This window comes from Paenibacillus sp. 102 (assembly GCF_039549175.1).
GTDB lineage: Bacteria > Bacillota > Bacilli > Bacillales > Bacillaceae_G > Bacillus_A.
Window position 1 is genome coordinate 57,672 of the sequence record NZ_JBCGHT010000004.1, and the last position, 57,671, is coordinate 115,342.

The 57,671-nt window shown below is 35.2% G+C and carries 59 protein-coding genes, 5 pseudogenes and 2 riboswitches (2 of these 66 cut by a window edge); of the genes and pseudogenes, 16 read left to right on the forward strand and 48 right to left on the reverse strand.

Annotated elements, in window-relative coordinates; genetic code table 11:
• Nucleotides 1-55, reverse strand: the start of a protein-coding gene (locus AAIE21_RS12405) for a DUF3980 domain-containing protein (protein ID WP_343267066.1). 347 nt of this gene lie to the left of the window's left edge; the window shows 55 of its 402 coding nt (coding positions 1-55); it begins with the start codon at nt 53-55; the stop codon falls past the left edge of the window.
• Nucleotides 56-176: 121 nt separating this feature from the next.
• Between AAIE21_RS12405 and AAIE21_RS12410 the strand changes: the two are divergent.
• Nucleotides 177-625: pseudogene (locus tag AAIE21_RS12410) on the forward strand (NUDIX domain-containing protein).
• 36 nt (nt 626-661) lie between these two features.
• Here AAIE21_RS12410 and AAIE21_RS12415 read toward each other — a convergent pair.
• The gene (locus tag AAIE21_RS12415) at nt 662-1,573 is read right to left on the reverse strand and encodes a DMT family transporter (protein WP_343267067.1); all 912 of its coding nucleotides are present in this window, start codon (nt 1,571-1,573) and stop codon (nt 662-664) included.
• Between the two features lie 128 nt (nt 1,574-1,701).
• On the opposite strand from AAIE21_RS12415, the gene pdxR reads away from it, so the two are divergent.
• The gene (gene pdxR / locus AAIE21_RS12420; protein ID WP_343267068.1) at nt 1,702-3,162 is read left to right on the forward strand and encodes a MocR-like pyridoxine biosynthesis transcription factor PdxR; all 1,461 of its coding nucleotides are present in this window, start codon (nt 1,702-1,704) and stop codon (nt 3,160-3,162) included.
• A gap of 140 nt (nt 3,163-3,302) precedes the next feature.
• Here the strand turns inward: pdxR and AAIE21_RS12425 are convergent, their stop codons facing one another.
• From AAIE21_RS12425 to AAIE21_RS12455, 7 genes are all read right to left on the reverse strand, one after another.
• On the reverse strand, nt 3,303-4,550 hold the full coding sequence (locus AAIE21_RS12425; protein ID WP_343267069.1) for a DUF4153 domain-containing protein: 1,248 nt from the start codon (nt 4,548-4,550) through the stop codon (nt 3,303-3,305).
• 48 nt (nt 4,551-4,598) lie between these two features.
• Nucleotides 4,599-4,814 (reverse strand): helix-turn-helix domain-containing protein, encoded by a 216-nt coding sequence (locus tag AAIE21_RS12430; protein WP_017153334.1) that lies wholly within the window; start codon nt 4,812-4,814, stop codon nt 4,599-4,601.
• Nucleotides 4,815-4,825: 11 nt separating this feature from the next.
• Nucleotides 4,826-5,308: a DUF2975 domain-containing protein gene (locus AAIE21_RS12435; RefSeq protein ID WP_343267070.1), complete on the reverse strand. Its 483-nt coding sequence runs from the start codon at nt 5,306-5,308 to the stop codon at nt 4,826-4,828.
• A gap of 425 nt (nt 5,309-5,733) precedes the next feature.
• Nucleotides 5,734-5,931, reverse strand: a complete 198-nt coding sequence (locus AAIE21_RS12440) for a hypothetical protein (RefSeq protein ID WP_343267071.1) — start codon at nt 5,929-5,931, stop codon at nt 5,734-5,736.
• 141 nt (nt 5,932-6,072) lie between these two features.
• Nucleotides 6,073-6,813, reverse strand: coding sequence for a metallophosphoesterase family protein (locus AAIE21_RS12445; protein ID WP_343267072.1), 741 nt, complete (start codon nt 6,811-6,813; stop codon nt 6,073-6,075).
• 14 nt (nt 6,814-6,827) lie between these two features.
• A complete protein-coding gene (locus tag AAIE21_RS12450) occupies nt 6,828-7,769 on the reverse strand; it encodes an aminoglycoside phosphotransferase family protein (RefSeq protein WP_343267073.1) in 942 nt (313 codons plus the stop codon).
• 14 nt (nt 7,770-7,783) lie between these two features.
• A complete protein-coding gene (locus AAIE21_RS12455; RefSeq protein WP_343267074.1) occupies nt 7,784-8,587 on the reverse strand; it encodes a VOC family protein in 804 nt (267 codons plus the stop codon).
• A gap of 209 nt (nt 8,588-8,796) precedes the next feature.
• Between AAIE21_RS12455 and AAIE21_RS12460 the strand changes: the two genes are divergently transcribed.
• From AAIE21_RS12460 to AAIE21_RS12475, 4 genes are all read left to right on the forward strand, one after another.
• Nucleotides 8,797-9,696 (forward strand): sulfite exporter TauE/SafE family protein, encoded by a 900-nt coding sequence (locus AAIE21_RS12460; RefSeq protein ID WP_343267075.1) that lies wholly within the window; start codon nt 8,797-8,799, stop codon nt 9,694-9,696.
• A gap of 415 nt (nt 9,697-10,111) precedes the next feature.
• Nucleotides 10,112-10,304, forward strand: a riboswitch (Lysine riboswitch).
• Between the two features lie 113 nt (nt 10,305-10,417).
• Entirely contained in the window at nt 10,418-11,881 is a 1,464-nt protein-coding gene (locus AAIE21_RS12465; RefSeq protein ID WP_343267076.1) for an amino acid permease, read from the forward strand.
• A 137-nt stretch (nt 11,882-12,018) separates the two neighbouring features.
• Entirely contained in the window at nt 12,019-12,528 is a 510-nt protein-coding gene (locus tag AAIE21_RS12470) for a GNAT family N-acetyltransferase (RefSeq protein WP_343267077.1), read from the forward strand.
• 97 nt (nt 12,529-12,625) lie between these two features.
• Nucleotides 12,626-12,931 (forward strand): iron-sulfur cluster biosynthesis family protein, encoded by a 306-nt coding sequence (locus AAIE21_RS12475; RefSeq protein WP_343267078.1) that lies wholly within the window; start codon nt 12,626-12,628, stop codon nt 12,929-12,931.
• 47 nt (nt 12,932-12,978) lie between these two features.
• Here AAIE21_RS12475 and AAIE21_RS12480 read toward each other — a convergent pair whose 3' ends face one another.
• On the reverse strand, nt 12,979-13,755 hold the full coding sequence (locus tag AAIE21_RS12480) for a TerC family protein (RefSeq protein ID WP_343267079.1): 777 nt from the start codon (nt 13,753-13,755) through the stop codon (nt 12,979-12,981).
• Nucleotides 13,756-14,055: 300 nt separating this feature from the next.
• On the opposite strand from AAIE21_RS12480, the gene AAIE21_RS12485 reads away from it, so the two are divergent.
• Nucleotides 14,056-14,817, forward strand: a complete 762-nt coding sequence (locus AAIE21_RS12485; RefSeq protein ID WP_343267080.1) for a class I SAM-dependent methyltransferase — start codon at nt 14,056-14,058, stop codon at nt 14,815-14,817.
• An 87-nt stretch (nt 14,818-14,904) separates the two neighbouring features.
• On the opposite strand, the gene AAIE21_RS12490 is transcribed toward AAIE21_RS12485, so the two are convergent.
• The 8 genes and pseudogenes from AAIE21_RS12490 to AAIE21_RS12525 form a co-directional block, all read right to left on the reverse strand.
• On the reverse strand, nt 14,905-15,375 hold the full coding sequence (locus AAIE21_RS12490; RefSeq protein ID WP_343267081.1) for a DUF4188 domain-containing protein: 471 nt from the start codon (nt 15,373-15,375) through the stop codon (nt 14,905-14,907).
• 25 nt (nt 15,376-15,400) lie between these two features.
• Nucleotides 15,401-17,548 (reverse strand): peptidoglycan D,D-transpeptidase FtsI family protein, encoded by a 2,148-nt coding sequence (locus tag AAIE21_RS12495; RefSeq protein ID WP_343267082.1) that lies wholly within the window; start codon nt 17,546-17,548, stop codon nt 15,401-15,403.
• Between the two features lie 260 nt (nt 17,549-17,808).
• Entirely contained in the window at nt 17,809-18,213 is a 405-nt protein-coding gene (locus AAIE21_RS12500; protein WP_343267083.1) for a DUF3942 family protein, read from the reverse strand.
• A 277-nt stretch (nt 18,214-18,490) separates the two neighbouring features.
• Nucleotides 18,491-18,769, reverse strand: coding sequence for a hypothetical protein (locus AAIE21_RS12505; RefSeq protein ID WP_343267084.1), 279 nt, complete (start codon nt 18,767-18,769; stop codon nt 18,491-18,493).
• A gap of 374 nt (nt 18,770-19,143) precedes the next feature.
• Nucleotides 19,144-19,350 (reverse strand): hypothetical protein, encoded by a 207-nt coding sequence (locus AAIE21_RS12510; RefSeq protein WP_343267085.1) that lies wholly within the window; start codon nt 19,348-19,350, stop codon nt 19,144-19,146.
• A gap of 214 nt (nt 19,351-19,564) precedes the next feature.
• Nucleotides 19,565-20,284 carry an NAD-dependent protein deacylase gene (locus AAIE21_RS12515; protein WP_343267086.1) on the reverse strand — a complete coding sequence of 240 codons (720 nt, stop codon included), beginning with the start codon at nt 20,282-20,284 and terminating at the stop codon, nt 19,565-19,567.
• 90 nt (nt 20,285-20,374) lie between these two features.
• A pseudogene (locus AAIE21_RS12520) lies at nt 20,375-20,494 on the reverse strand (protein-tyrosine phosphatase family protein); the annotation flags it as partial.
• Between the two features lie 45 nt (nt 20,495-20,539).
• A pseudogene (locus AAIE21_RS12525) lies at nt 20,540-20,733 on the reverse strand (hypothetical protein).
• A gap of 208 nt (nt 20,734-20,941) precedes the next feature.
• Between AAIE21_RS12525 and AAIE21_RS12530 the strand changes: the two are divergent.
• Nucleotides 20,942-21,160, forward strand: a complete 219-nt coding sequence (locus tag AAIE21_RS12530) for a hypothetical protein (protein ID WP_174101171.1) — start codon at nt 20,942-20,944, stop codon at nt 21,158-21,160.
• 294 nt (nt 21,161-21,454) lie between these two features.
• On the opposite strand, the pseudogene tnpB reads toward AAIE21_RS12530, so the two are convergent.
• Nucleotides 21,455-22,585 (reverse strand): annotated as a pseudogene (gene tnpB / locus AAIE21_RS12535) (IS200/IS605 family element RNA-guided endonuclease TnpB).
• 443 nt (nt 22,586-23,028) lie between these two features.
• On the opposite strand from tnpB, the gene AAIE21_RS12540 reads away from it, so the two are divergent.
• The gene (locus AAIE21_RS12540) at nt 23,029-23,649 is read left to right on the forward strand and encodes a DUF2238 domain-containing protein (protein WP_343267087.1); all 621 of its coding nucleotides are present in this window, start codon (nt 23,029-23,031) and stop codon (nt 23,647-23,649) included.
• Between the two features lie 559 nt (nt 23,650-24,208).
• On the opposite strand, the gene AAIE21_RS12545 is transcribed toward AAIE21_RS12540, so the two are convergent.
• The 3 genes from AAIE21_RS12545 to AAIE21_RS12555 form a co-directional block, all read right to left on the reverse strand.
• Nucleotides 24,209-25,069 (reverse strand): arylamine N-acetyltransferase, encoded by an 861-nt coding sequence (locus tag AAIE21_RS12545; protein ID WP_343267088.1) that lies wholly within the window; start codon nt 25,067-25,069, stop codon nt 24,209-24,211.
• A 1,052-nt stretch (nt 25,070-26,121) separates the two neighbouring features.
• Entirely contained in the window at nt 26,122-26,949 is an 828-nt protein-coding gene (locus AAIE21_RS12550; RefSeq protein WP_343267089.1) for an alpha/beta fold hydrolase, read from the reverse strand.
• Nucleotides 26,950-27,057: 108 nt separating this feature from the next.
• Entirely contained in the window at nt 27,058-28,197 is a 1,140-nt protein-coding gene (locus tag AAIE21_RS12555) for an MGDG synthase family glycosyltransferase (RefSeq protein WP_343267090.1), read from the reverse strand.
• Nucleotides 28,198-28,378: 181 nt separating this feature from the next.
• Between AAIE21_RS12555 and AAIE21_RS12560 the strand changes: the two genes are divergently transcribed.
• On the forward strand, nt 28,379-29,230 hold the full coding sequence (locus AAIE21_RS12560; RefSeq protein WP_343267091.1) for a metallophosphoesterase: 852 nt from the start codon (nt 28,379-28,381) through the stop codon (nt 29,228-29,230).
• A 102-nt stretch (nt 29,231-29,332) separates the two neighbouring features.
• Here AAIE21_RS12560 and AAIE21_RS12565 read toward each other — a convergent pair whose 3' ends face one another.
• On the reverse strand, nt 29,333-29,932 hold the full coding sequence (locus AAIE21_RS12565; RefSeq protein ID WP_343267092.1) for a YkoP family protein: 600 nt from the start codon (nt 29,930-29,932) through the stop codon (nt 29,333-29,335).
• A gap of 212 nt (nt 29,933-30,144) precedes the next feature.
• Here AAIE21_RS12565 and AAIE21_RS12570 point away from each other — a divergent pair, with 212 nt between their 5' ends.
• The gene (locus AAIE21_RS12570; RefSeq protein ID WP_343267093.1) at nt 30,145-30,456 is read left to right on the forward strand and encodes a hypothetical protein; all 312 of its coding nucleotides are present in this window, start codon (nt 30,145-30,147) and stop codon (nt 30,454-30,456) included.
• Nucleotides 30,457-30,733: 277 nt separating this feature from the next.
• The gene (locus tag AAIE21_RS12575; protein ID WP_343267094.1) at nt 30,734-30,937 is read left to right on the forward strand and encodes a DUF1657 domain-containing protein; all 204 of its coding nucleotides are present in this window, start codon (nt 30,734-30,736) and stop codon (nt 30,935-30,937) included.
• 677 nt (nt 30,938-31,614) lie between these two features.
• On the opposite strand, the pseudogene AAIE21_RS12580 reads toward AAIE21_RS12575, so the two are convergent.
• From AAIE21_RS12580 to AAIE21_RS12625, 10 genes and pseudogenes are all read right to left on the reverse strand, one after another.
• Nucleotides 31,615-31,987, reverse strand: a pseudogene (locus tag AAIE21_RS12580) (penicillin-binding protein); the annotation flags it as partial.
• A 5-nt stretch (nt 31,988-31,992) separates the two neighbouring features.
• Entirely contained in the window at nt 31,993-32,640 is a 648-nt protein-coding gene (gene pcp, locus AAIE21_RS12585) for a pyroglutamyl-peptidase I (RefSeq protein ID WP_343267095.1), read from the reverse strand.
• A gap of 15 nt (nt 32,641-32,655) precedes the next feature.
• Nucleotides 32,656-33,618 (reverse strand): DUF979 domain-containing protein, encoded by a 963-nt coding sequence (locus tag AAIE21_RS12590; RefSeq protein ID WP_343267096.1) that lies wholly within the window; start codon nt 33,616-33,618, stop codon nt 32,656-32,658.
• A gap of 1 nt (nt 33,619) precedes the next feature.
• Nucleotides 33,620-34,315 (reverse strand): DUF969 domain-containing protein, encoded by a 696-nt coding sequence (locus AAIE21_RS12595; protein ID WP_343267097.1) that lies wholly within the window; start codon nt 34,313-34,315, stop codon nt 33,620-33,622.
• 20 nt (nt 34,316-34,335) lie between these two features.
• Nucleotides 34,336-35,094, reverse strand: coding sequence for a 5-oxoprolinase subunit PxpA (pxpA, locus tag AAIE21_RS12600; protein WP_343267098.1), 759 nt, complete (start codon nt 35,092-35,094; stop codon nt 34,336-34,338).
• 20 nt (nt 35,095-35,114) lie between these two features.
• On the reverse strand, nt 35,115-36,104 hold the full coding sequence (locus AAIE21_RS12605) for a 5-oxoprolinase subunit C family protein (protein ID WP_343267099.1): 990 nt from the start codon (nt 36,102-36,104) through the stop codon (nt 35,115-35,117).
• Nucleotides 36,101-36,808, reverse strand: a complete 708-nt coding sequence (gene pxpB / locus AAIE21_RS12610) for a 5-oxoprolinase subunit PxpB (protein WP_343267100.1) — start codon at nt 36,806-36,808, stop codon at nt 36,101-36,103. The genes AAIE21_RS12605 and pxpB overlap by 4 nt, the downstream gene beginning before the upstream one ends.
• Nucleotides 36,808-37,575, reverse strand: coding sequence for an IclR family transcriptional regulator (locus tag AAIE21_RS12615; RefSeq protein WP_343267101.1), 768 nt, complete (start codon nt 37,573-37,575; stop codon nt 36,808-36,810). The genes pxpB and AAIE21_RS12615 overlap by 1 nt, the downstream gene beginning before the upstream one ends.
• A 241-nt stretch (nt 37,576-37,816) precedes the next feature.
• Nucleotides 37,817-38,371 (reverse strand): signal peptidase I, encoded by a 555-nt coding sequence (gene lepB / locus AAIE21_RS12620; RefSeq protein WP_343267102.1) that lies wholly within the window; start codon nt 38,369-38,371, stop codon nt 37,817-37,819.
• A gap of 21 nt (nt 38,372-38,392) precedes the next feature.
• Nucleotides 38,393-39,076: a copper homeostasis protein CutC gene (locus AAIE21_RS12625; protein WP_343267103.1), complete on the reverse strand. Its 684-nt coding sequence runs from the start codon at nt 39,074-39,076 to the stop codon at nt 38,393-38,395.
• 410 nt (nt 39,077-39,486) lie between these two features.
• Between AAIE21_RS12625 and AAIE21_RS12630 the strand changes: the two genes are divergently transcribed.
• A complete protein-coding gene (locus AAIE21_RS12630; protein WP_343267104.1) occupies nt 39,487-40,635 on the forward strand; it encodes an SH3 domain-containing protein in 1,149 nt (382 codons plus the stop codon).
• A 430-nt stretch (nt 40,636-41,065) separates the two neighbouring features.
• On the opposite strand, the gene AAIE21_RS12635 is transcribed toward AAIE21_RS12630, so the two are convergent.
• From AAIE21_RS12635 to AAIE21_RS12685, 11 genes are all read right to left on the reverse strand, one after another.
• Nucleotides 41,066-41,287: a YdbC family protein gene (locus AAIE21_RS12635; protein WP_343267105.1), complete on the reverse strand. Its 222-nt coding sequence runs from the start codon at nt 41,285-41,287 to the stop codon at nt 41,066-41,068.
• 161 nt (nt 41,288-41,448) lie between these two features.
• Nucleotides 41,449-42,111, reverse strand: coding sequence for a methionine ABC transporter permease (locus tag AAIE21_RS12640; protein ID WP_343267106.1), 663 nt, complete (start codon nt 42,109-42,111; stop codon nt 41,449-41,451).
• Nucleotides 42,101-42,862 (reverse strand): methionine ABC transporter ATP-binding protein, encoded by a 762-nt coding sequence (locus tag AAIE21_RS12645; protein ID WP_343267107.1) that lies wholly within the window; start codon nt 42,860-42,862, stop codon nt 42,101-42,103. The genes AAIE21_RS12640 and AAIE21_RS12645 overlap by 11 nt, the downstream gene beginning before the upstream one ends.
• Nucleotides 42,863-42,868: 6 nt before the next feature.
• Nucleotides 42,869-44,029, reverse strand: coding sequence for an acyl-CoA dehydrogenase family protein (locus AAIE21_RS12650; RefSeq protein ID WP_343267108.1), 1,161 nt, complete (start codon nt 44,027-44,029; stop codon nt 42,869-42,871).
• Nucleotides 44,030-44,042: 13 nt separating this feature from the next.
• Nucleotides 44,043-44,861: a MetQ/NlpA family ABC transporter substrate-binding protein gene (locus AAIE21_RS12655; RefSeq protein WP_343267109.1), complete on the reverse strand. Its 819-nt coding sequence runs from the start codon at nt 44,859-44,861 to the stop codon at nt 44,043-44,045.
• Between the two features lie 58 nt (nt 44,862-44,919).
• Nucleotides 44,920-45,008, reverse strand: a riboswitch (SAM riboswitch).
• Nucleotides 45,009-45,180: 172 nt separating this feature from the next.
• Nucleotides 45,181-45,810: a YdcF family protein gene (locus tag AAIE21_RS12660; RefSeq protein WP_343267110.1), complete on the reverse strand. Its 630-nt coding sequence runs from the start codon at nt 45,808-45,810 to the stop codon at nt 45,181-45,183.
• A gap of 338 nt (nt 45,811-46,148) precedes the next feature.
• Nucleotides 46,149-46,646, reverse strand: a complete 498-nt coding sequence (locus tag AAIE21_RS12665) for a GNAT family N-acetyltransferase (RefSeq protein WP_343267111.1) — start codon at nt 46,644-46,646, stop codon at nt 46,149-46,151.
• A 9-nt stretch (nt 46,647-46,655) separates the two neighbouring features.
• Nucleotides 46,656-47,234 (reverse strand): GNAT family N-acetyltransferase, encoded by a 579-nt coding sequence (locus AAIE21_RS12670; RefSeq protein ID WP_343267112.1) that lies wholly within the window; start codon nt 47,232-47,234, stop codon nt 46,656-46,658.
• 149 nt (nt 47,235-47,383) lie between these two features.
• Entirely contained in the window at nt 47,384-48,712 is a 1,329-nt protein-coding gene (locus tag AAIE21_RS12675) for a YjiH family protein (RefSeq protein WP_343267113.1), read from the reverse strand.
• 127 nt (nt 48,713-48,839) lie between these two features.
• A complete protein-coding gene (locus AAIE21_RS12680) occupies nt 48,840-49,355 on the reverse strand; it encodes a GNAT family N-acetyltransferase (protein WP_343267114.1) in 516 nt (171 codons plus the stop codon).
• Between the two features lie 180 nt (nt 49,356-49,535).
• A complete protein-coding gene (locus AAIE21_RS12685; RefSeq protein WP_343267115.1) occupies nt 49,536-50,357 on the reverse strand; it encodes a UTP--glucose-1-phosphate uridylyltransferase in 822 nt (273 codons plus the stop codon).
• Between the two features lie 202 nt (nt 50,358-50,559).
• On the opposite strand from AAIE21_RS12685, the gene AAIE21_RS12690 reads away from it, so the two are divergent.
• The gene (locus AAIE21_RS12690) at nt 50,560-51,849 is read left to right on the forward strand and encodes a UDP-glucose dehydrogenase family protein (protein ID WP_343267116.1); all 1,290 of its coding nucleotides are present in this window, start codon (nt 50,560-50,562) and stop codon (nt 51,847-51,849) included.
• Nucleotides 51,846-52,799, forward strand: coding sequence for an NAD-dependent epimerase/dehydratase family protein (locus AAIE21_RS12695; protein ID WP_343267117.1), 954 nt, complete (start codon nt 51,846-51,848; stop codon nt 52,797-52,799). Before AAIE21_RS12690 ends, AAIE21_RS12695 begins: the two co-directional genes overlap by 4 nt.
• Before the next feature lie 198 nt (nt 52,800-52,997).
• Here AAIE21_RS12695 and AAIE21_RS12700 read toward each other — a convergent pair whose 3' ends face one another.
• The 4 genes from AAIE21_RS12700 to AAIE21_RS12715 form a co-directional block, all read right to left on the reverse strand.
• Nucleotides 52,998-53,417 (reverse strand): hypothetical protein, encoded by a 420-nt coding sequence (locus AAIE21_RS12700; protein ID WP_343267118.1) that lies wholly within the window; start codon nt 53,415-53,417, stop codon nt 52,998-53,000.
• A gap of 85 nt (nt 53,418-53,502) precedes the next feature.
• Nucleotides 53,503-54,189 (reverse strand): hypothetical protein, encoded by a 687-nt coding sequence (locus tag AAIE21_RS12705; protein ID WP_343267119.1) that lies wholly within the window; start codon nt 54,187-54,189, stop codon nt 53,503-53,505.
• Nucleotide 54,190: 1 nt separating this feature from the next.
• Nucleotides 54,191-55,249: a spore coat putative kinase CotS gene (gene cotS, locus AAIE21_RS12710; RefSeq protein WP_343267120.1), complete on the reverse strand. Its 1,059-nt coding sequence runs from the start codon at nt 55,247-55,249 to the stop codon at nt 54,191-54,193.
• Nucleotides 55,250-55,265: 16 nt separating this feature from the next.
• On the reverse strand, nt 55,266-56,411 hold the full coding sequence (locus AAIE21_RS12715) for a glycosyltransferase family 4 protein (protein ID WP_343267121.1): 1,146 nt from the start codon (nt 56,409-56,411) through the stop codon (nt 55,266-55,268).
• A 201-nt stretch (nt 56,412-56,612) separates the two neighbouring features.
• Between AAIE21_RS12715 and AAIE21_RS12720 the strand changes: the two genes are divergently transcribed.
• A protein-coding gene (locus AAIE21_RS12720) for a CotS family spore coat protein (protein ID WP_343267122.1) crosses the window boundary here: on the forward strand, nt 56,613-57,671 show its 5' portion. The gene runs 6 nt beyond the window's last position; the window shows 1,059 of its 1,065 coding nt (coding positions 1-1,059); its start codon is at nt 56,613-56,615; the stop codon falls past the right edge of the window.

Consider the following 57,671-nt stretch of genomic DNA (forward strand, 5'->3'; position numbering starts at 1 on the left):
CCCCATGCATCGTTCCAGTTATCTCTTTACAACGTGAACACTTTCGTTTTATCATGCTCGTCGCCTCCCCTATGTATGCCATTTATACTTACTATATTCGCTTTTTTTGCTGTATTACCTTTCATTTCCATATGTTTTCCACAATATATACTTATAATGATATGGAGGCTTTCACTATGAAAATACAACCAACTTTTGGTTATAAAAAGGAGAATCAGGACTCTATATTACGTCCTAGTTGCTATGCTGTTATCTTTAATAGCTATAAAACCAAAATAGCAATTATAAAAAAAGGAGAGCGATATTTCTTACCCAGAGGTGGTATGGAGCAAAATGAAACAAACGAGCTATGCCTACACCGTGAACTTGCAGAAGAGCTCGGTTGGGATATTGAAATTCAGCACTATATCGGCAATGCTGAGCAATACTTTTATGCTGAAAATGAAGATACATACTACTTAAATGACGGATATTTTTATATTTGTAAAAAAATGCAAACACAACATCATGATTCGGAACAAGACCATATTTTACATTGGCTCTCTCCCCTTCCGAAGCACAACATCTACTGATACACGAACATCAACAATGGGCTGTGAAGCAAGTTTTAGCATTACAAAAATAAGATGAGCTCCTTCCTAAGAAAGAGCTCATCTTAACATTAACTTACTTTTTTCAAATTGAGAGCCGGCTTTTTTACGGCTCCTTTTTTCACAACATATAATCCGACAAAGATAACGAACCCGCCGACTAATTGCATCATATTCATTCTTTCTCCAATTGTTACTGCGGCAATAATGACTGCAAATAGTGGTACGAGATACATATAAACCATTACTTTTGTAGAACCAATTTTACTGATGCCAACATACCACATAGCTAGCCCAAAGACTGTCGCAAATACAATGGAATAACCTAACGATCCCCAGCTTAATACATCCGCTGGCCACGTTAATGTATTTACGTTGAATAAACAATATATAACTAACGGCACAATTCCAATTAATGTAGACCAAGAAGTCACTCGCATTGCTGAATATTTTGTAATAAGCGGCTGTGCCAAAATCGGATACCAGCCCCATGCTATCGCAGCGACTAATCCAATTACGTTTCCTAACCAAGCATACTCATATGTAGATTGATTCGTATGTCCTGTCAATAATACAAGCGCTGCCCCGCTAAACGACAATAAAGAACCGATTTGGATTTTCATCGAAAAGCGTTCTTGTTTATGTAATACCGCCAAAATTCCTGTGAAAATTGGTGACATTGCAATTAATAACGAAGCATTTGTTGCTGAAGTGTATTTTACAGATAACATAAATAATGTTTGATAAAGTGTAGTGCCAACTATTCCAACGGCTAATAACCGTAGCCAGTCTTTTTTCTCAATACGTAACGATCGTTCCATAAAAAATGTAATTAGTAATAATACCGGAGATGCTACTAAAAATCGTAAGCTATTAAATTGAATGGATGACATATATGCCACTCCATATTTTCCAATTGTGTAATTTGCTCCCCATACTAAAGCAACTGATATTAGGAGCCATTCCATTTGCCATCGTTTCATCCGAATCTCCCCTTCCACTACTTTAGCATAGTAAAATTGGCTGGATACTACACCGTCCAATTGGCTGTTTTTTCACCCAGCCAATTTGCTATAATGAAGATAGTTAAAACATTAAGGAGTCGTTATATATGGAATGGCAGTTAGATACAGAAAGTAAAATCCCAATATACCAACAAGTTGTCGACTATATTGAAAGACGAATTATGTATGGAGAGCTTCCCCCTGGTAGCTTCCTTCCGTCAGAGCGAAAACTAGCAATCCAATTAAATGTGAACCGTAGTACTGTAACAACTGCTTATAATGAACTTCGCGCTATGGGAATCGTGGAAAGTACAACGGGTCGAGGCACACGTGTCAGTACACATATGTGGGGTGTTTCACCAACTTTCACACCTAACTGGAGAGGTTTCGTAGAAGGTGGTACATTTTTACCGAATTTACCACTGCTTCGTCATATTCGCGAACAAGTACAGCAAAATGAAACTATCATTGACTTTGCAAATGGTGAACTCGGCTGTAACTTATTCCCTCATGAGCAGTTGCAAGAAATTTTACATAAACAACCTTTAACACAGTCACTTAGCTATGATCATCCTCAAGGCTATCTTCCATTACGACAAGCGGCTGTGAACTATATGAAGGATTATTTAAACATTGAGGCAACAGAACAATCGATTATGATTACTTCTGGGGCACAACAAGCGCTCCATCTTATCGTTCAGTGTTTATTAAACCCAGGTGATGCAGTGGCATTTGAAAGTCCGTCGCATTGTTACTCATTACCGCTTTTCCAATCTGCAGGCATTCGTATTTTTCCATTGCCCGTTGATGAGCACGGCATTAACCCAGAAGATGTACAAGAACTATATCGGAAGCACCGAATTAAAATGATTTTTTTAAATCCGAACTTCCAAAATCCAACAGGTACAATGCTTCATCCAAATCGAAGAAAAAAATTGTTATCACTCTGTGCAGACTTGCGAATTCCCATCGTTGAGGACGATCCTTCTAGTTTACTAACGCTAGAAAATAAACAACCTTGCCCTACTTTGAAGTCTATCGATGAGAACGGCACTGTCATTTACGTTCATTCGTTATCCAAAATGATTGCACCAGGGCTTCGAATCGGCTGGCTTGTTGCCCCGCAGTCAGTTATAGAAAGATTGTCAGATGCACGCCATCAAATGGAGTTAGGAATGAGCATTTTTCCGCAGTGGCTTATGCAGCAATTTTTCGAGAACGTCCCTTTTCATACACATATGGAGCAATTGCGAAGACAACTAGCACAAAAAAGAGACATTCTTCTCGACTCCTTAAATAGCTATCTACAAGATACAATTTCTTTTTCAAACCCGAATGGTGGTATTTACATATGGGGAAAATTAAAAGAACCTATTAATGAAAAACAACTTATTATGCAAAGTCTAAAACAACAAGTAGCCTTCATGCCTGGTAGTATTTTCGGAGCAAAAGATGGTTACATTCGGTTATCGTATGGGAAAGTAGATATGAATCAAATAGATGAGGGAATCTTGCGTTTACATACCGCTATAACAACTTGTCTACAATCAAGTGATGATAAATTTTAATCAAACAATCTCCATAAACCCATATTATATGGGAAATAAGCCGATATTATGCAACTCTGTATAAAAAGCTGCATAATATCGGCTTTAAGGATTTTATACGTTATAGAAGATTAACTTTTCGTTACATTAACAGAGCCTTTCTAATTAAAAATTATAGGAAAAGTAAATGTAACGAAAGCTGCCCAAAGTCCATAGACCGGCAAATACTTAGTAACGGCATCTTGGATAGTTGAAGGTCCGGATTTGTTTTGTAAAAAACGTATATAGGAGAGCATAATCCAAATTAGATTTGCCCAGATAAGTATGTTTACTCCTAAAACAGCAAGTCTATTAGGCGTAATCCCATAAGAAGAAAGTCTGAACACGATGGCCGACAAAGCCACACTGTCAATGATAAGCGCAAGAACAATTAAGGTGAAATTTATATAATCTGAAATGTTCTTTTTCTTGTCTGCGTCGCTCTCGGTAATGGAAAATATGGTAACGGCCAATACACCAAGGAGTATTCCGTTGAAGACTATCAGGAAATTGCGGTCCAAGAATGGATTTTTCCCGACCCATATAACCGTTATAAGATAGATCAACAATGTGACCAGGACAAGAGGACTAAAAATTTTAGCTATATATGGTGTAATATTCTTAGCAAGTTTAAGATTCATTGATACTAGGTATGTAGCCACAATAGCGAGAGCGGCAGCACCGAATAAAACGACATTACTAAAATAGAAGTCTTCTATATCTAAGTCAACAAATCTAAATAACTGCATGGTTAATGCTGCTAGTACCATTCCGCTAACTGCCATACTGGCGTAGAGAATACAATATTCCAAATTAAATTTAATATAGGCTAGTCTTGTACTGCCTTTTGAATATTCATTTCCTGTAAATGCAAGCCCTACCAATACCCATAAGAATATGGGAAGGTGTAAATAAGCAAGGATAATACTGTCTTTATAATTTAATGGCAGCATATTAAGATAAAACCCGGAAATTAGGAACAACGCTACAAGGGAATAAATAACACTTTTTTTCGGAGTATTATTGTAAACAAAATAGGCAGCCATAAAGGGAATTACACCAAAAGCTAGGTTAATTGGAGCAATTGCTTCCTGTTCGACAAAATGGAAAATGATCCTGGTGCTTATCCCGGCCAGAATGGCTAAAATGCCCATGAATAAGAAACCTTTTTGAAGCAAGGAAGTTTTTTCTGTATTTGCCGTCTCATTGAAATGCAATCTTTCATACCAAACACCAAGAACCTGAGAATCAGGATTTTGTTCCCATGCGTGTGAGAATGACTTTTTAAAAGCTTTCGGGTCTTTTCTATACATTCTCTCCAGCTCATGAGGGTTAGCAATATTTTCAATAATCAAATTGTTAATGTCCATAGTTATACCTCCCCTAATAATTGTTATATTAAGCTTCCTCCACAATGTTTAACTGTCTTCGTCACTTTTGTATTCTAAAATATCTCCAGGCTGACATTCTAAAGCCTTACAAATTGCCTCTAAAGTAGATAATCGAATCGCTTTTGCCTTTCCATTTTTCAATATAGAAAGGTTCGCCATTGTTATTCCAACCTTCTCCGAAAGTTCTGTTACGCTCATTTTCCTTTTTGCTAACATCACATCAATATTAATTATAATTGCCATTGTTATTCACCTCAGACCGTTAAATCATTTTCTGATTTGATATTAATTACATCTTGTAAAAGTTTTTGGAGAACAGCCGTAAAGACTGCGATAACCATCGAAGCAAAAGGAACAACCAATCCGACAAAGATAACTCCTGGTGCGTCGTCGACTTCCGCAAAGATATAGAAGAGCGGCCAAACTAGCACATGCAAAATACTGATTGTGATGGCACAGTATTTGATTTTCTTTAAAGCTTTTACAGATAAATCGGAGAAAGCTTTATTTTTGTCAATATAGCATAAGAGTTTGAAAGCCTGATACAAAGCAAAGTAAAAAGGTATAGCCGATGCATCAAAAGCGATGAAAACGAGATATTTTATAAAAGCAAACTGTGGAAGCAATTTTGCTGCAAGATTCGCCATCTCAGGCACCAAAAAGATGCACAAAGCAAGAACTGGGACTCCTAAAAGAATAACAGCTATTTTTAAAAACAACGTTGTTACTTTTTCCATAAAAAGCACCTCACTTATTTATTCTGATTTTGATTTTAATATACGTTTTATCGTTTTGCAATAAATTTTTATTAATTTGAACAATATTTTTATTGTATGTTTTTGTTTTAAGCAAAAATAAAAAGCATTCCTCATTCAAAGAAATGCTCTATAACTTTAAACCAATAAAGTGAAACTTTAATCAGTGGGGGTTTTCTTCATCCCCCACTGATTATTAGTTGAACCAATCGGACTTTTACGGGCAGTTGATCCCCCGCCTACCTTCATTAGAAAAGTGAAAGTAGCTCGCTCAGAATCGCAGGACGGTGGAATTGGACATTGCCTTCGCTGAATTTTGAGGTGGGGTCTTACTGCCCACGAATAGCGGGATAAAATGAACATAAAACAGGCGCAAGAAAAATTTCTTGCACCTGCTTCCTCCAAACTTACTGACCCCATATTTTCTTAAAAGACTTCGTATATATGATTGCAATTACGGCTTGTGCAATAATAAATAGTGATCCAGTTATTATTTTTATATTATGGTCCAATGCCCCTACTACTCCAAGCGTCAAACCAATTAAGATAAAGAATATACTGAGAGGCGGTGTGATTTTCATTAGTATTCTAAAAGTTTTATTCATAAAATAGCCTCCTACGTCTTTTTTATCAGAAAATTCTATGTATATACATTTATTGTACATCATACATAAAAAGAAATATACAAATATATGGTAATCTTCACTTCTAATATATTTAATTATCCGTTTCATAAAAATAGATGCCTATTTTTTCAACCCACGATACATAGCAGTCGTTAATTCTTGTGCGTATTCATCAAGCTCTGGCATGTCGACGTCTTTCGCTAATTGTATCGCTCGTTCAATGTCATATGGAACACGAACAAGTTGAATGGAAAAGCTCGCCGCTTCTCTTTGATTATATAACCCTTCAAAAATTAAATAAGAAGCTTGTATGATTTCAAGCGGATTCCCTACACTTCCCGCATTACATAATGTTTTCCCTCTAAAATTTTGAACATATGCTTGATGAACATCTCCATAACAAACAACATCTGGTTTTCTTTCACCTTGGATATTTTCTGTCAGATCACTATTTTCAAACATGCTTATGCGCTCTTCTCTTGATGCATACGGTTGAATTCTTTCGTATAGACTTCGAGGTGAAGCATGAAACATTCGAATGAATCTCCCACTCATGGTAAACTCAATTGAAAAAGGTAACCCTCTTAAATAATCCTCATGTTCTTCTGTCAGCTGCCTTTGATGCCACTTTAGCGTCTCAAATTCAGTTGGTTTTGTGATAAAATCATCCCAATTTCCCATTACAACTTGCTCGCATTCTTTTCGAATAATATCAATAACATCGCTAGACTGTGGCCCTTTTCCTACTAAGTCTCCTAAACAAAAAATCCGTTCTATTCCTCTTAATTTTATGTCTTCAAGAACTGCCTTTAACGCAGGGATATTACCATGAATATCTGAAATAACCGCTATTTTATCCATATAAACACCTCCAATTATTCTATATTTATTATATCTTTATTAAAAGATTTATACCAACTTGGAATATAGGATGTAAAACTATTATGTTCTTCTAAAATCCTTCTTAACCTCATTTTCATTCCATCTAGTAAATTAGGTGTGATTCGATTTGCCCACACAATATCTGCCGGAAAAATCATCGCTGCATACAGTGCATACAATTTCCAAAAATGAAGTGATGGTTCACCATCACAGTAACCATGAACTTGTCCAACTGCAAACGGTACACTAATATCAACTGTAAATAAAGCCATTTTATAAAAATCATGAATGGGATCTCCAAAATCGAATCTTGCAAAATCGATTACTGAACGAAACTTATTCTGATAAATCATAATATTCGCTGGGTGAAAATCATCATGAAGAAACACCACTGGACGATTCTGTAATAAAGTTTTATGATTTTCTACAAAGGTTAGCACCGATTGCAAATCAATAAAATCCACTTCATATTCTGCTAGTGCTTGCAAGTATCTCTCGTATTTATTCCATCGAGACGTTCCCCAAGATTCTTCTACATTATTTTTCTTCACTGTATGAATTGTCTTTAATACTTCTCCCGCTCTTTTTCCGGCTAAATATTGCTCATTCTCAGTCAACTTGCCAAGTATATCCTCACCATCTTTTCCGTCAACCCACTCAAATACTTGTACACACCGATTTAATCTATCAAAACTTATAAAATCAACTGGTTTTGGCATTGGTATACTTAATGATTCAAAATGACGCATATATTCATATTCTTCATGTTTACGTTCACTAGTTGCAATATCACACGCTTTAATAAAATAACGTTCATCATTCTCTAATTCAATTTTATACTTTCGATCAAACGAAAAGCCTTTTGGAATAAGAGTACATTGTACGATACGAGGCCAATCTAATTCTTTTTCTAATTCCTTTAACACTTCTTTCACATAGACCACCCCGATTAATATATGTATAGGCCATCTAAAATTTGTTGTTTTTTCTTTTGTGTATTCTCTCCTTGAAATTCAACTGCAAAAGGAAGTTCTCCATCGTTTATTAAATGGTTTTGTACCAGTCCTTCACCAATCGGTTCACAAAATTGGATGTTTACATTTTTAAGTACAATGCTTTGACAAAGTGCATTCCACTCTTTATTTTTTTCTGGTGAAGTCACTTGTACTTCAAGGATCTCTTTCCACCGTTCTACTGTTTCGCATGCATTTTTCACAGCATAGTATATGGTTTGAATTTCTTTTACGGCATTGTGATGCGGGGCAATGACGCCTACTTGTTGTAAATCTAATCTTCTGTCCTCGTCAGCTCCTTCCCATTGTATAAAGAAAGGTAATTTCAGACTACTCTCTTCCTGTTCCACAAATAACATTTTCCATTCGATAAGATGGCCGTCGTTTCTCATTCGCTTTCCTTCGAATGGCCCTTTCACTTGCAACCCTTTTTCCGCGAGCTTTACAGCTAGTTCTTCAATATGATTTGTACGAAGAGCAATTTGGAGCATTCCTTCTCCATGTTGCAATTTCTCAACAGTCTCTTGAACAAGTGGATTATCCGCTTTCTTCGCTTTATCTTCATGTTGCACCGCTAAAAATTCAATATAAGATAAATCAAAATAACATAAACTATTCCACGTTCCCCAGTTCGTATGTTCCCCGCCTTGCACAGTATGAAATCCAAGTTCCTTCATTTTTCCTTCTGCTTCTTTTGGTGTACACCCAACAGCATGAACGAGATGATCAAATGTTAACATGATTTCCCCTCCCTTTATCTACATCTTTTTATTATATAACTGTTCTGTTATTTCAATCAATTTAAAAAACTTCAAAAACCCAGTTGCTTTATCAGATTAATATGCATTATAATAATAAAAACTTAATGTTAAGCTGATTGGAAAAACCAAAGGCTCTTTTCTCACTCGAGAAAAGAGCCTTTTTATTTATTATTACAGGGGGATTTAATATGCAGAAATTAATTGTCTTTGCTATTATTGGTTTTTTTGCTCAATTGATTGACGGAGCACTTGGAATGGCGTATGGGGTAACATCTTCCTCATTATTATTAATGTTTGGAATTGCACCTGCCGTCGCTTCCGCTTCCGTTCATCTCGCTGAAGTTGTTACGACTGCAGCTTCCGGTGTATCTCATATTCGCTTTGGAAACGTTGATAAATATACGGTTTCTAGACTGACATTACCTGGTGCAATTGGTGCTTTTGTCGGTGCATGCTTTTTAAGCAACTTGCCCGGCGATTTAATTAAACCGTACATTTCACTCTTTTTATTTACGTTAGGCGTCTATATTTTATTACGATTTATTATTCAAAAACAGATTGTCAAATCAAATAAGCGTATGTCTGGAAAACAGCTTATCCCATTAGGATTATTTGCAGGATTTGTTGACTCAACAGGTGGTGGTGGTTGGGGACCAATTACAACACCAGTACTACTTGCACGAGGAAATGAAGCACGAAAAGTCATTGGTTCCGTAGATACAAGTGAATTTCCAGTATCTTTAGCCGCAACAATCGGATTTTTCATTTCATTAGGATGGGAACAAGTAAGCTGGGTTTGGGTATTTGCACTTATGCTTGGCGGTATTCTGGCAGCTCCAATCGCTGCATGGTTAGTACGAATTGTGCCTTCGCATTTACTTGGTGTACTCGTTGGCGGACTCATTATTTTTACAAATATCCGGACGCTGCTTACATCATTTAAAGTAGATCCAACAATTATTAACCTTTCTTATATTGCAGTAGGTCTTATCGTTATTATTGCACTTTTCATTGCGGTTAGAAATCACTCTCAACTTACAAAACAAAACGTTGGATATACGACTGGTCAAAAGCGAGTTTTACCTTAAAGAAAAAATAGTTACGTAGTATGAAGGTAAGCAAATGATTCGTTTGCTTACCTTTTTTAATTGCTCACTTCAAATTCATTCATTTACAATTGTCTTACCTCCCTTTTCCACTTACAAACTTCATATATTCATTTATAACTATGTTTACATGAACAATGTCGAATTTTATTTTTCTGAATTTTCTTTTAATTTTAGAGGATTTTCCCTATCTTTTTGCGAAACATTTGTATAACAATTTTTTCTTCATTTTTTACATATTAAGTAGGTTGGTTCGGGCGGAGTTTTGAAAACGTTTCCTATACAATAACCGATTATTTGTGATAATTTCCTACAAAAATTCCTTGCAATATTTTCAGAAACTAATTACAATTGCCATATATTAAAAATCACAGCAATAAATAAATCCTCATCAATCCGATGAGGTAGAGGTTGCGGCTTTTATTAGTAAAACGGATGAGACACAGAGAATATCAATGATCCCGTTTGAAAGGAAATGCTGCCGAAGTTTATATTTCTTCTCTGGAAATATAAGCTGGGGCTGTCTCCGAATAGGAACAGAACTGTCACGTTTACAAAATACCGTGTAAACGTGGGGTGCTATCTTAACGGAAGGGTATGATGGGGTGGTTATTTGTGAAACGTTCCGCCGAATTCCTTTGGCGGTTTTTTGTATTTTTCTCCCCCGCTCCTTCCTAATCTTACAAGAAAAGGAGTGTTGAACATGAATAGCATAGCTGATCAAGCTACCTCTACAAAACAATCTACACAAGGACAAGGTGAACTAAAGCGCGGGTTGAAAACGCGCCACCTTACAATGATTTCTCTCGGTGGTACAATTGGTACTGGGCTCTTTCTTGCAAGCGGTGGTGTTATTCACACAGCAGGGCCTGGCGGAGCTCTCTTAGCCTATACGGCAATCGGAATTATGGTTTACTTTTTAATGACAAGCTTAGCTGAATTAGCAGCGTATATGCCTGTCACCGGCTCATTTAGCACATACGCAACAAAATTTGTCGATCCATCACTTGGATTTGCACTCGGCTGGAATTATTGGTATAACTGGGCAATTACTGTTGCAGCTGAACTAGCAGCAGTTACATTAATTATGAAATTTTGGTTTCCAAATACTCCGTCTTTAATTTGGAGTGGTCTTTGTTTAGCTATTATGTTTCTTTTTAATTATTTATCTGTTAAAGGATTTGGTGAAGCAGAGTATTGGTTCGCTCTTATTAAAGTAGTAACTGTTATTATCTTTTTAATTGTTGGATTTATGATGATTTTCGGCATTATGGGCGGCGAACCTGTTGGATTTAAAAACTTTACTGTTGCGGATGCACCATTTAACGGCGGCATCATGGCAATCATCGGTGTATTTATGGCTGCTGGTTTCTCATTCCAAGGAACTGAATTATTAGGTGTAGCTGCTGGTGAAACGGCTGATCCAGAGCGTAGTATTCCAAAAGCAATTCGTTCTATCTTTTGGCGTATTCTACTATTCTACATCTTTGCCATTCTTGTTATCGGTTTATTGATTCCTTATACAACTGAAAGTCTTGCAGCAAGTGATGTAACAGTAAGTCCATTTACACTTGTATTTGAAAAAGCAGGTGTAGCATTTGCAGCTTCTGTTATGAATGCCGTTATTTTAACAGCTGTTTTATCGGCTGGTAACTCTGGTATGTATGCTTGCACTCGTATGCTTTGGGATTTAGCACGTCAAGGAAAAGCACCAAAATTTTTAGGCAAACTAAATAGTCGTGGTGTACCCGTTAACGCTTTAATTGCAACATCTCTAGTTGGATGTGCTGCTTTCTTAGCTTCTTTATATGGCGACGGCGTTGTATATGTTTGGTTATTAAACGCATCTGGAATGTCCGGCTTTATCGCATGGGTCGGAATTGCTATTAGTCACTATCGTTTCCGTAAAGCATATATTGCACAAGGAAAAGATTTAAATGACCTTCCTTATAAAGCAAAATGGTTCCCATTTGGTCCAATCTTCGCATTTGCACTTTGTGTCATTGTTATCTTAGGACAAAACTACGGTGCATTTATGGGTGAATCCATCGACTGGAACGGTGTACTCGTTTCTTATATCGGGTTACCACTCTTCCTTGCAATGTGGTTAGGATATAAATTTACAAAGAAAACAAAAGTAGTTCCTCTTGATAAATGTGAACTATAAAGTGATAAAAGGTCAGCAAACACACTCATGTTTGCTGATTTTTTTATTAGAATGACTCTTTACATTCAAAGGATATATTTATTTTATGTCGAATGGTGTACTGTGTATAATAATTATTTTTTAAGGATGGGATACGAATGAACGTCTCGTTAGAAATTGTTTCCAGAGAACACTTAGAAGTATTAAAAAATTTCTATGCTCTATATTTACACGATTTATCCGAATTCTCCCCTACCCTTCATCCGAATGAAAATGGATTTTTTGAATTTGATGCTTTTGAACTTATTTGTAACCGGGAGGAGCTTTCCCCTTACTTCGTTAAATATGAAGAAAAATATGTCGGATTTCTCTTGTTCGCAAAATCACCATTCACAGCACCTGAAACAGATTACTGTATTAACGATTTTTTCCTATTAAAAGCGTACCGTGGAAAAAAGATAGCAGATCAAGCGATTTTAGAACTATTGAAACAGTACAAAGGAACTTATTATGTCATGCAATTAAAGAACAATAAAACAGCGGTGAACTTCTGGAAAAAGTTCTATCAAAAGAATGAGATAAAGTATCAAGAAGTTGAGAAAATAAGTGATGACGAGTTATGCTTAACACAAACATTTACAGTTCCATCCTTACTTTTCAAACCGTAACCTCTTTACGCTTATCATTCATTAACCCCCTTTACTTCCCTATTTCTCATGTTTTTGCAATAATAGAATAAGAACTATAAACAAAGGTTGGGATTCCATGAACATTCGCGTAACTGATGAAGCAAAAGCAGTATTACATAAATTCAACGCTAATAACAAAAACATCATGCGCATTAGAGGCACGATGACAAATTCTTGTAGCATATTTATCGATGTTGATTTAATTTTCGATGAATATAACTCAAATGAAGTTGTTTATGAAGATGAGCAAATTATCATTCAAATGGATGAGTTTACAAAAGACTATGTCGGCGATACGTTAAAGCTTGATTATAAAACGACGGGTTTTAGCATTACAACTCCTAGTGAAACACTTGTATATGGTTTATCGATAAAAAAATGAAGAGTCCCCCCTGTTTCTTAACCGAAGCGTCGGGGGATTCTTCATTATTACCTTGCAGAATTTTTCTGAAATGACTTATTTCCTGGCGCAAACCAACCAATTAGGGCAATAGCGACTAATACTCCATAGAAGATCAAAGTCCAAGCTGTACTGTGTGGAAATTGATGATCTAAGACACCAATATCCTCATGGGCAAGTGTAATTACAGCAAGTTTGACACCGACCCAGGCAACAATTGCATATGCTGTTGTTTCCAATGCTGGACGTGTTTCAAGAAGTTTCACAAACCAGGTTGCTGCAAATTTAATTAAGACAAGTCCGGCAATACCTCCAAGAAGAACAACAATGAACTGTCCTCCATCCATGCCGCCGAAATCGTCTAGCGGTGAATCTGGAAGACCCAGGGCAAGAGCAACCGCAGCTAGTATCGAATCAATTGCAAAAGCAAGGTCAGCTAATGCAATCTTCCCTACTGTGAACCAGTATCCTTTACCTGCCGATTCCTTTTCATCGTCCTTATGAATATTCTTATTGTCTTTTCCGAACCGTGCCTGAATGACATGCTTTAATCCTAGGTAAAGAAGATAAGCTGCTCCTATTGCCTGTATCTGCCAGACATTTGCAATAAATGAAATAGCAAAAAGGGCCGCAAATCGGAAAACAAAGGCCATAATGATTCCGTAATTTATAGCCTTTTTCTTCTGATCTTCAGGTAAATGCTTGGCTATAACTGCTAGTACAAGGGCATTGTCAGCCGATAACAATCCTTCTAATCCGATTAAAATTAACAATGCCCAAGCATATTCTAACCACAATGACTCCATTCACTTCTCTCCTTTCTCAAGCTAAAAATAAGGTAAAAACTTTACTAACATTCTTAATGCCTTTAAAAGTACAAAAAATGACCGCTTAGAGTTTGTTCAATACCACAACTACAGCTATTTTATTTTTTTACTGTTAGAAGGTATTATACTCACAAATCCAGAAGATAAGATAACATACTTTTCCAGGAGTGATTCCATATGAACATACTAGAACATGAAACGTAACAACCGTATATTGTAATTAGAGGTCCTCCCGCTCTGTTAATTTCAATTATCATCTAATAAACAGGAGGATTTCACATGAACAATGACACATTATTTTTAGCTCTTTTAGAAAATGCAAATGCGAGTTTTAGCGGATGGGATTTTTCTTTTATTACGGAAACTGGGCGTATGAAAAGTCAATTACTTTCTTGGTCTTACGGAAGCGTGGCTTTTTCGCTTATGCAACATACTACTTCTATGCTTGATATGGGAACAGGCGGGGGAGAATTTTTATCCTTGCTACGTCCTTTTCCGGCTACTATTTACGCGACGGAAGGCTATGCACCTAATATTCCTATCGCCAAAAAGAAGTTAGAACCTTTAGGTGTAAAAGTTATAGAAGTAACAGATGATAACGCGTTACCATTTGAAAATGATCAGTTCGATTTCATTTTAAATCAACACGAATCCTACTCACCTTCCGAAGTAAAGAGAATCCTTTCTCCAAATGGCGTCTTTCTTACGCAGCAAGTAGGCGGACTGGATTGTGCTGAAATCAATGAAGCACTCGGTGTACCACTGAATCCTGAATTTGCAAATTGGAATTTAGGATCGGCTTTAAACGAACTCGAGCAACATGGTTTTAAAGTTTTAACAGCTAAAGAAGAGTTTCCTGTTCAAAGGTTTTATGATATTGGCGCTCTCTTCTATTATTTAAAAGCAATCCCATGGCAAGTACCTGATTTCAAAAGTGAAACATATATAAATGAATTATATAAGATACATCAGATTATCTTGCAAAAAGGGTATTTTGATGCGAAACAACATCGCTTTATGATTAAGGCTCAAAATATATAAAATGAAAAGAGTCCTAATAGGTATGTTTCCTTACCTATTAGGACTCTTTTTTGCAAGATCGTAAACCAAAGTTGTTAGCATGTGTACCTATTCCCTCATTCTTTCCCTTGCTGTACTTGTGTTTGTAGATACCGGAATATGAGGAAAGACATTGGAAAGCCCAAACTTCGGCATATTATTATAGATAGCTTCTGATGCATTTTTTTGGATTTTATAAGTCTCATGATATATTCCTACACTGCCGTCATTTTTTATTTTCGTATTGAAGTTTTTCCAAGCAACAGCGTGTGTTTTTCCATAAGCATATGCCTCTAAATCCTCAAAACTCTTCCAATATTGGATAAGCGTTACGCCTCGCCAACTAAATAGGAATTCGGTATGCAGAAAACCTAATTCAGGATTTTGATATAATTCTCTTATCATTGGACCCATTGCTTTAAATACTGGAATCCATTTCGTGAAAGATAATATTTTGTTTATACGCATCCCGATTATAAATAAGACAAAGCTCTCCTCTGTGTTTGCAATAAATCTACCATTATAAATTTTCTTGCTCAAACAAATGCCCCCTTCAAAAACCTTTTTATTGCTGTTTATTCGGCTGCTCTATCGGAACTGGATTTCCACCCATTCTTTTCACTTTCAATTCAAAATATGCATCTAAAATTTCTCTTCCAATTTTAGAATTAATCCCTGTTTTATCATCGTTTACCCATGGTACAACAACTGAGAATGCAACTTCTGGATCAGCATCATAAGGTGCATAACCAGCTAAGGTTAAATTATAACATTTTTTTCTATCTCCATTCTCATCCTTACCTATATCACTATCACTACCGTATACTGTTTCTGCTGTTCCCGTTTTTCCGGCAGGCTTATAAGGAAGATTTTGAAAATGTGCTACACCGGTTCCATCAGTTTCTTGAAACACCTTTCTAAATCCTTCTTTCACTTGATTAATGTAGAGAATGTCCATATCTACACGATTTAAAATGACTGGTTCCATCGATTGAACTACCTTACCGATATCCTCTGCTTTATTTGGTTGCTCTCTAATTTCTTGTACAATTTGTGGTTTCATACGATAACCGCCATTCGCAATCGTCGAAATATACTGTGCAAGCTGAAGCGGTGTATACGTATCATATTGGCCGATTGAATAATCAAGTAAGAATCCTGGTGTATGATCTTTTCTTCCCCTTTGTCCCGCTGTCTCATTTGGTAAATCAATACCTGTTGGAACACCTAGGCCAAATTGTCCAAAATGATAACGCATTTTATTAAAAACTTCTTGTTTAATATTTAACGGACTATTCGGTACATAATCAATCCCTGCAATCTTTAAAGCAGTGTTAAACATATATACGTTAGAAGATACTTGCAAAGCTCTGACATCATCGATATCCCCAAAATCTTTCCATGATTTCTTTGCTTTTGTTGTTCCTTTAAATGTCATCGGCGCATCGAAAAAATGAGTAAATGGTTGAATCGCACCCGTTTGATAACCCGTTAGTAAAGTCGCGCCTTTTACTGTTGAACCTAATTCATAAGAGCTCGTCATTGTACCAAGTGCATAATCTTCTACTTGTATATTCCCATCTTTATTTACTAATTTTTTTCCTGAGATAGATAACAACTGCCCCGTTTTAGGGTTCATCATGACGACAAAAGCTCGATCCACCATTGGCTCTGAAGCTTTAAATGCCATTAAATTTCTTTCGATACTTTCATCCACTCGCTTCTGCAGCTCCATATCAATCGTTAACATTAAATTATTGCCACTTTTTCCTTTTACCATTTGTTCCGTGTGAATGATATTTCCTTCTTTATCAGTAGTATTTTTTGATTGTGCTTTTACGCCGTGCAGCGTATCTTCATACTGCTTTTCAATATAACTTTTGCCAACGCGATCATTACGGTTATAATCGCGGACTAAATAATAATCCAATTGCTCTTTCGGTAGTCCCTCATCAGCACTAGAAACATTTCCAAGTACAGATCGCAGTAATTTATCATATGGATATTCCCGTTCCCAATCAATAGTTGTATCCACACCTGGAAGATTTGCTAGCTTCTCACTAACGACTGCGTATTCCTTCGGCTTGACATCCTTTTTTATAACTTTCGGAATCATATTGTAACCTGCACTCATTTTACTTTTAATTGCTAATACTTCTATATCTTGCGGAGTAAGTTCATTTAACTCTTCCGCCGTAATACGTTCCCTTCTCAGTTCTTCCACCTTTTTATCAAAATCTTTCCCTGTTAATTTGTTGGCTCTTAACTTTTTCTCATCGTCCTTCGTTACTTTTGCCATTGCACGCTTCTTATTTAATTGCATCCAAAAATCTTTCTTATCTACATCTGTTAACTTATTCATAGCCTCCTGCGGCATTTCAATCATCCCAGCAAGCTGTTTTGCTGTATGTAAAATTTGTTCCGTATTCACACTTTTCATTTTTGTATATGTAATCGTTCTTAATGCTTTATTATCAACAACCGTATGACCTTCTCGATCAAAAATTTTCCCACGCGGAACGGGAGTACTTACTGTTTTCTCTTCCTTTCTCTCTGCTTCATTTTTGTACGTTTCACCATCAATAATTTGAACCTTACCTAACTGAATAATTACAGTTGAAAACATAAGAAATACAAAGAAAAATAGCACATTTAATCGGAAGGGAATATGGGTTTTCTTTTTCCGTTTCTTTTTCTGTTCCTTCTTTTTCATTAGGCTCTCCTCTTTCTAGTATCTAAACTATCTTTATCTCGTACATAACAACAAATTAAACCATACTTTCTCATCTGGATATAGAAATCTTCTCTATTAATAATATTAAAGCACATAGATAATATAATTTACAGTGTTTATAAAGAAAATTAAGAAAATTTAAATTTCTAACTAAAAACCGAGATAAATTCCTTCCATTAGACCACCCATGTAATTTTCACATAATAAAAAGCACTCCATAAGGAATGCTTTAAAATAATTTAATCTAGTGATAGTCCTAACTTTTTACTAAATGTTTCACGCAGATAGTCTTCTAAGATCTCTGTCGTAAATTTTTCATTACGACCTAAAGCGAACAATTCTCCACCTTTTACAATAATTGTATCAAGAGGAGTAACTACTTCATCAACAATTTTTGTAATTTCAATGATATTATTTTCAGTATGTACTTCCGTTTTAAATTCAATATTTTCTATTACTATATGCGTACGTCTACCAGATGTAAAAAAATTGAAATTAGGATTCTTTATAAAACCTATCTTAATTTCTAATTCATATAAATATTGATAGATTACATCTCTGTGCCCGTTCTTGATAATTTTTTTATCCTTCTCGTCTTCTAAATATTCTTTTATTTTTATTGCAAATTCATCTGGGAAACTCACTTTTTCCAACACTCCTTTCTACATTTAATATCAGAATTATTAATTAATACAATTGTATCATAGTGAAAAACAAGTTCCCATTAAAAGTAAATAAAAAGAGCAACCATGCATCAATTGCCCTTTTCTCAAAAGCTTATCTTCATTTATTAATCCAATTCATTTACTTCCTCCCCAATAAATAATAAGACGCTGTACCGATTACGGCAGCGCCTAAGAAAATTGATACTACTTAATCTATTAATCAAAGCTAAACACACTGAAATACTGAATTCGTTTTTTATCCCCAAGAAAAATAATATATATACTCTCCTGTTGGACCATCTGTGATCCCAGCAACTCTAGCAAATTTCACTTGAACCGCACCACGAAGAAAATGTATTACAATTGCCACTGTTTGTTGTGACCATAGAAGTGTGTAATACTCCTTGATTCGCTCCTTCGTTGAAACAATTAAATCATTTACTGGTCCATTATCCCAAGCGGAAGTTCCTACTGAAATAAACGAAATTTCTTTCCCATCAATTGTCATCCTCGCTATAGTTTTCGTTATATCCACATCAATCCCCCTATTATCATAGAAATTGTACAACAGAAAAGCAAAATCCGTACTACACATATTTTGATAGCTCCATAGAATAACTTATGCGAGTTTTTAAATTATCTTTCTATCCTGGTATTTACAAAATACTCCTTAATATAACCCCCAATTTTTTTAAACTTTCTATCTTACTCACTTTAAATCAACATCTATATACTAAGAAATTTATAAAAGTAAAAGTATATGTTAATAGATATTCACCTATTTAAAAAAGGACGTTGGTTATATGTAGGAAACGTGCTTCCCTTTACATATTCAATGCCCTCGAATGTGGATTATTCTTTTGTATTTTCTTTTATTTTCTTTAAATATGGTATGTGAAATTATTCAATTCATCCTCTCTTACGAAGTTGGAATGAAATTTTTGATCCTTCTGCAACACCTAATACTTTTGCTATTTCTACATATTTTATTCCCTTTTCTCTCATAGCAGAAGCTTTTACACAAAGTTTGTCCCAATCTGCTGTTGTGCGATTTTTCTTTTTAATTTGCGGCTTTTGACCACCTAACGCCTGCAACCAGTCCCTGGCAATCACCAATTTAATAAAGAATTCCCAACAGCTTGTAAATGACAGCCGTATATGTGCATGTTACAAAATCCATGGAGGAATCCACCTTAAATCAGTATGATGATTTTTTAAGATTTTGTGGAAAAAATGTGGCCCAGCGGCTTTAATCAGTAATTAAAACCGCTCGTACCATAGGGTTAAAACAAAACTTAAGATAAATACCTCTTATTTCGTTTCTCCTATATCATTTAAAACAATCTACAAACTGCCCAATCTTCTGCTGGAAGACATAATCAAAATGATACTCTTGCCCTGTTAACTCTTCATTCACTAAAATAGTCGTTGCGCCTACTTCTCTTTTTGCAATTTGCGGGAACGATGCAACCGGCTGCACTTTTAATGAAGTTCCCATCACAAATAATACGTCCGTTTCATATAAGCGCTGCATTGCATTTTGATATTGTGGTAATGTATCACCATATAAAACGACATCTGGATTCAAAATAAAATTACATGTTTCACATCGTGGCACTTCATGATCTATCATATATTGCAAATCATACTTCGCTTTACATTTTGGACAATGAGCAGTTTGGAGTGTACCATGTAAATCGATAACATGCTTGCTCCCGCCTAATTGGTGTAAGCCATCGATATTTTGTGTTAATACCGTGATATCTTTTCCTTTTCTTTCTAAATCAGCTAAAAATTCATGCCCACGATTCGGTTTATATTGATGAAACGTGTTAATTTGAAATATTTCTTTATAATGTTTCCAAAAATCTTTTGGACTACGGTTATAATATCCCCTTGATAAATACATTTCTACTTTTGCATCTGCGTATAAACCATTTGCCGAGCGAAAATCTGGAATTCCACTTTCAGTACTTGCCCCAGCACCCGTTAATACCGTAATCTTATTTGCTTTTTCTACAACAGAACGAACTTCCTCATATTGTTGCATTGCTCTCACCTCTATGTATAATTCTTCCTATATTATAACATTTGTCCATGGCAGGCGTTGCATTTTTGCTTAGTGTGTTGTTCCACCACATTCTACAATCGGATAAGCATACCGTTTGGTTTCAACTGGAAATCCTTCTGGTTCTTCTCCTCCAGTACGTAAGTCAAACACCTCAGTAATCCCATGTTTGTTAGTCTCCTTAATTATTATTTAACAACAATTAGATCCACCACTGACGACAAGACCTACACCTTGTTAATCTTCTACATAATCCAAAGTTAAATTATTAACGATTTCAGCTACCTTTGGATCCATCGCAACTTCAATACCATTTACTATCTCTTTCACATCATTTTCTTGTGCATTTTCCAAATTAATACCGTAGCTTGGGCCACAACATCCAGCACTTCAAATGTAAAACGTAGTGTTGACACACCATTTTCATTCATAGCATTCTCAATAAACTCTTTTGCTTTATCTGTAATATTCCCTTCTATTTCTCCCCTTCAAAGTAACTAATCAGAATTGTAAATACTTCAAACCGAAAAGAAATTTCCAGCTTTCAAAAGCTCAAGATATATGAAAAATGTACATAAAAAATGATACAGAAGAAAATCATATAAGAGTAAAAAAATGCAATATAGGAGGAAACAAAAAATGCCACAACAAATTGATACTAACCAATTAAAAAAAGCACAAGCAGCCGTATCCCTTTCTAAAGGACTTATTACACAAGCAATTGAACAATCTGCTGCAGATCAACTATTATGTGAAGAAGCTTTAAAACAAGCTTCAACTGAAATAGCTCAAGCTCAAACTCTTGTAAGTCAAGTACAATCGTCCCTTCAAACACAATCAGCTCAACAATCACAATAAAAACAAACTTATATGAAAAGAAAATACTGATGATAAGTACAAAAAGATGACTTAAAGATGTCTTTTCTTCACATAACCCATACCATTGATGGTAAGTAAAAAGTATCATCCCTACTATAATTAAAGTTGAGCTTTTTTGTGAAATCTTAGTGCAGGAATGTATACACCTTTGTTGTATTAATAAGAATTTCTCATAAATGACTTTATTTCCTGTATTTGAACTACCCCCACTTAACAGTCTAACGAACTGTTTGAAGTGGGGGATTCCTACGAACACCAAAGTATCCCTCGGCTTTATGAGTGGGCAATCCCCGTAATCCCTATGGTTAGAAGCCTTAAGGCCTCTTTTCTCAAATTTTGCCCTGCGTTGACATCTCTATCATGATGCATACCACAAGAAAGACACTTCCATTCACGCAATTCCAGATCTTTCACGTCCTTGTTTTTCTTGCCACAATGCGAACAAAGTTGAGAGCTGGCGAATGTTTTTGATACCACAACGACTTGTTTCCCATACCACTCTGCCTTATACGTAAGCATCGCTCTGAATTGTGACCAAGATACTTCTTGAATCGCTTTCGCTAGCTTGTGATTCTGTAACATATTGGATACTTGCAAATCTTCTATCCCAATCACATCGTGGTTTTTGATGATCATAGTAGAGAGTTTTTGCAAGTAATCGGTTCTTGCATTTGTGATTCGTTCATGAATACGAGCCACTTTGATTCGCTGTTTATGCCAGTTCGCTCCACCTTTTGTCCGGCGAGACAGAATACGCTGGGCATGAGCGAGCTTCTTCCCTAATACCCGAAACCATTTCGGATTGCCAAATACCTCTCCAGTTGAAAGAATCGCAAAGTTTTTCACGCCAACATCCACACCAACAGCGGAACCTGTCTTTGGCAATTCTTGCACTTCTACTTCGGCAAGAATCGTTACAAAATATTTTCCACTTGGATTCCTTCTGACAGTAGCGCTCAGAATACGTCCTTCTACCTCACGACTTTTGGCAAACGTGACAAGGCCAAGTTTCGGTAACTTTATTTTATTCCCTACAATCGCGATGTTCCCATTTGTGTGCTTCGTTGTATATGATTGGACTTTATTGTTTTTCGACTTAAACCGAGGTGCTTTGTTTTGTTTGTTGAAGAATCGTGAATACGAGTCAGCGAGGTTGTGAAGAGAAGAGTGAAGAGCCGTGCTGTCCACTTCTTTTAGCCATACAAATTCTTTTTTGAGAGCAGGTAATTGCGAAGAACAAGTGCCATAGGTTAATCCTTTTCCTGTTTCTTTATATCTATTATTCCATTTTGCCAAAAATTAATTGAATACAAAACGAGAACAACCACCCATTGTTTTCGCGATACGTATTTTTTGTTCTGCATTAGGATAGATCCGGAACTTATACGCTTTATGGACGAGCACCACTTTCCACCTCACTTCCTATTTTAGTTTTTCTACATGCTTTTTTCACGATATTTATGAGAACGATATTGGAATGTACTCAAAAATACTTCTCTCGTATCATTTCTTCTTTTTTGTCGAAATTCCTCTGTCACCCTTCAAAAATGTATACATATGGACGGACTTTTATGATGGAACAATTCCTTATATGTAAGAATGCTTCTTACTACATCATTTCCCTTCTATAGGAACGAACGGATTCCGATACCTCATACTAACTCTTCAACAAGAAGAACCCTTATAAGCAATAGAACAACTCCGATTCCAAACCACTTCATCCCTATCATCCTTTCACTCCATATCCATTAGTGTAAACTAAGGCAAACGGCTCTAAGTACTCTGTATACGAAACTGCGTTTATTCAAATACTTTAAGCAGAAAGCCTTTCAATAGGAGTGAGAAAAGTGATAAGAGACAAAAATAAAATGATTCATCTATTTTTATTATTGGTTGTTACCGCAGTTTTTATATGGTCTGTTATTAAACCTGCAAGATACTCGACATGGGCAGCGGAAGCTATTCCTGCCGTTCTCGGTCTAATCATTATAATTGCAACATACAATAAGTTTCGCTTTACCACCCTTTCTTATATTATTATTACAATACTAGCTATTATAATGTTCGTCGGCGGTCATTACACATACTCAAAGGTTCCTTTTTTTAATTGGATAAAAGATGTTTTTGATTTAAATCGAAATCACTACGATCGATTTGGACATTTGATAAAAGGCTTGTTTACAATTGTGATAAGAGAAATATTATTACGGAAAACTCAACTAACCAACGGCTTTTGGTTAGTGACGATTAGTATAAGTATTTCGCTTGCTATCGCTGCATTATACGAAATCATCGAATGGATAGCTTTTAAAATAACAAAGGGTGGAACAGCAGCTAAAGACTTTTTAGGTACACAAGGCGACGTTTGGGATGCACAATGGGATATGTCGCTTGCCTTAGTGGGTTCGATTCTCGCATTACTCACCCTTTCAACACTACATAATGGGTTGTTAAAAAAGAATGAATAAAAGGGTGAATATAGAGGAATCTGTTTAGCAATGAAACTAAATCATGTTATATACCTTAATAGACATAAAAAACTTTTTTCATTTCAATAATGTTTATTAATAATACTTATAGAAGTTCTTCTCTATCCTCATCAAGCTAAGATTGGTTTGTATTCTCATAACGAAAAAACGCTATTCTTTATGTATATTTGTACAAAGAGAATAGCGTCTTTTGCATAATATGGATATAAATTCATCTTAGCTCTTAACACTAATGGATGTTAAAAAGTACTAACCTTGTTTATAGCTTCCTTAATTCCGATCATTATTGGATTTTCTATGTTTTTTAAGATAAAGGATTCTTACAAAGAATCGACTTTTTATTCGGAATTTTTTCCGTTTCACTTATCTATGTAATGTGTTGCGGTGTATTCTTTCTTCTCGTTCAGTTTCATAAAAATGTAACTTTCCCTAATTGAGTATTGAGGAAAGAACATCGCTTAATTACACTTATTTATGGTTTACTTAACAGCTTTTATGTTGCATAATTCCAAAACAACCTCTAGGCGGGAAAGGCCATTCATTTTTCCGAATCCTCAAATATATCAACATCGAGTTCCTGAAGAACCATTATAGCATCTTCTACTGGTAGTTTAGGAAGCTTAAACTCATGATCGATCACTTCTCGAATGTCGTTACTGTCGGTTAATTTGTGCTTCTTAATGTTACCGTTATTATCCCGTATATTTAATACATTATTAACCAAAGACAGTGATCGCTTTTGGTCTAATTGCCAGATTTGACAGCGTAAACTGGACGTAAATAAGTCATTGGGCTGAAAATACCTTTTTATTGCTGTTTGAAAATCATCAAATCGGTACGTTTTCTTTGTGTCGAAAGACCAAATCAATTCAGTGAGTAATTTACCATCCACATACCTGTAATACGTGTACGTTCCCGGTTCTCCTCCCGGACGTATCCTTACTTCAATCCCACCATATTGTGACACATTACCATAATTCGTTTTCAATCGAACCGGCTCAAAAAAGGGTGCGCTGTTTCCACAGTCGACGTACATTTCTTCTTTTTCATTCGGAAGTCGAACGAGCAGTGCAACATGACCTCCGCCTAAAAGAGCGTAACGACTGTGGAAACCAAGCTGATTCAACAATTGATGAAGACTGCTGTTAATCATATAACACGTTCCGCCCATATGATGCTGAACGAGCTGATTTACAAACTTTTCCTCATCTTGTACGAGCTTACCTTTCTTGTGATATTCTTTGAAATGCAATAACGTACTAATATTCTCAAAGGGAATACGATTTAGATGTGCGATGCAAATTTCTTTTAAATACTCATGTGAAGGTTCTTGAATCGGAACTTGAATATAGTGCAAGTAATTAATTGCCCATTGAGGTAATCGTTTCTGTTCAATCATTTATTAACACTCCCCTTTTTCAATCGTTTGATTCATTGAAAATTTATCTATTAATTTGGGAGAATCCTATAAAAATATTCTTTTTGTAATATTGTAAGAAGGTCTCTTGTTTTTAATTCCCCATCCCCTTTACAAGCCAATCCAAACCAATTAGATAAATTTAATTTCTTAATATAAGTATACTAATTACCACCGTTATATGCTTAACACTAAAATTACAACTAAGATATACAAAAAATAATGCATTTCTATGTAGAATGAAAATCATTAAGAAATGCAAACAATTAAATATGCAACTCAGTGAGATTAGAAAAGGATTGGATAACCAACAAAACCAAACAGTAACAAATAATAAAATTGCTGGACAAGCGAGTGACGTGTCGGGACAGCTTAAAGTACTTCCTTTCCCCTTCTGCATAATATTCCAAATCCCGTCCATACTATAGATAGGCTAGTGAATAGCCACAATCCAATTTTGTAGTACCCTACCTAAACTTATTTCTTCCTGGGCCGAGCAGTTAGCTTATGCGAACTGCTCTTTTTAGATTGCTTGTACCACTTTTGTTTCCTTTCGTTACAATATGATTCAAATAGATCGTTTTTTCTAGCTAGGGTATCATCGCATTAGCATACTATTCCAATACTCATAAGAATTCAACCACATCAAAATCCCGTAAATCTCCCTCTTTATGGGTATGGTCGTATGCCCATCAAGCTAAGATGAATTTTTATCTATTAGATCTGTTAATGTTGATTTTTTGTAATAAAAAACCCGCCTTTAAATTGGCGGGTAGTCATGCTTTTTCTAACCTTTTTTATATTACTACCATTTTCTCGGGATATCGGATTCAAAATTCGGAGTATGATATACGGAAAACGAATCCCCTTCTCAAATAAATGATATTTCATTATCATTAGGATGAAATTGTACATTACTTTGATGGAGACTACTCTGAATCTCGTGTAAAAACGAAAGAATCCAAAAGATAGGTGGAGGCGCCACTTCGCATATTTTTGCTAAATGCCGACTCTCCACTGTTTGAATTTTCACTTTATTCTCGAGACATCAACTCTTTTACTGGTAAAGAAAAAATTTCTTCCCTATTCATCTCGGTATGGATAAAAACAAACTGCTTAATCATTTCATTCAAATCCTTCGCTGCTTTTGTAGGAATTTGATGCTTTACGTTATCAATAAATTCTAATTCATTACATGGCAATTTTTCATGCAGTAATTTCGCATGACCAAAAAATGCTTTATCTTTCTTACCATAAACCAACAAAACCGGAAGCTGCATATTTCTAAGTTGGCTGGTACAATTATAATGCAAACTGTAACGATAATACTGCTCGAAATTTTCGGCATTTCCTTTTCGAGCTTCTTTAAACATCTTTCTGAACAATTTATGTGTATTTGAATTACCCCATGAAATAGACAATGCTAGAAATGAAACTGCCCCTGCTTTCGCCAGTTTCACACCTAGTGAAATCTTATTCTTTAGATATCCATCCCTCACTTCTGACATTCCACCGATTAGAATCCCACCTAATGTCCTTTCCACGTAAGTTAACAAAAATTCTAATGCGACAGAGCTTCCGGTCGAATATCCGCACATGAACGCTTTTTCGACTTTTAAATGATCCAATAAACGTCTAATATCTTCTGCAATCAGTGGATAGGTTATCGGTTGTTTTGAATACTGACTCCTTCCATGTCCTCTAATATCAAAAGCAATCACTTTAAACTTTTGGGATAATTCCTCTATTTGGTACTCAAAATTCACACAAGTGAGTACAGGAGGATGAATAAAAACAATAGGAACTCCTTCTCCCTTAACGGTATAATACAGACTACTACCGTCTACGTTCAACATTGGCATGTATGTAATCACCTCAACAATCTGAAATTATTCCCAACCCTTCTCTAAAGAAAAAAGTAACTTTCAAAAAAATGATGCATAATAAAATTTGATGTGAGTATCTATGCGTTATCTATTCGTTATTACTTCCTTTATAATTTGTGAAGGCTCTTTCGTAATAAGCTGCCCGTGATATTCTGTTATACGTTCCTGATAAAGTTGGACCTGATTTTTGTTTTGAAAAAATGAATATATTTGCTCCTCAAGTGTCTCTTTTTCATCTTTCCATTTATTTAAATAGAAAATCACACCTAACTTTTTTAGTTGTTGTAAATTAATTTCTTCTTGCCCTGGTAGTACATGATAAATAAAAATAGGTTTTCTTTTAAATAAACTTTCACTTATTGTTACTCCTCCAGGTTTTGTAACGATTGCATCTATTTGATCATAGAGCTTGTTCATTTTTTCCCTACATGTAATATATTTTAAAGGTGTTATGTTATCTCGTTGTAATTGTTGAAGCTTTTGATATAAATTGTCATTTTTCCCGCATAACACATAAAAGTGAATTTTTGTTTCCGTTCCTATTTTGTGAATTAAATCTTCTATTGCTCCAACCCCTAAACTTCCTCCGGTAATTAAAACTGACAATGCAGAAGAAGTAAACTTTACTATATGCTCTTTTTGTTTTTTTATCTTTTTATGAATAGGAATTCCTGTTATAAAAATTTTTTCATTACTTATTCCCTTGTTTTTTAAAAATCCCTTCATATGATGAGACGGTACAAAATGAAAATCAATATTTTTAATGCCCCAACAACTATGAATGAAATAATCTGTATATACATTTATAACTGGCGTTTTCAATTCACCTTTTTCTTTCAAATAGTTTAATACATATGAAGGTAAAGCATGAGTGCAAATAATCAGATCAGGTTGTTTATCCCTTATTAATTTTCTCATGAATGGTACAAACAGAAGTTCATATAATCGATAACGTTTGTTCTCTTCGACATTTTTGTAAACAGAGTTTTTATATATCCAATTATAAAAATCAGGGAATTCTTTAATCCATTTTAAATACACATTTGAAACCAATGCTTCTATTCTTCCATAACTATACGAGAGAATATCCACTAGATCACATTTTATATTGAATTGATCCTTTTGTATTCCTTCTATTAATGCATGTGCAACTTGATGATGGCCTGATGGAATCTGCAAAAATGGCAAAAACAAGATAGTCTTTTGTGTTGAATGTTTCTCCATAAATCACCTCTTAAAGTACACTTAACGATGCGTCTTTTCATTGATTTCTATTATTATGTGGCACTTCTTTTTTTCTATTCTGGTAACTATTTCGAATAAATTACGATGGAATTTGTTCCATAAATTACATACAAAATGACAGGTTTTTTCATGTATAATTTTTATAGAAGGAGTGATGTGATTGAAAATTTTATTACTATCCGTTTTATTTATTATTCTCTTCTATCTATTCAAAAAAGCTCACAAAAACACGACCGATATCGTGATGAATAAAGTTCAAATAAATCAAAAACAAACCCACGGGCATGATCCGATACTAAATATTCTACACCTTTCCGATATGCATCTTGAAAATATATCTATTTCCCCAGCTCAGCTTTATGAAAAGCTAAAAGATGAACCAATTGATTTGATTGCACTTACTGGAGATTTCCTTGACCGTAAACGTATGATTTCTAAACTTGCTCCATATTTAGAGGGATTAGGTCAATTACATGCAAAGCATGGTATATACGCTGTTTTAGGTAACCATGATTATGTATTACGTGAAAAGGACTTACAAAAATTAAAAGAAACACTTGAACAATACGACTGTAAAGTAATGCAAAATGAAAATCATGTCATTTATGTTCAAGGTAATCGTGTAAATATCATTGGTATTGATGATTTTAGTACGAAACGCAGCGATTTAACAGCTTCTTATCGAGGAGTTAAATCGGGAACAAATTTAGTATTAACTCATGATCCGAACATTGTGCTCCATATGAAAAAATATCATTTTGACTATTTATTAGCTGGTCATTTTCATGGTGGCCAAATTTGCTATCCAAAAGCCTATCATCTTGCAAAAATGGGTAAGCTTGCAAGAATGAACGTTATAAAAGGACTTCATATGCAAGATGGAAAACCTTTTTATATTAGTGAAGGACTAGGTCAAACAGGAGTAAATATTCGAGTGGGAAGTCGACCAGAAATTACATTGCACCAACTATCAATATCAACAATTAAAAATAAAGAACTACCTGCAGTATAAAATATAAGGCTGTTAACGGACCTAGTTAACAGCCTTATATTTTACTGTCAAATCATTTTGAGTGCAGTATATAAAATTGCATTTACTTTTTAACAAATGCGATTAACATTTTCTTTTAGCAATTTCATCTCGAGATTCACAATTATATATTTGTAATAAATTCTCCTTAGACATAAATAAATATTTTGGTGGGGCAGATATATTGTTCTTTATCATTTTGAAAATCGAATCGTTATTAGATAATAAACATATTGGTAAAAATGCTAACCATTTAAACCATTTATAAAAAGGATTAGAAATAGCAACAAATTCAAAACCTAATCGATCAGCTCCTCTATTTAACATTGAAATCCCAATTATCCCTTTAATCTCATCTGCCCTAGAATGATTTTGAATATACGATCCAAGACTAGGCAAGGATTTTTTAACATGTTGATAAATAAATCGCCCTTTTGTAATGTCATTTTTAGCGGACTTCATTTCATTAATTAAACGAACATTATGTAAATGAATTTTAACCAAGATATCATTCTTATTGATTTGTGTACCGTCAGAAAGAGTAACATATTTCCCCTTGTAACGAGTGAGTCTTACACGTAAAATATTTTCCTTGTGGGTTTCGTTATGAATATAAGTTAAGCGAGTAAATTTATAATATATAGGATCAATAAAGTTCCAAACCAATAATACATAACTTTTCATGTTGTTTTCATTTCCCTTTTTAAATTTTTGATAAAACTATTTTGCATATTTTCATTAAAAATATTTAGGGAATCTTAGGAATTTTAGTAAGAAAAATCAAGAAGTATTAGTATAAGTTGACATCATAAATTCCTATAAAATATTGCAACATAAATCATGTGAAATTGAACTTAGTGTTTCTTTTTCCTAATTATTTTTACAGGGGGCAAAAAATGAATATCCTTAACTTCTTGATGTCATTATTTAATTCTGGAAAAAGAATTCAGCAAATGTTTAATTTGTTTAGAAATAGACGGAATAATAATAGAGGATGGATTTGGTTTTCTTTACTAGGATTAGGAACAGTTTTTAGTGTAGTAGCAACGCGTAATTCAAATATGATGAAACCTATCCAACGTTTGTTCCAAGGTGTTCAAAATACGACAAGAACATTTATTCCATCCAAAGTAAACTTGGCAAATATGGAATTTGCTAATGAAATTACGCCTAACAGTCAAAAAAAGCAAGGTAATCAAAACCAATAACTATCGTGAATAAAAAACTCGTTTTTTATTCACGAGTTTTTTATTATTCTTAATGACTCTACAGCTGCGTCGAATAGATTTCCCCCTTTTTTATTACAACTTCACTTTGTTGTTGATAACCAATAACATAGCTTATCCTGTACGGTTCGTTTAATATTTTTAAACGCTTAGTCAATATATTCGCTCTATCAAGATACCCAAAATTTAGAAATCATACTTTTGGTAGAAAATAGATATTCTAAATATTGAATCCATGATTATAAGGAGGAACTCAATTATGACAGTAATTACTAAGCTTAAACAAACTATTTCTGGATTAAAAAGTGCTCAAGCATGTTTAGAAGGATTCGTTCTTGATACTGACAATCAGCCAGCAAAACAACTGTATCAAAATGCAGCTCAGCAAACACAGACAATTATCGATTCTTTAGAACCACGTGTTCAGGAGGTTCAACAAGAAGAACCTCAGTATAATCTATAAAACTAAGTAATCTCCAGATTTTTGGTATAAGTCGTATAATGATTAGATTTATATATCTAGAAAGTATTTGAAAAAGATGATTCAGTTTCATTCTTTTTCTTCAGGTAATAAAAATAAACCAAGAAATAATAAGTTTTCTGTATATTATATAACAGTAAGCAAACTCCAATTTCTTTTTGTTAGCTATTATCAACATTAAAAACACCAACTTTTTTCACATTTGAATGAACCAGACATCTTATCGTATAGAATGTTTACTTATAGCGCTTGCTTTCCACAGAGCACTTTTATATAGTGCTTTGTGCTGTTTGTAGAATAGACATTTTTATTTCTCTTACTATATTTTTATGAAGTCTGCAAACACTCTTTCTAAACCGGTTGAACTAGCGACTTCACTCTTTTAAAAACTAGGAAGACAATTAGTTTTCCCGTTAAACTTATGAAACCCACAAGCAGACACCTCATATCGTTGTCTGCCAAACTTAATAGAAAACCTTTGTATATTTTGTAAATATCTACACATACTATCCTTAATCCACTTGGGCTGCGGTTGAAGTCTATTCAAACTGGCAATCTTCGCTTTAAACGCTTTAGCCGGCAGACAGCTTAAAACGTTGTCTGCCAAACCATTAATGTTTTTAAATAATTAATGATAATTTTGTACATACTTTTTATAAGCTACAAGCAATTGTACCAAGTGCATAATCTTCTACTTGTATATTTCCACCTTTATTTACTAGTTTCTTTCCTGAGATGGATAACAGCTGCCCCGTTTTAGGGTTCATCATTACTACAAACGCACGATTCATCATTGGCTCTGAAGGTTTAAATCCCATTTAATTTTTCCTATACTTTCATCCACTCTCTTCTGCAATTCCATATCAATCGTTAACATTAAATTATTGCCACTTTTCCCTTTTACAATTTGTTCCGTGTGGATGATATTCTCTTCTTTATCAGTAGTATTTTTTGATTGTACTTTCTACCATGTAGCACATCTTCATACTGCTTTTCAATATAGCTCTTACCAACGCGATTAGTTGTTACATATTTGTTTAATGTGTTGCCCCGCCGCACACTACAATATCATGTTCTACTTCTAATGCGACTTGTATTAAGAACTCAATTCCTTTTGTAATAACGGGCAGTGACATACTCGGTTGCCCCGGATGACTACTTGCTTGTTCTGGTAAAAATGGAATATGTATAAAACCACCACGGATCCTATTTTCACTTTTTTCTAACATATGCATAAGTCCATAAAAGAGATGATTACAAACAAATGTACCTGCCGTTTGCGAAACAGAAGCCGGTATGCCTTCTTCCCGCAGTTTTTTCACAGTAGCTTTCAGAGGAAGTGTAGACCAATACGCAGCTGGTCCCCCTTCTATAATAGGCACATCAACCGGTTGATTCCCTTCATTATCAGCAATTCTTGCATCATCTACATTAATTGCAATGCGTTCCACTGTAATGTCTGGGCGTCCTCCTGCTTGTCCTATACATATGACAAGCTCTGGTTCTATTTCTTCCATATAAGACTGCAGCACTTGTAATGATTTATGAAACACAGTCGGAACTTGTTTACTAACAATCTTGTAATCTCCAATCGCTTGTCCATCAAGCTGCTTTGCAACTTCCCATGCAGGATTAACCTCCTCTCCACCAAAAGGTTCAAAACCCGTTAACAATACTCTTTTCATCCTTCCCACTCCTTACTAAAATCGATATACAAGTCCATACATGATAAACATATTAATAACAAAAATAGTAACCGCAATTGGTACTTGCGCTTTAATTACCGCATTTTTATCTTTTAATTCTAATAGCATCGCTGGTACGATATTAAAGTTTGCTGCCATTGGCGTTAATAATGTACCGCAATATCCCGCAAACATTCCGAGCGCTGCCATAATCGCTGGGTTCCCACCATGCATTTGAACAATAAGCGGTAAACCAATCCCGCCTGTAATAACAGCAAAAGCAGCAAATGCATTGCCCATTACAACTGTAAACAACATCATCCCTAAACAATATGCCATAACAGCAACAAATGGATATTCTGTCGGCAATACTTGTCCTACTAAATCAGATACAACTTGACCCACACCAGATTTTGCGAAAATACCACCAAGGGCCGCTAACATTTGTGGTAAAATAACTGCCCATCCGACAGCTTGTAATAATCTGCTTCCCTCTTGCACTGGTGCTGTTATTTTTGCTTTTGTGATTCCCATTGCCGCTACGAAAGCGAGCAATGCGCCAAGAGCTAATGCAATTAATGTGACTTTATCAGGATCAACGAGAAATACATCTCCAAACTTTAACTTTCCTAAAGTTAACGTACCAATAATCGTAAAAATAGGTATTAAAATAGCGGGCATAAAAATTTTATTTCTCAATTTTTCTGCATGTTTCACTCGTTCTTCGGTAGGTGCTTCTTTTTCATTCGACTTCGTTACTTTATTCAACGATGCTAAAACGACCATCGCTAATACAATACAACCGATATAAAATGACGGAATGATATTTCCAAATAAAAATGTGATAGAAAATAATGCCCAAAACAAACTAGAACCAAAGCGATTTGGATGCCTACGATCAAAAGCGACACGAATTGCGACAAAGGCAACAATAATACCTAATAAATAATAGATTGTATCTAGTGTAATCATATTCATCCTATATCGCCTCCTTTTGTTGACTTTCTTCTTTTTCCATCGTTTTTTCAATATATTTATCGAACTGTTTAAAACGAATCCAACTTACAATAAAAGCTGAGATTGCCGTAGGAATTCCCCAAAGCGCCATATCCCACACACCAACATGCATTCCTACAGAATCAAAGAATCCTTTCATTAATAGAATTGCTCCTGTTGCTATAAAAATATCTTCACCAAAAAACCATGCCGTATTTTCAGCTGCCGCTGCATTCGCTTTAATCTTTTCTCTCAATTTTTTTGGAAGTTTTCCATAACGGCCTTGCGCAGCCCCTTCTGCCATCGGTGCAACTAGTGGTCTTACTGTTTGTGCATGTCCACCAATGTTAAGTCCTACTGCCGCTGATCCTTCACGAATCGCAAAATATGACATAAGTACTCTTCCTGTTGTAGCACCTTTCGATTTCGTTATTAACGCTTCCGCTCTTTCCTTTAATCCATATCTTTCTAGTATTCCAATGACAGGAAGTGTTAATAAAATCGGCATAGACATATATCGGTTTTCAATAAAAAACTTTCCAAACATACTAATTACATCATGAAAGCTCATCCCTGAGATCATTCCCGTTGCGATGCCCGCAACCATTACAACTAGTAACGTATTCAGACGAAATAAAAATCCAACAGCCACAAGCAATATCCCAATTAATTTCAACATCTATATATCTCCCCCTTATTCTACTTTGGTGCACAAACAGAAATGTCGTTTAGTTCCAATATTCTGTATATTCTTTCTGCAAATTGTACAGCTCTCTCTCCATCACCATGTATACAAATTGTTTGTGCATGTATGGATACAGGATTTCCATCAACAGCTTGCACACTTCCCTCTTGTACCATTTGCAGCACTTGCTTAATTGCTTCCTCTTCGCCTTTAATGAGTGCATTTTCTTCTGTTCGGCTTGTTAACGTTCCATCCGGTTGATACGTACGATCTGCAAATGCCTCTTGTACAAGCTTCAATTCATATTTTTCAGCTGCTTGTATAAATTTGCTATTCGCTAATCCATATAAGAATAACGCTGGATTTATATCGTAGATTGCTTTTGCAATTGCGTCTGCAATCTCTTGATCAGTAGCTGCCATATTATAAAGTGCACCGTGCGGTTTAACATGATGCATACTCCCTCCTGCCGCCCTTACAAATCCATCTAATGCTCCGATTTGATATAAAACGTAATCATATACTTCATCTGGTGAAACGCGCATCGTCCTTCTCCCAAACCCTAATAAATCTGGAAAACCAGGATGGGCGCCTATTTCTACATTATTTTTCAATGCCTTTTCAACTGTTTGGCGCATAACAGTTGGATCGCCCGCATGAAAACCGCATGCAATATTTACTGATGAAACAAATGGAAGGATGTCATCATCGTTTCCTATCTTATATGCACCAAATCCTTCTCCTAAATCACAATTTAAATCAATGGTAACCATATTCTATTTCTCCTCCTACCTTAAGCTTGTAAAGCAATGAATTTCTTTAATAGGTTCATATTTTGTTCTTGCTCTATGTACAGCTCTGTCGCTTCTGTTATAGAAGCCTTTACAAACGTGACGTAATCACCTGGTTTCAATTGTGCGAGAATGGGTAAATCAACTGATATGACATTACCAATTCGTGGATAGCCTCCTGTCGTTTGTCTATCTGCCATTAAAATAATGGGATAGCCACCTGATGGCACCTGGATTGTTCCAAATGTAACTGCACTTGATAAAATCTCAGATTGTTCGATTCTTTTTAGTTCTTCACCTTCAAACCGATACCCCATACGATCTGCATAATTAGACACTTTATATTCTTTTGTAAAAAAAGCTTCTAAACTCTCATTTTTAAACTGATCCCATTCAAAATCTGGAATAACACGAATGATTGGACCACGACTGTATTTAGGTAGAACGTAATTACATATGCCCCAACGTGTTGCTATTCTTTCTTCATCCATCAAATTCTTTATCATACAAGTAGCAAATTTTGACGGTGTACCAATTTGAAAAAGATCTCCCTGTTTCAGTGCTCGCCCCTCTACTCCACCTAAACTCGCTCTTACATATGTACTTTTACTTCCCATACTACTTACAACATCAATTCCTCCTGCAAATGTTACATATGTCCGACATCCAAACTGCGCTTTTCCGAAGCAGAGCATGCTTCCTTCTTTCGCCAGCATTGGTTGCCATAATGGAATGGGTTCCCCGTTTAACAGAGGCTCCATATTCGCACCACCAATTGCTAGCAATGTTGTTTTCTTTATAAGAAGTTTTGGTCCCATCATTGTAATTTCTAATCCAGCTTCATTCTCTTCATTTCCAACTAATATATTGATCATTCTTAATGCTATCTGGTCCATCGCACCGCCAACAGGTACACCATATTGTTGATAGTGATACCTTCCTAAATCTTGAACGGTTGTAAACATCCCTGCATGTAAAACCTCGACATTCATTTCTTAGCTCCCTCCATAACCAGATACTCTTCCTCTGTTATTGGGATAAAACGTAAATACATTCCACTCTGCACATATGTAGGTGGCTCTTTAGTTGGCTGAAACAAAGAAACAGGTGTCCGGCCAATAATATTCCAGCCCCCTGGTGTTTCTAATGGATATATCCCTGTTTGACTTCCGCCAATCCCAACCGAACCAGGTACTATTTGTAAACGTGGTGTTTGTTTTCTAGGTGTTTCTAACTCTTTAGGCATTCCACCCAAATATGGAAAACCGGGTGTGAATCCTAGCATATAAACAAAATAGGTTACTTCACTGTGAAGGCGAATCACATCACTTGCATGTAGTTCATGATATGCCGCAACTTCTTCTAAATCAGGTCCATATTCTCCTCCATAACAAACTGGAATTGAGATGCATTCATATTGTTTTTGCGCTTCATTTTGATTATGACAAAGTATTTTTTTCATATATTCACATACAAAATCATAAGGTGCTACCTTTCTTTCATTTTTCCTCCATAACTTATATACATCATAGTAAACCGTTAAAGAAGAAAAAGAAGGTACACACTCAATCATCCCATCAAACGGATTTTTCTTTAATAGAGCACGTAAATTTTGCACATTTTCATATATATCCAAATCAATTTTCTCCCCAAACGTAACAACAACTGCTTGATCCCCTAACGCTGAAAATTTCATCATATACCTTCCTTTTCACCTATCCAGCCAAGTTCTTTTGAAATTTGGTGTGCCGTTTCTTTTACTTTTGTAATAAAGTTTGGAATTGCCGATTCATTATACTCTACTTCTAATCCTGAAATACTAATACCAGCTATTACAGTGCCATCACTTGCAAAAACAGGCGCTGCAATGGCAGCTGTATGATTCTCAAGTTCCGAATAACTGATCGTATAACCTTCTCTTTTCGCCTTACGTAACCGGCTTTGCAACTCTTCTTTATCCACAATCGTTCCATCTGCAAAGCGTTGTAACTGCACTTTCTCTATATACTGCTTTTGATCATCTTCTGAAAAATACGAGAGTAAAATACGCGGACATGCTCCTGCATATAAAGGCGCTCGTCTTCCAATCTCCGTGTATACTCTTACTGGTTGGTCGCCATCCATTTTCTCAATATAAATTGCCTCATTATCATCTTGAATAATTAAATTGACAGCTTGACCAAGGGAATCTCTAAGTTTTTTCATATATGGCTTTGCAATATTTCGTACGGATAATCGCTTCGACACAAGTTGACCGAATCGTAAAAATACCAACCCCAGCCTATAACTTCCCTTCTTTGTCTTTTGTAAAAAGGCCATTTCTTCAAGTGAACCAATTAAACGGTATACAGAAGTTTTTGGCATACCTGTATGATGAACCATTTCCGTTAACGTTAATTCTTCATGTTCATAAAAAAGTTCTAAAATATCCATCGTCTTTACTGCCGTTTTATTTACACTCATCTTAGCTCTCCTATATTCCGAAATTCGGAACAACGATTCCGTTTTTCGAAACAATATATAATTTAAAATTATAAAATATTCTTTCTATTTAAACAATATTTTTCTAAAATAAAAAATCGAGCATAAAAGCTTTGTGCTTTCATACTCGATTTTTCATTTTATTTCTATTGTTTCTCCATGTTATCCGAACTACTTAAATTAACATTCAATGCTTTTTAACGCATATATGAAAAGCCGCTCTTTAATGCAATGCTCTCACTTGTTGCAACGGCCAAAATACCGCTTCACCTTTTCCGACAATTTGACCTTCAGAAACAAATCCAAACATGCGACTATCTTTTGAAACTTGACGATTATCTCCTAATACAAACACTTGACCTTCCGGTACTTTTGTTTTCCCGGTTTTTTGTTCTAATGTAAAATCAGGCGTTAATGTTCCTTTCGGTACTTCGGCCTTATAATCTTCCAAATATGGTTCATCGACAGCTTTTCCATTGACGTACAATACATCGTTTTTATACTCAACCGTATCTCCTGGCAAGCCAATTACTCGCTTCACTAAATCATGTCCTTCTTTTCCATGAAAAACGATAATATCAAAGCGATCTAACCCCTGTATATTAAAACCGATTTTATTTACAAGTACACGTTCATTATTTTCTAGAGTGGGCATCATAGATTCACCTTGTACGAGTGAAGGGGTAAATAAAATACCACGTACAATAAAAGCGATTCCTACTGTAATCCCTATCGTTTTAACCCACGAAACAATTTCCTTTTTCTTACTTTCCTCCATCTTTTCCCCTCTTCTCTAGCATTATAATGACTTTGTTAATTCCACTAAATCTTGTACAGATTTTTGATCAATTTCAGCAAAACAAGACTTATCTTCTCGAACTGCAGTACCTACATGTGCTTCTGAAATTTCTGTTCCGTTCAATAGTCGCTTTATATTTTCTTTTGTCACACCACTTCCTACAATGAGCTGGAAATCACCTTGACTTACTCTTTGCATTTCATGAAGTACAGGTATATTTTCTTCTATCTTCCCTTGACCACCAGAAGTTAAAATGTGAGTTATCTTTTCAAAATTACGTAATGTTTGAACTGCACCAACAAGATCAGTCGCTTCATCTATCGCACGATGAAATGTAACATTCATTCCATCTACAACAGATAATAAATCAGCCAATTTTTTTTCATCAATTTGACTCTGCTCATTTAATACACCTAAAACAACACCTGCAGCACCAAGTTCTTGTGCAATTTGTATGTCCTCTTTCATCATTTCGATTTCTTCTGCCGTATATATAAATGATTTAGCATGCGGACGAATCATAACGTGGATCGGTATGTTTACTGCTTTTACCGCTTTTTTTATAAAAGCATAACTTGGCGTTAATCCACCTTCTGTATATGCTGAAATGAGCTCAATTCGATTTCCACCAGCTTTTTCAATTCGTTTCACATCTTCTAAACAAGTTGCAATGATTTCTAGCATAAAGCTACCTCTTTTCATACTTTTTCCACATTATTATACCGTAGCACAAATCAGAAACCTAGGTTTCCCATGTAAAACATGAAAAAAGGAATAAAAAAGAAAGATTTTTCAAACTCCTATAAAACAAAGCCTTGCTAGATTATAAATGAAGTAGATTAGTAAATACATGAGAAGATTCATGTGTCATTGATAACATTAAAAGTCTCTCCTGAATAGATTTCTATATCGTGCAGCAAAAAGAGTCTGACGCCCCAAGGTATCGGACTCTTTTTGCTGCACGATAAGACTTTGAACATACTTGAGAAATATATAAATTCCTCTCATGTATTTCCAAAATCCTTATATTTCTGTTATTCTTTTAATATAATTCTAAATTTTGCCACAAATTATACAAGGGGGCTCATTATACGATGAACATAAAAGCTACAACATTGACAGCAACAACTATCGCAGTCGCTTCTCTTCTCCCATCAATTACTGAAGCGGATACGCAAACAACAGCTGTACAACCAAAAAGCAACACAGAAATCGGATACGTAAAACTTGATAACGTTCAACTATATCAAGGAAATACAACAAATAGTGATTCCCTTGGAAGTATTTCATATAACACACCTGTTATCATTCTTGAAACTACACGTAATTGGTATAAGGTACATGCTCAAAACAAAGTTGGCTACATACAAAAATCTAATTTGTCTTTGACGAAATTAAGTGGGCAGCGCAACCAACATATCGTAACTGCAAGCGCTTTAAATGTTCGTTCAAAGCCGAGTATACACTCATCAATCCTTGACGTATTACCAAACGGGACATTTCTCTCCATTCAAGAAACACATCATGACTGGTATCTCATCTCTCACAACGGACAAAAAGGATACGTAAAAAAAGAATTTGTATCAAATAGCTCGCAGCCATTTGTTAAAGGGATTACTGTGCAAAATAATTCTTACTATGTTGCGACTCCTAGATTAAAAGTACGAAGCGGCGCAGGAACAAATACTGCTGTTTTAGGCTCTTTGCAAAATGGAATACAAATACAAGTAGTAGGTAAAGTAGGTTCGTGGTATAAAATTCGTTTTGGCTCTGGATATGGGTATGTTGCACAGCATTATGTATTACAAAATAAACACCAAGAAAAGTCTACGCCACCTTCTATACCTGCTGTTTTTAAATTTCCAACACAGGGACAAGTTAGCTCAAATTTTGAAGTTAGATGGGGACAAATGCATTATGGCGTCGATTTTACGGCAACTGGAGATCAATCTATTCGTGCTGCAGCTGCTGGAAAAGTTATCAAATCCTATTATTCTAACAGCTACGGGAACGTCGTTTTCGTTACTCATTACATAAAAGGAAAATTATATACAACTGTTTATGCGCATATGAAAAACCGATCTGTCCAAGTCGGAGATCGCGTTCAAACTGGACAAGTGTTAGGTCAGATGGGGAATACTGGACATTCAACGGGGCAACATCTTCATTTTGAATTACATAATGGGGCATGGAATTTTGAAAAAACAAATGCCGTTGATCCGCTCCCTTACTTGGTTAGGTAACACCTTATGCCACGTAATATTCCGTTACTCATTGAGTATCTAGCCTTTTTCGGCCTGATCTGTTGTTTCCTTATTTATGATACCAATATATATTTTTTAAGTATGCTCATCCTATTTGTATGCTGCGAAACATTACTGGAAGTATTTAAAATACGATTCAAAAAATACATTTCTCATTTATATACATCACTCATTATTATCGTCTGTCTAATCATTCATTTAAAGATTGATGGCCTATTTATATCGAGTATGTTCCCTGTATTTTTTATAAGCGTTCTTCTCATTGTATCTCAATATATCTACATACCGGAACATCATAAAAAAGGAGATACAAAGACAAAGATTGTATAGTCTTTTCTAGCACATCATGCAAAAACCACTTTTGAATAACGATTCAAAAGTGGTTTTATTTGCACAAAACATTCCGTTTTTATAACTCCATACTGTTTAAAATATCTTTTAACGCTTTTAACTCTTCCATCGTTAATGTGACACCTTTCCCCATTTTGTCGTGCTCAGGCGCCCAATCACGCAAATCATATTTTGGCTCTTTTCCGTTCCAACTGATTAAATTGAGCTCTTTATTCCAGCCTTTAGGTGACTGTGATATAGCTCCAAAAGTTTTTTGAATATCAAACTTAATTTCCGCCACTGTTGTTCACCCCTTACAGTATATATTCCCTGTTTTTGTCTCCTACATTCTCTCATATCTATATCGATAGTGCTAATTTCCTGCACGTTGATCATTGAACACCTTTTAACTGTTCATCTCGCACTAAAAAAAGACTTCGATATACACCGAAGCCTTTATACTTACCGTTTATCAATTTTCGCAGCAATTCTATTCCCAATAAATTGCACAGATTGAACGAGAATGACAAGCATAAGTACCGTAACAACCATAACATCTGTTTGGAAACGATAATATCCAAAGCGGATTGCTAGGTCCCCGACACCCCCGCCTCCGACAACTCCCGCCATAGCGGAGTAGGAAATAAAACTTACCGTTAAAACGGTTAAGCTTAATACAAGACCTGAACGCGCTTCAACAAGCAGTACTTTCCACACGATTTGCAGCGGAGTTGCTCCCATTGCTTCAGCAGCTTCGATTACTCCTTTTGGAACTTCGCGCAGCGCTTGCTCTACGAGTCTCGCAAAATAAGGGATTGCTGCTACTGATAAAGGAATCGTTGCAGCGATTGGACCGATTGTAGTTCCCAATAAAGTTCTTGTGAGAGGTACAAGTGCTACTAGTAAAATGATAAATGGAAATGAACGAATAATATTTACGATACCATTTAAAATACGATGGACAATATTTTGTTCCAAAATTTGTCCTTTACTTGTAAAATACAAAATTACACCTAAAGGAACCCCTAAAATAATTGCTGCTCCCACAGAAAGTCCAACCATTAATAATGTTTGTAAAAGCGATGTCCAAATCTCTGGAAGGAGCGGAATAACATTATTGAACATGTGCAACGCCCCTCTCTTGCTCTACTCCTAATAAAAGTTTCGCAATTTCTGTTGTTGGTTTTAAATGTTGGTCGCGTAAGTGGAATGATTCAACAACTTCTCCTTCTTCCATTACCGCGACTTTATTACAAATTTGTTTAATGACATTCATTTCATGCGTTACGATTACGATTGTAACTCCTAACTCTTTATTTATCTTTTGTAAAAATTGCAAAATAGAAAGTGTCGTTTTCGGATCGAGTGCCGATGTCGGTTCATCACAAAGCAATACCTTAGGATCATTTGCTAATGCACGAGCAATCGCAACACGCTGTTTTTGCCCACCGCTCAGTTGTGAAGGAAAATGATGTGCTTTATCACTTAAACCAACAATCTCTAAACATTCTCTCACTCGTTTTTCTTTCTCTTCTTTTGAAACTGATTTCAATTCTAATGGCAGGGCAATATTATCCGATACATTTTTATTATGAAGAAGATGAAAATGTTGAAAAATCATCCCGATTGACTGTCTGGCTGTTCGTAAGTCTTTTTTCGATAACTTTGTTAAATCTTTACCATTTACAATGACTGCACCTGAATCTGGTTTTTCCAGTAAATTCATTGTACGTAATAACGTAGATTTTCCCGCACCACTTAAGCCAGCAATTCCGTATATATCATGTTCTTCAATTTGTAAAGAGACTGATTTTACACCGTGAAATAAACCTTCTTTCGTCTGAAACGTTTTATTTATATTGCGTAACGTTATCACGTTCACTCACTCCTTTTCAATTGATTTATAAGCATCGTCTGCTAGTAATGAGAGTGTTACATCATCCATTGGTGGATTGTGTAAACCAGCGCGAACATTTAAATAATAGCGGTGCAGCGGATTCTTTTCAGATAAACTTTTTGCCCCTACAATTCTCATTGCCTTATCGACAATTGATATCGCTGCATTCGTCGCAATATATTTCGCTGCTGCTAATTCTGCTTGCAAGGATTGTTTATTTTTCGCCTCATCATATTTTTTCGCCACTTGGTATAAAAAAGTGCGAGCTTGCAAGAGTTCTAACTCTAATTCGCCTACTAATCTTCTAACGTTTGGAAGCAAGCTGATTGGGTGATTTAAACTATTCGGTTGATATGATTTCGCAAAATCAATTGCATAATTTCTTGCAGCCTGTGCAATTCCCAAATAGCATGCTGGTATATGAAGTAACCATCCAATTCCTTTCGGTTTCGACTTCGAACCTTTTACATCTGTAAAAAATTTATTCGGGATTTCAACATTCTGCAGTACAAGATCGTGGCTAGCGGTTCCGCGCATCGCAACACTATCCCAAGTCTCCTCAATAAACACACCCTTTTCATGTCTTGGAATTACAAATTCCCCAATCTCTTCTCTTCCTTCAATACTCGCTGAAATAATGAAATAATCGAGTACAGGTGCCATCGTTGTAAAAGTCTTTCTCCCGTTTATAATCCATTTATCACCTTTTTGTACAGCTAACGTTTCTGGTTTTCCGCCTCGCGTTGGACTCCCTGTTTTTGGTTCCGTTGCCGCTCTGTTAAAAAGAGCGCCTTTTTTTACTTCGTCACAAAACCAAGCGAACATATCGGGTTTCCATGAACGATTTTCAGCAAGTTCCTTCACAATCCCAAGGTGCCAGCCAATTGATAAAGCTGTTGCTCCGTCTCCCTCTGCAATCTTTTCTTGAAATAAAACAAAGTCATATAGCGAAATTGCCTTTCCTCCGACATCTTTTGGTAATGTTAACTTCGTATAACCGATATGCTGCAACTCTTTAATATTTTCAAAAGGAAAAGATCCGAGTTCACTCAGTTGATGTTCCCTTCCTGCAAACTGCGGAATTAATTCCTTTATCTTCTCCAATACGAGAACTTGTTCTTCTGTTTCTATAAATGATAATGTCATATCAAGATCTCCTTTACTTTAAGTAATCAGGAAGTACGAATCCTTCAAATTGTTCTTCAGATTGAATCATCTTTTTAAATTCTGGTGAATGGTACGCTTCAATTAAGTCTTTCGCAAATTGTTTTTCTTTATCTTCATCACGAACAGTAACAATAATTCTGTGTTGCGGAGGTGTTTTTTCTAATTCCAATGCTTCTTTTAACTTATGTCCAGATGAAATGACAAGATTTCCGTTAATAATGCCGTAATCTAAATCTTTCATTGCCCTTGGGATTTGTGGTGATTCGAGCGGTACTAATTTGAAATCTTTCTTTTTAAACGTTATGTCTTTTTCAGAGATTGTTAAAATATTTACATTTCCTTTTAATTTCACCCAGCCAATCTCTTCTAAAATACGTAATGCCCGTTCTAAATTAACTGGATCATTGGGTACCCCAATCTTCATTCCATCTTTCAAATCATCTAATGATTTATGTTTTTCAGAGTATACACCTTGAGGTGCTGATGGAACTTGAATAATACTTGAAATTTTCGCATTATTTTCTTTTGCGTAAGACTTCATAAAAGCAGTACTTTGAAATATATTTGCATCAATATCCTTATTCGTTAATGCAGGATTTGTTTCGTTTGGCGAATTAAACTCAACAATTTTAATTTTGTATCCCTTTTTCTCTAAGTACGGTTGTACTGCTTTTTTCACTTGATCGCTATATGGACCAGGTGTAAAGCCTAAACGAATCTCTTTTTGATTGCCCCCTGATGTCTGCGTACAACCAGTAATGATAAATAAACTACATACAATACTTACAAGTGCAAAAAATAAACGCTTCATCCCTTCTCCTCCTACTAAAAAACAACCTTACATATAAGAAGGTTGTCATCTCTTTTCCTTCTTATCTACTCGGAATTAGCACCTTTTTATTACAGATAGGTTGCTGAAGCTTCATCGGGCCGTTCCCTCCACTTCTCTCGATAAGATTATATTTTATTATGTTCTCTATTGTGTCACTATTCCGATGAAAATACAAGGCTTTTATTATAAAAATTTTCTATAATTTGTAAAGTTATAGGAAAATTACAACATATTCACATAACAAAAAGGATAGATAAGGCAGAGTAGTTCTGCCTTATCTATCCTTTCTCTTACTTGTTTAATCACCTTTCAGCATACGTAAAGGTAACGATGCAACATACCCAATATAAGAACATAATTCTTTAAAAAAGAACGGAATTTCTGTATCTAATGTTTTATATGCTGATGTTGGCGTTGGTGATGCATATGCATCCATCCCAATATGCTTCGCTATTTTCATCGCTCGCTTCATATGAAGAGGATCACTTACAATCGTGTATGTATGTAAGCCATTATCAATTCCGACCTGTTTCGCATTCTTTAAATTATCTTCTGTAAAACGCGACTGTGTTTCAATTAATATATCTTCATCCTTTACGTTATGTTTTATTGCATACGCTTTTGCAGTACGTGCTTCTTCTTGCTCCGCTTCAAATTTGGTACCACCTGTAAAAATAATTTTTTTAATACTTCCATTCTTATACAAGGAAATCGCATGATTGATTCTTTCGCGAAATACAGGAGACGGCTTTCCGTTCCAAGACGCCGCTCCTAGTACAACAGCAGCATCTGTAGGTACCTCGTCTGTTTTAAAGCGATAACTCCAAATATCGTAAGCTACATAACTTACAAATAGAATCATAGAACTAATCATAAGCAAGAACACTTGCAAGATTCTTCTTTTTTTACTTTTCTTATTTTGTTTCATTTGTACTAGCCTCCGTGCATCATCCATACTTCTATTAATTTAAAATGATCTTTTTTGAATCATTATATTTGAGTTTATTTGAAAGAAGGCACTTTTCTCAACAATTGATTCGTGCTATAAAGGGTTTTCATTCAAATAGAGGATTTTTAATTTACTATTATTTGCGGTTCATACTTTATGAATTTGATTTATGTACAAATTTCTCATACAACTCTATTGTAACGAATTTCTTCACAGAAGGGAATGATGAAACAAAAGTATATAAAAGAAGTTATCATTTTGTAAGAAAAAAAGAAGAGATTTTCCTAATTTCATAGAAACGAACCTCTTTTTTCTATCTACTTTATAATCCAATATTTCATATGTTGCTCCTCAAGTGCACATGTAAAGCCTGCTTTTTCTAACACTCTACTTGAAGCAACATTACTCGTTAAGCAATCTGCTTTAATCGTTTTTACTTCCTCATTCTGCTTAAGCCACTCTACAAAAGCTCTCGCCATCTCAGTCGCATAACCATTTCCTTGATAATCTGATACGATACTATATCCAATCTCAACTGTACCAGTTGAATCAGGTGCACCTTTACAACCCATATCACCAATAATTGCATTATCTTCCTTATGAATAATGAGTCCACTCCACTTACTTTGCTTTGGATTTTTCCGTAAACCTTCCGCAATCCACGGCAAAATATCTTTATAATCAGGCATTGGCCAGTCTAAAGATACTTTATATGGTATGATTTCCTGCAACTCTTCTCTTCCTTTTATCGTTGCCTCGACAAGTTCTAATGTAAAGGGAATCATCTTTAGTCGCTTTGTTTCAATATTTATCATGTAAACCTCCTATTTATGTAAATCCATTTTTTTCAGTAGTTGCTCTTTCACTACTGGCCACTCACTCAAAATGATGCTATATACTACCGCATCCCTTACATAGCCACTCGGTAACTTTCTTTCATTTCGTAATACTCCTTCTTTTACTGCACCTAGCCTTTCAATTGCTCGCTGCGCTTTTTCATTTCGCAAATCTGTCTTTATTTGCACGCGCAGCATCTTTAATTTTTCAAACGCATATTGCAATAACATGTACTTACATTCCGTATTTATACTCGTTCTCTGTACACTCGGATGATACCATGTTTGACCAAGCTCGGCAGTCTTGCTTTCTGTTGATATATTGTACAAACGTGTACTGCCGACAACTTCATTCGTCTTTTGATTTATCACAACAAATGGTAAATCCGTTCCCTTTTTATATCGTTTTACTGCGGTTTCAACATATCGCTCCATATCTTGATAGTTGTCCATTTTAGCTATTAAATACGTCCATATTTCTTTATTTCCTTCCACAATAGCAAATAATTTTTCTACATCATTTGCACCCATTAATCGTAGCATCGCTCTTTCGTTTATTATTTCCATAAACAAATCTCCTTTTCTATGTACCTAGCTATATTATAGTTTGCCACGTAACATATAACAAAATATTCTAAATTTTATTTTCTATCACTTTAAATCCAATAATACAGAAAAAAAGACTCACTTTTATAGCATAAGCGAGCCTTTTTCCCTTAAAGCAAAACATATGCAATTGGCGTAATAATCACCAATGTTAAAATTGTTCTTTGCACATACAAAATAATAAGTTCGGAAACTTTTAACGGAATATCTGTAGACAAAATACATGGAATCGATGCTGAAAAAAATAAAATAGATGATACGGATACAACCGCAATCACAAACTTAGTTACAAGCGGTGCACTCACAACAAGTAATGATGGTAAAAACATTTCAGCAATTCCAACTGATACTGCTTTCGCGGCTAGTTCTGCTTCTGGGAGCTGCATCAACCATGTAAACGGATAGAATATGTAACTAATCCAATCAAATACCGGTGTATACTTTGCAAGTAAAATACCGATTAATCCAACAGACATAATGGATGGCAAAATCCCCATCGTCATAATGAATCCATCTTTTAGATTAACCAAAATATTTTTCATCACACTTGGTGCCGATTTCGATACTTCTAACGCATCTTCCCAAGCGCGCTCTAACATCTTCTCTTTATAAACTGGTTCTGGAAAACCTTCTTTAGTAATATATGTATCTGGTTTTGTTCGTAGTGGTGGGATTCTTACGGTGATAGCGGTTACAATGAATGTTACGATAAGTGTGGTCCAAAAATACAAATTCCATAAGTGCATAATGTTTAACGTTTTAGCGATGATAATCATAAATGTTGCCGAAACCGTTGAAAAGCCTGTCGCAATAATGGCAGCTTCTTTAATTGTATACTTCCCCTCTTTATACACACGGTTCGTAATTAATAAGGCAAGCGAATAACTCCCCACAAAAGAAGCAACTGCATCAATTGCTGATCGCCCCGGCGTTTTCCATAATGGTCTCATAATCGGTCTACAAAATGTCCCGATAAATTCTAATAGGCCATATCCGACTAATAATGCTAAAAATGCCGATCCGATTGGAACAAGCAAGCTCACTGAGATCACTAACTTTTCATACAAAAATGGTCCAACATCAGGAGCAAAAAACCAAGCTGGTCCTATTTTAAAGCAGTACAATACTCCAAATACGACTCCAATAACTTTTAAGAATGAAAAACAAATATCTACAATTGATGCACTCCATTTCTTTGTATAAAACGGATATATTGCACCAATTGTCATGACAAATAAAGCATAATATGGTACAGCTGACGGAACTACTGCTCGAATCCAAGATACAATGTGGTCAATCATGATCGATGAGGTTCCATTGATTGTGACAGGAACAAAAAACATAAAGATACCAACTAGACTAGCAAGGATAAAACGAAGAATGATTTGTTTCTCCTGCCTTGTTTTTACGATTTTGTTTTCTAATTCAATTTGGCTCAATTCTTTTACACCTCCAGTTATCTAAATATTCTGTATAAATAGTTCGCACTCCTCTTTTTTTTCTATATATATTAAATAACAACTGTAAGATGTAAGTGTAAATCAGCTATCCGAAAAAGGATGGGAGCTATTTTCCTATCCTTTTTCGATACTTATTATGACCATCTATCACGCCGAGATGCTCAAAACCATTATTTTTATAGAAGTTGTTTAGTTTCGTATTATTTGCAACACAATCTAACTTTAAGAACGTTTTGTCAGTATTCATATTATCTTGAATCCACATCAAAGCCCCTTCGCCTATTCTATTTTTCATACACTTAGGGATAATCGCTAGTCTATGTAAATATAGTGAATCAGAAAGAGCATCTTCACCAAAAATATGGCGATCCCATTCACATTGTATGGAAGACAGTGTAAAAGTACCTATCATTTCATTCTCTTTTAAAATGATGTAAGTGTTTTTATTGTTTACAGCTTGAATGATCTCTTCATCATCTCCACCTGCTAAGAGATACTGCCACTGGTCGATTTCTTTCTCTTTTAACCACTGTGCAACTTCTTTTAGCATATGAATAATGAGAATACTTTCCTCGCTATGTGCAGTTCTAATTTGATAGCCTTCCAGGGTATTTTGATACAATGTTTCTTCCTCCTTTTTAGTAATTCAACTTTTTATTTGAATAAAAAAGAAATAATCAATCTACCTTTAATAAGTAATATAAATTATAAGTAATTGATTCAAAATCTACAACAATGCATGTGAATAGCTTAATAAACACTTATTGAATTACTCACATGCATGAATAAATATTCCCACCCTTTAATCCTTACTCCCTTTATTTTGTCCATGTATAAGATTAAGAATTTGAATATATTCATCTTCTTGTCCAATATCATATCGGTTTCCATCGATGATTTTCCCATACACGTTTTTCGTTGTAAGTAAAGAATGGATCGCGTCAGTGAGTTGATATTCTCCTCCGACTCCAGGCTGTATGTTTTTTAACAAAGGAAAAATATCTGGTGTAAAAACATACCGACCAATCACTGCAAAATTAGATGGGGGATTTATTTTCGGTTTTTCAACAATATCTGTAACTTGAATATAATCCTTTTTTACAACATTACCTTTTACAATCCCATACTTTTCTAAATTTTCATCCGGTACTGTATGGATACCTAGTACACTACTTTTTGTCTCTTCGTATATCCTAATTAATTGATTTAAAGCTGGTTCTTTATCCGAAATTACGATATCATCTGGTAAAAGTACAGCAAAAGGATCATTCCCTATAAATGTTTCCGCTAGTTTTATTGCTTCACCCAGTCCTCTTGCATATGGCTGCCTTGTGTAATGAATTTGAATATTAGGAATAGAAAATCCTTTTAATAAATGTGCTTTATCCTCCCTTTCCAAAAACGCTTCCAATTCCAATGAATAATCAAAATAATCAACTATTAAATTCTTTGTTCTTGAAAGAATAATTAATATTTGTTCAATTCCAGATTTTACAGCTTCTTCTACAATATAATGAATCGCAGGTTTATTTCCTATCGGAAACATCTCTTTTGGAACTACTTTTGTAATAGGAAGGCTACGCGTCCCATAACCGGCAGCTGGAATTATTGCTTTTTTTATCACGACCCTCGCTCCTTCATCCTATTTCCAATAGTATATTCAATAATTCGTTACTCGCTCATCAATCTATCAAAAAAAGGCATTTAACTTATCTTCCCCTGTCGTTTATCGTATGAATAGGGCTTTTGATATGGCACAAGTCAGACTTGTCCACCAATATAATATACAAGCGAGTACTAATTTTTAGAAAGGTGCGTGCCTTATTATGAACATATGTATAATAGGTTCTGGCTATGTTGGACTAACTTCAGCAGCAGTATTAGCCAATTTAGGACATCATGTTGTTTGTGTTGATAAAGATCAAAGTAAAATTGATATTCTTCAAAAAGGAGAGCTTCCTATTTACGAACCGGATTTAAAAGAACTACTATATAAAAATAGAAATCGCTTGCAATTTTGTAGTGATATTGGTCAAGTCATTCATCAAACACCAGTTATTATGATTGCTGTTGGAACTCCTTCCGCCCCCAATGGAAAAACAGATTTACAATACATTTATTCTGTTATCGATACAATAGCTGAAAACATAAAATCATATAAAACAATTATCACAAAAAGTACAGTTCCACCTGGTACGAATCAACTCATAGGTGAAATACTCATAAAAAAAGGGATAGACTCTTCACTTTTTAATATTGTTTCTAATCCCGAATTTCTTCGAGAAGGATCCGCTGTCCATGATATGCTCTTTCCAGATAGAACAGTGGTAGGTATACAAAAGGGCGATACACAGTCCCTTGAAATTATGCAAGAAATATATAAAGATATTACAGCTCCATTCTTTCATACAACTTTAAGTAGTGCGGAAATGATTAAATACACTTCCAATGCTTTTTTAGCTACAAAAATATCTTTTATCAATGAAATTGCTAGAATTTGTGACGCATATCAAGTTGATATTACAGAAGTAGCAAAAGGAATTGGGTACGATTTCCGAATTAACCCTCATTTTCTCCAAGCTGGAATTGGATATGGTGGCTCCTGCTTCCCGAAAGATTTGAATTCATTAATCTATACAGCGAAAAGCAAACAAGTAGAGCCTCTCATTTTACAAGCCGTACAATCTATTAATTCCACACAAGTAGACTATTATATCGAAAAAATTAAAGACAAATTAAAAAACCCTACTTCAAACCGAATAACAGTATTAGGAATTTCCTTCAAACCTCATACAGACGATATACGTTATTCCCTTGCTATTACACTGATTGAAAAATTAATCTCTCTTGGTTACGAAATTCATACCTACGATCCAAAGGCCCACCTTCCTTCTCCTCTAAAACCACATGTTACGGAGCATACTCACTTGAAATCTTCTATTATAAATTCTGATTGTGTAATCATTGCGACAGAATGGAATGAATTTAAAACACTTGATTGGCAACAAGTGAAAAAAATGATGCGAGGAAGTACAATTGTTGATGGTCGTAATTGCATTGAAAAAAATGAAGTAGAGAAACACGGTTTACAATATATAGGAGTTGGTCGTCCATGAAAATCCTTGTTACAGGCGCAGCCGGTTTTATTGGTTCCCATCTATGTCAAGCATTACTCAAAAACGAATCCTACCATTTAATTGGGATTGATCATTTCATCGGTCCTACTCCCACCACATCAAAACATCAAAATATACAACAGTTCAAAAACCACCCACGGTTTCAATTTATACAAGGTGATCTTTTAACTACTGATTTATCTAAGCTTTTAGAAGATGTAAATATTGTCTATCATTTAGCTGCAATTCCGGGTGTACGAACAAGTTGGGGGAAAGATTTCGATCCATATGTGACCAATAATATTCTCGCTACACAGCGCTTACTTGAAGCCTGTAAGCATATAAATTTAAGTAAATTTATTCATATTTCTACTTCTTCTGTTTATGGTGAAAAAACAGGATCAGTTTCTGAAGATTTGTTTCCTAGCCCTTTATCACCATATGGTGTGACAAAGTTAAGTGGAGAACATCTATGTCATATATATCAAACAAACTTCGATATACCGATTGTTATTCTAAGATACTTTACAGTATATGGACCGCGCCAACGTCCTGATATGGCATTTCATAGACTAATAAAACAAATGTTAGAAGATAAACCTCTTACTATTTTTGGTGACGGAACTCAAACACGTGATTTTACTTATATCGATGACTGTATACGCGGTACCATAGCTGCTCTAGAAACCAAAAATCGTATAATAGGTGAAATCATCAATATTGGGGGAAAAGAACGAGCATCCGTATTAGATGTCATTTCCTTGCTAGAGAAAAAACTCGGTAAGACAGCAAAAATACATTTTCTCAACGCAGTACCTGGAGAGCCTAAACACACATGGGCCGATATTTCTAAAGCAACTTCCCTCCTTCAATATTCCCCTTCCATTTCGTTGGCTGATGGGTTACAAACAGAGATCCATTATTTAAACCAACTCTACAACGGAGGGTAACTTATGAAAATAGCATATATATGTACAGAAAAGCTGTCCTCTCTAGCAATTAGAAGTGAAATCATCCAAGTTTCAGCATCCAGTCCAACAGATAGACTAGAACATATGTATGAAAAATTTGTAAAAACACTATTCCTTCTCAATCTACATTCAAATAATCTGTAATAAAATAATACCCCCTAATAAGGGGGTATTATTTTATTCTTCATCTTCTTCATCTTCATCTTCTTCGTCGTCATCGCCATCTTCATCTTCTTCGTCTTCTTCATCTTCTTCATCTTCTTCGTCTTCTTCTTCATCTTCGTCTTCTTCTTCTTCTTCTTCTTCTTCTTCTTCTTCTTCTTCTTCTTCTTCTTCTTCTTCATCTTCGTCTTCTTCTTCGTCTTCTTCTTCGTCTTCTTCTTCTTCTTCGCCTTCTTCTTCGTCGCCTTCTTCTTCGTTAGTGAAATTCACCTCTGACTCATCTACATACTGAAATTCGACTTCTATACCATTGTGTGATCCAGATTGAATTGCATCAATTATAACTCTTAAAGCTTCCTGTAAATCATTTCCTGAATCAAAGTTAAAACCTTTTTCAAAATCCAACTTTATTTCCGCTTTTTTCACTTCAGACATTGATAAACCTCCTTCATTATAGTTTCATAAATATAGTATGTTAAACAGATATCAAAAGATTGATATACTTGCGGACTTTTTCTCTTTACTTCTTTTTCTTTTTAGAAATTTCAACACCTGCCATTAGCTTTGGAGCTACTGGTTGATCAGGCGCAATGATCTTGATTTTTAGTTTCGGTTTTTCCGGTTCAAGCGGAACTAACTCTTCTTTCTCTTCCAACTCAATTATTTCATCCGTTACTTCGCCGTTTACCTCATTATTTACTTTTTCATTTACTTCTTCATTTACTTCTTCATTTATCTCGGCATTAATACCATCTATTAGCCTTGGAGCTACTGGTTGATCAGGTGCAATAATCTTGATTTTTAGTTTTGGTTTTTCCGGTTCAAGCGAAACTAACTCCTCATTCTCTTCCAATTCAATTATTTCATCCGTTACTTCTTCATTTACCTCAGTATTTACTTCTTCATTTACCTCAGTATTTACTTCTTCATTTACCGCCTCTACTAACTCCTCACTTGTTGCAATTTCTTGATTATGTTCCGCCTCTTTTGAATCGAGAAATCTAATTGTTGGTAATTCAACTAATTCTTCTTCTTTAACAGCTGCTAAATTTTCTACTACAGATAATTCATTCAAAACAATATCTTGAGGTTTATTCATCGTTTGTTCATATTCTGAAAGAGCCCATCCCATTGGACCAGGTGGAGAAAAAATAAATTTGTCTAGGTCCAGAAGTGGGATAACCATTTTCTCCTGTTTATAGTTCATTTTATTTCCCTCCGTTTCCACTTTTGATTGTATGAAAAACATCAGAAAAATTTTGTAGAAATTCCTCTTTTGACTCCTCCAAAGCAATAATATTTTGTAATGCCCAAATATATTTTTCATCAGACCAAGATCTCTTCTGTGCCAAGTAATATTTATGAGCAATCGCACAAAATGAATGCGGGAATGATAACTCTGTCCAAAGAATACGATATTGTTCTTGTGACAATGGATTCTCAGAATCATATGCTTTTAACATATGAACAGCAAAGTCAGTATCCCATACTGACATTTTTTTCATTACTTTATTTAAAATAATACGTAAATCTCGAACTGGTAAATCATTAGTAATAGAATGTAACTCCTTCATAAAAACAGTGTCTTCCATTTCTGTAAATCTCGCTAAAGTAAAATCTTGTTGACAAAAACCTTTTGATGCAATAACTTCCTTTGTCCATTGGCTATAGTATGGCTCATCAATTTCTTGTAATGCTTTCTTCCCACGCGCTAACATCTTATCCGCATACTCTAAAAACATTACTGAAAATGGATCATTTTGAAAAGAAAGGGCAATCTTTTTATTTCCTTCTAATTCTTGTAATTTCCATCTATACAACTTATGCCACTTTCCTAAGCGACTTCGTATTTTGCTTTCTGGTTCTGAAATATACCCCTCAGATGCTCGTTGAAATTGCCCTGCATATATAAGCACCTTTTCTAGTTGTTCTTTACTATAATAAATGATTTCCTTTCCTTGATGTTTATCATATAGTACATATGAATATTCACCAGCCCCAATACAAAAAGCACCTCTCTTCGTCTTATGAAGCTTTGTAATTGGCAAACCATTGTTTAAAAGGTGTAAATGTGCCCCTGCAACAAATAACATTCTTTTTGGATTCATATGTGCTTGTTTTAATATTTTTACTCCTTCATTTGTTTCTACTTCCCAAATTGTTCTTCCACTTCTGCTTGATTGTAACGTAATATTATTCGGCTCAAATGGATAAAGTTGAAGCACTTTCTCTAAATGCTCATAGTCTAATCTAGTTTCCTCGTCCAATTCCCCTCATCCTCTCTTACTTTTTTCTAGATATTTCTTCATATACGCCAAGTAAATTCGTAGCAACACGATTCCAACTGAAATCCTTCTCAACTTTTAATCGTCCATTTCTTCCCATTTGTTCGCACTTACTTCTATTATTTAATAGATTAATAATCTTTTCAGCATATACATCAGGATTCTCGAAGTCATGCACAATATAACCATTTTTCCCTTCAACGATTACTTCTGGATTACCCCCCCGGTTACTTGTAATAATAGGTAAACCTGCAGCCATCGCTTCATAATGCACCCTAGCTAGCGGCTCTTGCCACTGTGAAGAACAGACGAAAAGATCTGACATCGCATAGAGAGTCGGTATATCCTTCGGCTTTACGAATTTAATAAAAGTTACATGTTCTTTATACATCGCTCCTAATGTATACAAATGCTTCACATAATTATTTAAGTTATCATCCCCAAACCATTTTGACCCAATAAAGACCATCATAATATCTGGGTGCTGTTCAATAATTTTGGGAAGTGCTTGTAGCAATATATGAGGCCCCTTTACTTTACTCAATCGACCAACAAATAAAACTACTTTTTTATTCTGTAAATTTAACTCTTTTTGAACATCTCTTCTTACTTCTTTCCCCCTCGCTGTCCAAGCAGGAGTATATTGATCTAAATCTACACCCGAATATACTGTCTTTGTCTTATTTTTCGCTGCTGGGAAACGAGAAGTAATTGTCTTACCAATATAATCACTTACTGTTACAATTTTTGAAACGACTGAAAGACATGCCTCCCCTTCCTCATCACTTATCTTTTCATATGCAAACATCTCATTATGCACACTTAATACAAATTTTGTTTTTGGTGCAGCATCGTATAAAACTTTCATCCAGTTTGGACGATTACATAAATGAACTACATCATAATTTTCCTTACTTATATGTTCAACAATACGAGGAACATACTCATCTTCTGAAAAACGTATATATCGAACACCTTCTCTTTTTTCAAAATCTTTCAAACCCGGATCATTTATCGAAATAATTGTCACATCTTTTCCTTTTGAAGCAATAATAGAAGCAACGGCATCCATATAAATTTGAATAGCTCCTCCTCGTATTGCTGGTACAGGTAGTTTTTCAGTAGATATTATTGCAATTTTCATACGATATCCCTCCATTTCACAAAGAATACAACCCTCTTCAACATATGTTACGAAAAAGCTCTTACCGTTGTGAGTAATCGAGCACCCTTTTCCAAATACCAAACACAAAATAGGTAAAAGCTCTACTTTTTATCCTTAAAGGCGAATGGCTAGAACAACCAATTGTCTTGTACCATAAAATAATAAGAGAATATATAAAGGATGGTGACATATGTGGAAAAACTCACAGAAGAAGCAGAATATATATTATCGCCTGAAGAGGAGAGCAAATTACTGGTATTAGCTGAAACAATGATTCAAGATTGGGATATTACTGTAAATGCGATTGAATTAATACAGGGGGGACAACTTGCATTAGTATGGAAAATTCATACACCGGATGGGCCTATGTGTTTAAAAAGAATTCATCGCCCAGAAAAGAAAGCGTTATTTTCTATTCATGCACAAGATTATCTTGCAAAAAAAGGAATGCGTGTTCCAAGTATTATTCCTAACAAAAATAATCAGTTATACACAAAACATGGTCCATTTTTATTTGTCGGATACGAATGGATTGAGGGAAGACCTTTCGAACTTACTATGCAAGAAGACCTTGAAATGATTATGAAGGGGTTAGCTGACTTTCATCTTGCGTCTATTGGTTACAAGCCGCCACCAGGAGTGCCTATTTTCACAAAACTCGGACGTTGGCCAAACCATTATATTAAGAGATATCAACAAATGGATATTTGGAAAAACCTAGCTGCAAGTACTCAGGATGATCCATTTTCACAATTGTACTTAGCTGAAATTGATCCTTTTATTCTAGAAGCAAAACATACACTTCAGCGACTATTAGATTCTGAATATACAGCCTGGACAAATCAATTACAAACAACGCCTAACCTGTGTCATCAAGATTACGGTACAGGAAATTCTCTCCTTGATCCAAACAATCAAATTTGGGTAATTGATTTAGATACCGTTTCTTTTGATCTTCCAATTCGTGATTTGCGTAAAATGATTATCCCTTTATTAGATACAACGGGGGTTTGGAATGAGGATCAATTTAATATTATGATTAACGCTTACGAATCAATTTCCCCTCTAACAGCTGAACAAAAAAAGATCATGTTTATCGATATGCTATTTCCATATGAACTTTACGATGTAATTCGTGAAAGATATGTTAGAAAATCGCCTCTTCTTCCTAATGAACTTGCCGAAGCCATGGAATATGAGAGAATAAAATCTAAAGCTTTAAATACTTTAATTGAGAAA

What these genes read in the sequence shown, in the direction of transcription:
- pcp (WP_343267095.1), bottom strand. Translation starts at nt 32,640, where the DNA reads ATGAAAAGAGTATTGTTAACGGGTTTTGAACCTTTTGGTGGAGAGGAG.
- AAIE21_RS12665 (WP_343267111.1), bottom strand. Translation starts at nt 46,646, where the DNA reads ATGATAAATATTGAAACAAAGCGACTAAAGATGATTCCCTTTACATTA.
- AAIE21_RS12640 (WP_343267106.1), bottom strand. Translation starts at nt 42,111, where the DNA reads ATGTTCAATAATGTTATTCCGCTCCTTCCAGAGATTTGGACATCGCTT.
- AAIE21_RS12565 (WP_343267092.1), bottom strand. Translation starts at nt 29,932, where the DNA reads ATGAAAAGTTATGTATTATTGGTTTGGAACTTTATTGATCCTATATAT.
- AAIE21_RS12660 (WP_343267110.1), bottom strand. Translation starts at nt 45,810, where the DNA reads ATGAAACAAAATAAGAAAAGTAAAAAAAGAAGAATCTTGCAAGTGTTC.
- AAIE21_RS12595 (WP_343267097.1), bottom strand. Translation starts at nt 34,315, where the DNA reads ATGTTGAAATTAATTGGGATATTGCTTGTGGCTGTTGGATTTTTATTT.
- lepB (WP_343267102.1), bottom strand. Translation starts at nt 38,371, where the DNA reads ATGGAGGAAAGTAAGAAAAAGGAAATTGTTTCGTGGGTTAAAACGATA.
- AAIE21_RS12670 (WP_343267112.1), bottom strand. Translation starts at nt 47,234, where the DNA reads ATGGAAATAATAAACGAAAGAGCGATGCTACGATTAATGGGTGCAAAT.
- AAIE21_RS12630 (WP_343267104.1), top strand. Translation starts at nt 39,487, where the DNA reads ATGAACATAAAAGCTACAACATTGACAGCAACAACTATCGCAGTCGCT.
- AAIE21_RS12625 (WP_343267103.1), bottom strand. Translation starts at nt 39,076, where the DNA reads ATGCTAGAAATCATTGCAACTTGTTTAGAAGATGTGAAACGAATTGAA.
- AAIE21_RS12445 (WP_343267072.1), bottom strand. Translation starts at nt 6,813, where the DNA reads ATGGATAAAATAGCGGTTATTTCAGATATTCATGGTAATATCCCTGCG.
- AAIE21_RS12590 (WP_343267096.1), bottom strand. Translation starts at nt 33,618, where the DNA reads ATGAATATGATTACACTAGATACAATCTATTATTTATTAGGTATTATT.
- AAIE21_RS12465 (WP_343267076.1), top strand. Translation starts at nt 10,418, where the DNA reads ATGAATAGCATAGCTGATCAAGCTACCTCTACAAAACAATCTACACAA.
- AAIE21_RS12470 (WP_343267077.1), top strand. Translation starts at nt 12,019, where the DNA reads ATGAACGTCTCGTTAGAAATTGTTTCCAGAGAACACTTAGAAGTATTA.
- AAIE21_RS12495 (WP_343267082.1), bottom strand. Translation starts at nt 17,548, where the DNA reads ATGAAAAAGAAGGAACAGAAAAAGAAACGGAAAAAGAAAACCCATATT.
- pdxR (WP_343267068.1), top strand. Translation starts at nt 1,702, where the DNA reads ATGGAATGGCAGTTAGATACAGAAAGTAAAATCCCAATATACCAACAA.
- AAIE21_RS12700 (WP_343267118.1), bottom strand. Translation starts at nt 53,417, where the DNA reads ATGTCTGAAGTGAAAAAAGCGGAAATAAAGTTGGATTTTGAAAAAGGT.
- AAIE21_RS12575 (WP_343267094.1), top strand. Translation starts at nt 30,734, where the DNA reads ATGACAGTAATTACTAAGCTTAAACAAACTATTTCTGGATTAAAAAGT.
- AAIE21_RS12570 (WP_343267093.1), top strand. Translation starts at nt 30,145, where the DNA reads ATGAATATCCTTAACTTCTTGATGTCATTATTTAATTCTGGAAAAAGA.
- AAIE21_RS12655 (WP_343267109.1), bottom strand. Translation starts at nt 44,861, where the DNA reads ATGAAGCGTTTATTTTTTGCACTTGTAAGTATTGTATGTAGTTTATTT.
- AAIE21_RS12530 (WP_174101171.1), top strand. Translation starts at nt 20,942, where the DNA reads ATGCCACAACAAATTGATACTAACCAATTAAAAAAAGCACAAGCAGCC.
- AAIE21_RS12550 (WP_343267089.1), bottom strand. Translation starts at nt 26,949, where the DNA reads ATGCCAATGTTGAACGTAGACGGTAGTAGTCTGTATTATACCGTTAAG.
- AAIE21_RS12545 (WP_343267088.1), bottom strand. Translation starts at nt 25,069, where the DNA reads ATGATTGAACAGAAACGATTACCTCAATGGGCAATTAATTACTTGCAC.
- pxpB (WP_343267100.1), bottom strand. Translation starts at nt 36,808, where the DNA reads ATGAAATTTTCAGCGTTAGGGGATCAAGCAGTTGTTGTTACGTTTGGG.
- AAIE21_RS12705 (WP_343267119.1), bottom strand. Translation starts at nt 54,189, where the DNA reads ATGAACTATAAACAGGAGAAAATGGTTATCCCACTTCTGGACCTAGAC.
- AAIE21_RS12605 (WP_343267099.1), bottom strand. Translation starts at nt 36,104, where the DNA reads ATGAATGTCGAGGTTTTACATGCAGGGATGTTTACAACCGTTCAAGAT.
- AAIE21_RS12460 (WP_343267075.1), top strand. Translation starts at nt 8,797, where the DNA reads ATGCAGAAATTAATTGTCTTTGCTATTATTGGTTTTTTTGCTCAATTG.
- AAIE21_RS12480 (WP_343267079.1), bottom strand. Translation starts at nt 13,755, where the DNA reads ATGGAGTCATTGTGGTTAGAATATGCTTGGGCATTGTTAATTTTAATC.
- AAIE21_RS12555 (WP_343267090.1), bottom strand. Translation starts at nt 28,197, where the DNA reads ATGGAGAAACATTCAACACAAAAGACTATCTTGTTTTTGCCATTTTTG.
- AAIE21_RS12415 (WP_343267067.1), bottom strand. Translation starts at nt 1,573, where the DNA reads ATGAAACGATGGCAAATGGAATGGCTCCTAATATCAGTTGCTTTAGTA.
- AAIE21_RS12650 (WP_343267108.1), bottom strand. Translation starts at nt 44,029, where the DNA reads ATGACATTATCATTTATAGAAACAGAAGAACAAGTTCTCGTATTGGAG.
- AAIE21_RS12435 (WP_343267070.1), bottom strand. Translation starts at nt 5,308, where the DNA reads ATGGAAAAAGTAACAACGTTGTTTTTAAAAATAGCTGTTATTCTTTTA.
- AAIE21_RS12425 (WP_343267069.1), bottom strand. Translation starts at nt 4,550, where the DNA reads ATGGACATTAACAATTTGATTATTGAAAATATTGCTAACCCTCATGAG.
- AAIE21_RS12455 (WP_343267074.1), bottom strand. Translation starts at nt 8,587, where the DNA reads ATGTTAACATTTGATCATCTCGTTCATGCTGTTGGGTGTACACCAAAA.
- pxpA (WP_343267098.1), bottom strand. Translation starts at nt 35,094, where the DNA reads ATGGTTACCATTGATTTAAATTGTGATTTAGGAGAAGGATTTGGTGCA.
- AAIE21_RS12440 (WP_343267071.1), bottom strand. Translation starts at nt 5,931, where the DNA reads ATGAATAAAACTTTTAGAATACTAATGAAAATCACACCGCCTCTCAGT.
- AAIE21_RS12485 (WP_343267080.1), top strand. Translation starts at nt 14,056, where the DNA reads ATGAACAATGACACATTATTTTTAGCTCTTTTAGAAAATGCAAATGCG.
- AAIE21_RS12695 (WP_343267117.1), top strand. Translation starts at nt 51,846, where the DNA reads ATGAAAATCCTTGTTACAGGCGCAGCCGGTTTTATTGGTTCCCATCTA.
- AAIE21_RS12615 (WP_343267101.1), bottom strand. Translation starts at nt 37,575, where the DNA reads ATGAGTGTAAATAAAACGGCAGTAAAGACGATGGATATTTTAGAACTT.
- AAIE21_RS12690 (WP_343267116.1), top strand. Translation starts at nt 50,560, where the DNA reads ATGAACATATGTATAATAGGTTCTGGCTATGTTGGACTAACTTCAGCA.
- AAIE21_RS12515 (WP_343267086.1), bottom strand. Translation starts at nt 20,284, where the DNA reads ATGCAACAATATGAGGAAGTTCGTTCTGTTGTAGAAAAAGCAAATAAG.
- AAIE21_RS12430 (WP_017153334.1), bottom strand. Translation starts at nt 4,814, where the DNA reads ATGGCAATTATAATTAATATTGATGTGATGTTAGCAAAAAGGAAAATG.
- AAIE21_RS12715 (WP_343267121.1), bottom strand. Translation starts at nt 56,411, where the DNA reads ATGAAAATTGCAATAATATCTACTGAAAAACTACCTGTACCAGCAATA.
- AAIE21_RS12475 (WP_343267078.1), top strand. Translation starts at nt 12,626, where the DNA reads ATGAACATTCGCGTAACTGATGAAGCAAAAGCAGTATTACATAAATTC.